This window comes from Caulobacter sp. 10L414, from assembly GCF_056395525.1.
In genome coordinates this window covers 1-53403 of the sequence record NZ_JBFTJR010000037.1, presented here as the reverse complement: position 1 = coordinate 53403, position 53403 = coordinate 1, and the positions used below count along the sequence as shown (strand labels likewise).

Genomic DNA, 53403 nt, shown 5'->3' with positions numbered 1-53403 from the left:
GTCCGCTAAAAGGATGCATCCAGCAAAGTCAAACAAGTCCAGAACCCTACACCACGATACATACCCCTGCCGCGGGGTGGAGCAGCCCGGTAGCTCGTCAGGCTCATAACCTGAAGGTCACAGGTTCAAATCCTGTCCCCGCACCCAAATCTTCTACGTAAAGCCCCCAGGCCAAAGCTGGGGGCTTTCGTCGTTTTCGGCCCTTCGCACGGATCCGCCGGCTTTCGTCATCGCCAGGGCGCACGCATCAATTTTCATATTTGACGTAATGGTTCATATATGATGCCTTGTCGGCAGGCGCTCCGTCAGAGGGCGCGACCGGGAGGAAACGCCTGATGACCCAAGATCCCAGAGCCCGTGAGCAGGGCGCGCGCGCGGGCCTTGCGCCCCTGGTTCTGATCGTCGCGCTGTTCTTCCTGTGGGGCGTGGCCAACAACCTCAATGACGTGCTGATCCCGCACCTGAAGAAGGCTTTCTTCCTCACCGACCTGCAGTCGGGCCTGGTGCAGTCGGCCTTCTATCTCGGCTACTTCTTCCTGGCCCTGCCGGCCGGCCTGCTGATGCGCCGCTTCGGCTACAAGGCCGCCGTGATCGTGGGGCTGCTGCTGTTCGGGGCGGGGGCGCTGCTGTTCTGGCCGGCGGCCGAGCTGCGCCGCTACGAGCTGTTCCTGGGCGCGCTGTTCGTGATCGCCTCGGGCCTGGCGTTCCTGGAGACCTCGGCCAATCCGCTGATCACCGTGCTGGGCGATCCGGGCAGGGCCGAGCAGCGACTGAACCTGGCCCAGGCCTTCAACCCCCTGGGCGCCATCACCGCCGTGGTGGTCGGCCGCCAGTTCATCCTGTCGGGCGTGGAGCCCACGAAGGCGGAGTTCGCGGCCATGAGCCCGGACCAGCTGTCGGCCTTCCAGGCCGCCGAGGCCCAGTCGACCCAGGTTCCCTACCTGATCATCGCCGCCGTGGTGCTGACCTGGACGCTGCTGGTGGCGCTGACCCGCTTTCCGGCGCAGGCCAGCCGACCCGCCGCCGACGCCGTCGAGGACAAGGTCGACCGGCCGATCCTCGGGCTCTTCTCGCGTCCGCGCTTCCTGTTCGGCGTGGTCGCCCAGTTCTTTTATGTCGGCGCCCAGGTGGGCGTGTGGAGCTACATGATCCGCTACGGCCAGCACCAGGTGGCGGGCATGGGCGAGAAGGCCGCGGCGGCCTATCTGTCATGGTCGCTGGTCGGTTTCATGGTCGGACGCTTCGCCGGCACGGCGCTGATGAGCCGGGTCGATCCCTCGCGCCTGATGGCGCTGTTCGCCGCCGCCAACGTGGCGCTGACCCTGGCGGCCGTGGCCATAGGCGGCCACACGGGCCTGCTGGCCCTGGCGGCGACCAGCTTCTTCATGTCGATCATGTTCCCGACCATCTTCGCCGGCTCGCTGAAGGGCCTGGGCCCGCTGACCAAGACCGGCTCGTCGTTGCAGGTGATGAGCATCATCGGCGGGGCGGTGCTGCCGGCGGTGATGGGCGCGGTGTCGGACGCAAGCTCGATCCGCACGGCGATCCTCGTGCCCTGCGCCTGCTTCGCCGTGGTCGGCCTGTTCGCTGTCACCGCCCGCAAGCGCGAGGTCTCGGCCCACGACGCCGTGCTGGTCGGAGGTCACTGAGCATGACGCCGGAACTGATGGACGTGCTGGTCTGCGCTGCGCCGGGGCGACTGGTTCTCGAACGCCGCTCGACGCCGCAGCCGGGGCCGGGCGAGGTGCTGCTGCGCGTGCGCAGGGTCGGGGTGTGCGGCACCGACATGCACATCTATCGCGGCACCCAGCCCTTCCTGTCCTATCCCCGGGTGATGGGCCACGAGCTGTCGGGCGAGGTGGTCTCGGCGCCGGCCGGAAGCGATCTGGCGCCGGGCGATACGGCCTATGTCATGCCCTACCTGTCGTGCGGAACCTGCCCGGCCTGCGCGAAGGGCAAGACCAACTGCTGCATGAACATCCGCGTGCTGGGCGTGCACATGGACGGGGGGCTGGCCGAGTACCTGGCCGTGCCGGAGGGCTTTGTGCGCAAGGTCGAGGGCGTGGGCCTGGACGAGGCGGCGATGGTGGAGTTCCTGGCCATCGGCGCCCATGCCGTGCGCCGGGCGCGGATCGAGCCGGGGCAGGCGGCCCTGGTCGTCGGGGCCGGGCCGATCGGCATCGCCGTCGCCCTGTTCGCGCGGCTGGCGGGGGCGCGGGTGAGCGTGCTGGACGGCCGCGAGGATCGCCTGGCCTTCTGCGCCGAGCACCTGGGCGTGGAGCGGGTGGTCCCCCTCGGCGAGCATACGGCAGAGACGCTGGCCAGCCTGACCCACGGCGCCTTCTACGACCTGGTGTTCGACGCCACCGGCAATCCGGCGGCGATGCAGCAGGGCTTCGGCTATGTCGGCCATGGCGGGACCTATGTGCTGGTCTCGGTGGTGGCGACCGACATCACCTTCTCGGATCCGGAATTCCACAAGCGCGAGATGTCGCTGCTGGGCAGCCGCAACGCCACCCTGGAGGATTTCGACCACGTGCTGGCGGCGATCCGGGCGGGCCAGGTGCCGACGGCGGCGCTGAACAGCCACAAGGCCTCCCTGCATGACCTGGCGCAGGCGCTGCCGGGGTGGATGGAGCCGGCGGCGGGGGTCATCAAGGCCATCGTCGCGTGCTGATCGACGCCCACTGCCATGTCTGGCGGATCGGCGAGAACGACTGTCGATGGCCGGGGCCGGACCTGGCGGCGATCCACCGCGACTTCGGCCTCGACGACCTGCGGGCGGCGGGCGGCCCCGCCGGCGTGGTGCTGGTGCAGTCGCAGCCCAGCGCGCGCGACACCGCCTGGCTGCTGGAGGTGGCGGAAAGCGACCCGCTGGTCCTGGGCGTGGTGGGCTGGGCCGACCTGGCGGCGCCGGACGCGGTGGAGACGATCCTGGCCTTGGCCGTGAACGCCCGGCTGAAGGGCCTGCGCCCGATGCTGCAGGATCTGGAGGACGACTGGGTCCTGAACCCTGCCCTGGCGCCGGCGATCGCGGCGATGGTCGAGGCGGGGCTGGCCTTCGACGCCCTGGTCAGGCCCAGGCACCTGCCGGCTCTGCTGACCTTGGTCCGTCGCTGGCCGGATCTGCGGGTGGTGATCGACCACGGCGGCAAGCCGGCGATCGGGGAGGGCGTCATGCACCCCTGGCGCGACGACATCGCCGCCCTGGCCGCCGAGCCGGGCGTCTTCTGCAAGCTTTCAGGTCTGTTGACCGAGGCCGGCGGCGCGCCGACGGCGCAGGCCCTGGCGCCCTATGTCGCGCATCTGCTGGAAGCGTTCGGGGCCGAGCGACTGATGTGGGGCGGCGACTGGCCGGTGCTGAACCTGGCCGGCGACTACGCCGGCTGGCGGCGGATGTGCGAGGCCTGGGTCCCGCCGGACCGGCGAGCGGCGCTATTTGGCGAGACGGCGCGACGATTCTATCGCTTATAGAAGGCATGTCCGACGCGCCCGCCAAGAAGCGAGAATATCGCGCTCCCGCCCTGGAGAAGGGCCTCGACGTGCTGGAGCTGCTGGCCGCGCACCGGGGCGGCCTGACGCTGGCGCAGATCTCGGCGGCGCTCGATCGTTCGTCCAGCGAGCTGTTCCGCATGGTCCAGGTGCTGGAGGCGCGGGGCTATGTCGGCCGCGCCGCCGACGAGGACGGCCTCGTCCTGACCAACAAGCTCTTCGCCCTGGGCATGACCCGGGCGCCGGCCAAGGACCTTCTGGAAGCGGCTTTGCCGGAGATGCGGGCCTCGTGCCAGGTCACCGGCCAGTCGTGCCACCTGGCCGTGGCCAGCGGCGACCAGATGGTGGTGGTGGCGCGCATCGAGGCCCCGGGCGACCAGGGCTATTCGGTGCGGGTGGGCTATCGCCGCAAGATCGCCGAGGCGACGTCGGGCCTGGTGCTGTTCGCCTTCCAGCCCGAGCGGGTGCGCGAACGCTGGAGCGGGCAGTTACGCGAGGGCGTCTCGGAGGCGGCGTGGGAAGCCTTCCTCGCCAGCGCCGCCCAGGCCCGCAAGGACGGCCACGTGCAGGCCGCCAGCTACGTGACCTCGGCGGTGATCGACCTGTCGGTGCCGGTGCGGGGCGCCGACGGCGTGGTGGCGGCCCTGACCTGTCCGTATGTCGACACGCCCAGCGCGATCTCGATGCCCGAAACCATCGCCAACCTGCAGCGCCACGCCGCCGCCATCAGCGCAGAGATCGGCCCGACGGCGCGGAACGGGGTCTAGGGAAGGCCGGCCAGGTCCCGGTCCATGGCCGCGCCGTCGAACGGCACGACAATGATCTTGCTGCCGTGGCCGTTGTTTCCGGTCTGGTCGTCTTTCGGCGTGTCGACGACGGCGAAGGTCATGGCCACGACATGGCCGTTCTCCATCACCACGCCGGGACGTTCGAGCTTGTTCCAGTTGTTCTTCGTCCCGTCGGCGTAGCGGATGAAGTCGGCGCCGGGCTCGTAGGCCAGGCCTTGGACGCGCCACCCCGAGATCCCGTCGCGCGAGACCAGATGATAGGCGCGGCGCTCGCGCCACTGGTTGACGACGATGTGGTAGAGGCCGCCGCTGAACCAGACGACGGGGTCTTCGAAGGCGCGCATGTCGCGCTGCGGGATGCCGTCGAGGCCGCGATAGACGCTGTCGCCCATCACGGTGTAGGGGCCGAGGATCCCCGTCCTGCTGATCAGGATCTGGCCCGAGCGCGGGACGATCTGGTAGGCGCCGTCGGGCCGCAGCATGACGCTGAAGTTGGCCGGCTTGGCGGGCGTGGCCGTCGGCGTGTCGCGCAGGGCCGTGTCGCCCGGCGTCTTGACCAGCTGGAAGCGGCTCTGGTCGAGGCTGATGGTTCCCTGCTGCGTCCAGGGGCCGTCCAAGCCGTCCGACACGAAGACGTCGCCGCCGCGCGTCTCGCTGACCACGACGGCGTAGCGGCCGTCGTGCATCTTCAGCGCCGTGACGTTGTGGCCGAGGCCGCCCTGGTTCTCGGGCCAGGTCAGCCCCCGGTCGCGATAGGGGCCAAAGAGGGTGTCGCTGATCGCGCTGACCCCCAGGGACTGGCCCCAGGCCTTGTGGCCCAGCGCCYGGTCCCAGCGGCTGGCGAACATGCGGTACTTGCCGTCGGCGCCCTTCAGGATCTGGCCGTCCCAGTAGTTCCACCGGGTCATCGAGCCGTCTTCGAGGCCGTTGCCCGGATCGCGCGGGCCGACCTCGGCGGCGCCCCAGGCCGTGCGGGACAGCTTGGCGCGCGGCATCGGCTTGAAATAGCCGATGAAGGGCTTGGGGCCGAGCGTGGGCACGGCCTCGACGGCCGTCGAGGCGGCCGGGGGCTGTGTTGCTCCGACGGCTGGCGAGGCCATCGGGGCCAGGAGCAGCGCGGCCGCCGCGGCCAGCTTGCTTGAACGCGAGACCATCAAATCACTCCAACGAACTTTTCGGCGACGAGGCTGGTCATGCCCGCTTCAGCACGCCGTTGCGAGCCACCAGCCGCACGCGCTGGCCCCGCTTGAGGTCGACCTCAAGCGTCGAGCCGGCCAGCACCACGGTGTGCTTGCCGGCCTGGTTGGCCGTCAGAACGGCCTCGGTCAGCTTGCCGCCGCTCCAGCGGACATCTACGCCAAGCGCGCCGCGTGCGCGCAGGCCGGTCATGGCGCCGGTGGGCCAGGCCTTGGGCAGGGCGGGCAGCAGGTAGAGGCGGTCGTTGCGGCTCTGCATGACCAGCTCGGTCATGCCCGAGGTCCCGCCGAAATTGCCGTCGATCTGGAACGGCGGGTGGGCGTCGAACATGTTGGGATAGGTGCGCTCGGGGCCCAGCAGCAGCTTGAGGATGCTGTGGGCGCGGTCGCCGTCGCCCAGGCGGGCCCAGAGGTTCAGGCGCCAGGCGATGGCCCAGCCGGTCGACAGGTCGCCGCGCGTCACCAGCGAGGTCCTGGCCGCCTTGGCCAGGTCCGGCGTGGTGTCGACCGAGATCTGGTCGGACGGGAACAGGCCGTAGAGGTGCGAGACGTGACGGTGATGGATGTCGTTTGCGTCGGCGTCCCAGTCTTCCTGCCACTCCTGCAGCTGGCCGTCCTTGCCGATCTTGTAGGGGGCGAGCTTGTCGCGGGCGGCGCGGACTTCGGCGACGAAGGCGGCGTCAGGGCCCAGGATCGCCTCGGCCTTCAGACAGTTGTCGAACAGGTCGCGGATGATCGCCTGGTCCATGGTGGGCCCCGCGACCAGGGACGAGCCGTGGCCGTGGTTGTTCTCGGGCGAGATCGACGGGTTGGTGACCAGCACGCCGAACTTGGGGTCGACCACCAGGGTGTCGAGGAAGAACCGGGCCGAGCCCTTCATCAGCGGATAGACGCGGGCCAGGTAGGCCTTGTCGCGGCCGTAGTCGTAGCGGTCCCAGACGTGCTTGCACAGCCAGGCGCCGCCGGTGGGCCAGACGCCGAACTTGGCGCCGTCGATCGGGCCCGTCGCGCGCCACAGGTCGGTGTTGTGGTGGGTGACCCAGCCGCGCGCGCCATACATGGCCCGAGCCATGCGCTCGCCGGTCTGGGCGATGTCGGCGACCAGGGCGATCAGCGGCTCGACCAGTTCGGGCAGGTCGGTCGGCTCGGCCGGCCAGTAGTTCATCTCGGTGTTGATGTTGATCGTGTACTTGCTGCCCCAGGGCGCAAAGGTCTTGTCGTTCCAGATTCCCTGCAGGTTGGCCGGCTGGCTGCCGGGGCGCGAGCAGGCGATCAGCAGGTAGCGGCCGTACTGGAAGTACAGCGCCTCCAGCGACGGATCGTCAGTKGTCGGCGATTGTTTGATGCGCTCGTCGGTGGGCAGCAGGTMGGCGCGGGTGCGGCCGAAGTCGACGCTGAAGCGGCGGAAGAGGGCGCGGTGATCGGCCTGGTGCCCGGCCAGGAYCTTCGCCCACGGCTTGCCGGCCAGCCTGGCGAGCGTGGCCTTGTTCAGCGCGGCCGGGTCGCCCGAAACGTCGTCGTAGCGGCGATAGCTGGTGGCCGCCGCGATCAGCAGCAGCACCTCGTCGGCGCCCTTCACCGACAGCTTGCCGTCGGCGCCCGCGACCTGGCCGCCCTTGGCGCGCACCTCGACCCGGGTCTCGAAAGTCAGGCGGGCGTCGATGCCCTGCGAGGCCTCGTTCTTGCCGGCGAGGACCAGATGCGCGCCCTCGACCGTCGAGACGGGCTTGGACTTCAGCGGCGAGCTGAAGGAGAGGTCGACGCTGATCGCACCCTTGCGGCTGGCGGTCAGGCGCACGGCGATGACGCCGTCGGGGTGGCTGGCGATCACCTCGCGCAGATAGCTGACGCCGCCGGCGGTGAAGCGCGTGGTGGTGATCGCGCCGTCGAGATCGAGATCGCGGACATAGCCTTCTACGGCTTGCGTCAGGTCGGGGAAGTCGAGCTTCAGGTCGCCGATGGTCTGGTAGGACATCTGGCGCTTGGGCAGGGCCATGAACTTGGCTTCGGCGAGATCGGTGGCCTTGGCGTACTCGCCGGCGTCGATCAGGCGGCGGATTTCGGGCAGGGCGCCCTTGGCCTCGGGATTGATCGGCTCGTAGGGGCCGCCGGCCCAAAGCGTGTCTTCGTTCAGTTGCAGGCGCTCGGCCGCGACGCCGCCGAACACCATGGCTCCTAGTTTGCCCGAGCCGACGGGCAGGGCCTCGACCCATTCCTTGGCCGGCTGGCGGTACCACAGGCGGGGCGCGGCGGCCTTGGCCGGGGCGGAGCGGGCCGGCGAGGCGGCGACCAGGGAGACGCCGGCGGTGGCGGCCAGGGCGGTTCTGCGGGTCACATTCATCTTGTCGCCGTGCCTCGTTCTGAAAGCGAAAACAATCGTGGTGTCGGGAAGAGCGGCCGGAAGGTCAGGGCTGCTCGGAGAGGGCGAAGATCCGGCGCATGTCGCGCCACTTCTCGCTCGGCGCCGAGCCGGGCAGGGGCTTCTGGAAGGCCGACATCAGCCGTTCCCAGGCCCGCACGTCGCGAGAGGCCATGTCGGCCGCCGCCTTGGCTTCCGGCGAGAAGTCCGGCCCTGCCTCGATGACCATGAACAGCCGGTCCTGGACGCGCCAGATCTCCATCTCGACGACGCCCGCCTCGCGGATCGACCGGATCACGGGCTCGGGGGCCGCGCCGGGGCGATGCCAGGCCTCGTAGCGGGCGATCAGGTCGGCGTCGTCCTTGAGGTCGAGGGCGAGGCAGCGACGCATGGTCAGTTGATCCAGCCGCCGTCGATGATGTGGATCTGGCCCGTGGTGAAGGCAGACTCGTCGCTGGCCAGATACAGCGCCAGCTGGGCCAGCTCTTCCGGCCTGCCCAGACGCCCCATCGGCTGGCGGGCGGTGAAGGCCTTGTGGGCGGCCTCGTAGTCGCCGGTATCGGCCAGGCGCTGGTTCAGCGAAGGCGTGTCGACCGTGCCGGGGCAGATGGCGTTGCAGCGGATCCCCTGGCCCACGAAGTCGGCCGCTACGGCTTTGGTCAGGCCGATGACCGCGGCCTTGGTGGCGCCGTAGGCGAAGCGACCCGGCACGCCTTTGATCGAGCTGGCCACCGAGGCCATGTTGACGATCGAGCCGCCGCCGGCCTTCAGCATGGCCGGCAGGAAGGCGCGGATGGCGCGGTACTGGGCCGTGACGTTCAGGTCGTTGGAGAACGCCCAGGCCTGTTCGTCGCAGTCGAGGATGGTTCCTGAATGGACGTAGCCGGCGCAGTTGAACAGCACGTCGATCGCGCCGAGTTCGGCGGCCAGGGCGTTGATGGCGTCGGGATCGCGAACGTCGAGGCGGCGGCCTTCGCAGCCTTCGACCCCGGCCAGCAGATCCTCGTTGAGGTCGGTGGCGATCACCCGCGCGCCCTCGCGGGCGAAGAGTTCGGCGCTGGCCTTGCCGATGCCCTGGGCGGCCGCCGTCACCAGGGCGGTCTTGCCTGAAAGTCTTCCCATCGGTGTCGCCCCTTAACTCACGCGCCGCAGCGGCAGGCAGGCCGGACCGATCGGGTCGAAGGCCTTGTAGGTGAGGATGAATTCCTGGTGGCCCAGGGCTTCGGACACCGTCCGCTCGCCACCGGCCACGGCCAGCACCAGGTCGAAGATCTCGTCGCCCACCTCGTCGAGCGTGCCGCGGCCTTCCATGATCCGGCCGGCGTCGACGTCCATGTCGCCGGCCAGCTTGCGGTAGGTCTCGGGATTGGCGCAGACCTTGATCACCGGCGAGATCGCCGAGCCCACCACAGAGCCGCGCCCGGTGGTGAAGAGCGTCAGGTGCGCTCCGCAGGCGATCAGTTCGACGATCTCGGCGTTGTCGGAGATGTTGGGAAAGCCGAACCGCACCTCGCCGTCGGGCACCACGTCGAGCAGGTAGAGGCCGCCGCTGACCGGCTGGTCGCCGGGCTTGAGGATGCCCACGATCGGGGCCGAGCCCGACTTGGAATAGGCCCCCATCGACTTTTCTTCCTGGGTCGTCAGCCCGCCTTCGGCGTTGCCCGGCGCGAAGCTGCCGTAGCCCATGACGGTGTAGTAGGCCTCGGCCTTGCGGACGCTGGCCTCCAGCGCGATCCCAAGCTCCGGCGTGATCGCGCGATCGGCCATGATCTTCTCGCAGCCGACCAGCTCGCCCGTCTCCTCGAAGACGCAGGCCGCGCCGGCCGCGCCCAGGCGGTCGAACGCGCGCCCGACCGCGGGGTTGGCGGTGATGCCGCTGGTGCCGTCAGAGCCGCCGCAGATGGTGCCGATCACCAGTTCGGAGACGTCCATGGGCGTGCGCGGGGCCTGGCCTGCGACGGCTTTCAGGCGGGCGACGGCTTCGACGCCCTTGCGGACGGTCTGCGCCGTGCCGCCGCTCTCCTGGATGACCAGCACCTCCACGGGGCGTCCGCTGGCGGCGATCGCGGCGCGCAGGGCCTCGCGGTTGAAGCTCTCGCAGCCCAGCGAGATCAGCAGCACCCCGCCGACATTGGGATGCGTGCCGATGGCCTGCATGACCTTCAGCGCATAGGCGTTGGGATAGCAGCCGGGAAAGCCGATCAGGTGGACGTCGGGATCGTCGCTCTTCGTGACGATGGTGCGGGCCACGTGATGGGCGCATTCGACCAGGTAGGCCACCGCCACGACATTGCGGATCCCCTTGCGACCGTCGGCCCGCAGGAAGCCGGTCAGGGCGCTCATGACGAGGCCTCGCCGGTCGCCTGGCGGGTGTGGCTGGCGATGTAGTCGCTCTTCATGTTGTGCATGTGGACATGGGCGCCGGGCGCGGCGGGCGCGGTCATCGAGCCGATCGGCGCGCCGTACTTCAGCACCTTGTCGCCGACGGAAAGGGCGTGGCGGGCGATTTTGTGGCCGACGGCGACGTCGTGCGGCGCGGCCAGCATCGCGCCGTCGATCTCGATCGCCTGGCCGGCCTGGATGGCGGCGGCCAGCACGAGAACGTTGTCGTCCGGATGCAGCAGGATCGGCTTCACGCGGCGGCTCGCGAGACGGGCGTCGGCGCGTCGGGATGCAGCAGACCCTCGGCGCGCAGGTCRCTCCAGAGGGCGGCGGGCAGCTGCATCTCCATCCAGGCGACGGCGTCGGCGACCTGGGCGGGGCCGGCCATGCCGGGGATGACGCTGGCGACGGCCGGGTGGGCGAGGGGGAACTGCAGGGCCGCCGCGGCCAGAGGAACGCCGTGGGCGGCGCAGACGCGGCGCAGGCTCTCCACCCGTGCGACGATCTCGGCTCCGGCCGGTGCGTAATCGTAATGGATCGGCCCGCCGCCGGGCTTCTCGACCAGAGCGCCCGAGTTGAACGGGCCGCCGACGATGATCTTCACGCCCCGCTGCCGGCAGCGCGGCAGGAAGCCGTCCAGAGCGGTCTGTTCCAGCAGGGTGTAGCGGCCGGCCAGCAGGAAGACGTCTAGGTCGGCGTGATCCAGCGCCTCCTCGCAGACGGCCTGCTCGTTGACGCCCAGGCCGATGGCGTCGGTCGCGCCGGCGTCCTTCAGCTGGCGCATGGCGCGGTAGCCGCCGTCCAGGAAGGCGCGCATGTGGCCGGCGTGGGCCTCGCCGTGGGTCAGGCGGCCCAGGTCGTGGGCCAGCAGGATGTCGACGCGGTCACGTCGCAGGCGGCGCAGGCTGGCCTCGAACGAGCGCATGACGCCGTCGTAGCTGTAGTCGAACACCGGCTCGAACGGGGCGGGGTCGACGAAGCCGTGGCGTTCGCGCCGGTCGGTCTTAATAGGCTCCAGCACGCGGCCGACCTTGGTGGAGACGATGACGTCGCGGCCGGCCAGCGCCTCGCCATGGCGGGTCTCGCTGAGGCCGAAGCCATAGTGCGGGGCGGTGTCGAAATAGCGGATGCCTGCGGCCAGCGCCGCGTCGATCACCGCGCGGGCCTGGGCGTCGGACACGGCGGCGTAGAGGTTGCCCACGGCCGCGCCGCCGAAGCCCAGTCGCGGCAACCGCGCCAGGGCCTGCGATCGCTCTTGGGCGACGTCCATCCGCGCTTCCATCCCGTTTATTTATAAAATCGATGTTGCTGGTAAAATTCCATCGCTCGCGCAACGAGTCAATCCGCCACGCATCAAGCGCAGCCATCAGGGCAAAGAAAAAGGGCCCGCCGTGAAGCGGGCCCAGTCAGGGGAAGGAGAAGAAGAGGTCTAGCGGCGCACGCGCAGCGTCACGCCGAAGGTGCGCGGATCGCCCAGGGTGCCGGTGATGGCGCCGGTGTTCCCCGCGCCCAGCGACAGGTAGTAGAGCTTGTCGAAGACGTTACGGCCCCAGACCTGCAGGTCCCAGCTGCCATCCTCGGCGCCGATGCCGGCCCGCAGGTTCAGCAGGGTGTAGCCCTTGATCTTGGAGTACTCCGAGTTCGAGGCGCTGGTGTAGTAGGACGACTTGTAGCTGGCGTCGTAGCCGGCATAGGCCTGCAGGCCGTCGCCGCGCCAGGTTCCGGCGGCCTTGCGATACTCGCCGCCGGTCGAGGCGGCCCACAGCGACGCGCCGGGCAGGCGGCGGCCGGTGAGGTTGCAGTAGGTCGTCAGGTGGATCTCGATCGGGCAGGCGGCCTGCTCGTAGCTGGTGTAGCTGGCGTCGTTGTAGGTGGTCGAGCCGTAGAGGGTCAGGCCGTCGATCGGAGCGGCCCGCAGGTCCAGTTCGACGCCGCGGCTGCGCACGCTGCCGGCGTTGGTCAGGTAGCTGGCGTTGTTGATCAGGTTGACCGCCGTGGTCTGGTAGCCGTCGTCCTGCGTCCAGAAGAGGGCGAGGTTGGCGGTCAGCCGGCGCTCGAACCAGGTGCTCTTCAGGCCGGCCTCGTAGGCGTCGATGGTCTCCGGCGCGATGACCGGATCGACGGCGTTGGCGCCGGAGGTGTTGATGTTCGACAGGTTCAGGCCGCCGGCCTTGTAGCCCCGGGCATAGGTCGCATAGACCAGCGGGCCGGCGTCGAAGGTGTAGGCCAGGGTGATGTTGCCGGTCAGGCTGTCGCCCGAGGTCTTCGAGGCGAACTTGTTGGCCGCGCCGAAGCGGGCCCGCAGGGCGAGCGCGGTGGCCTGGTCGGCGGCGCTGAGGCCCGACAGGTCCGCGCCCCAGGCGGTCTGGTCGAACCAGCCGGTCATCTTCTCGTAGGTGTAGCGAAGGCCGCCGGTGATGTCGAAGCGGTCGGTGACGTGCCAGGTGCCTTGCGCGAAGGCCGCCGCGCTGGTGGTCTCGGGGCTGGAGTGGCTGACGATCGAGTAGTTGTTCAGCGCCGCCGCCCGCACCGTGGCCGAAGCCGCCGCCGGGGCCAGCAGCCAGTCGGCCGCCGCCGGGCCGTAGTAGTTGACGGCCTCGGCCTCCAGATCCTGCCAGAAGTAGTAGAGGCCGGCGACGTAATCGAGCTTGCGGTCGCCTTCGGAGCGGATGCGCAGTTCCTGGCTGAACTGCTGCTGGTCGTTGTCCTGGTGGGCGTCGATGATCGCCGAGACGGTCGTGCCGTCGGCGTCGTTGTGCGGACGCCAGTGCCAGCCGCGCCAGGCGGTGACCGAGGTGATGGTGGCGTCGGCCAGCTTGTAATCGACGATCGCCGAGACCCCGCCATGGGTCTCGAAATAGCTGTTCTTGGTGTTGGTCGAGACGCGGCGCGCGCCCGGATCGATCGGCGGCGGCGTGAAGCCGACGCGGGCGGCGCGGGCCAGATAGCCGTTGGGATAGGCCGCGCCGTCGTCGGCATAGTTGGTGAACAGGCCGGTCAGGACGCTGGCGCTGGTGTTGGAATACTGCTGGCCGTAGTCGCCGGAGAGCTTGATCGAAAGGCTCTCGTTCGGGGTCAGCAGGAACTGAATCCGGCCGCCGAAGTCGTGATAATCCTGGGTCTTCGACCCGTCATAGACGTTGGTCATGTAGCCGCCGCGCTGGGTGTTGGCCAGCGAGACGCGGTAGGCCAGCTTGTCCTCGACGATGGGTCCTGAGCTGATCAGGTGGGCCTGGAAGTAGTCGTAGTTGCCGCCGGTGACGTCGGCGCTGAACTCCGGGGTGAACTTCGGCTCCTTGGTGGCGATCACCAGGGCGCCGGCCGAGGTGTTCTTGCCGAACAGCGTGCCCTGCGGACCGCGCAGCACCTGCACGGAGTCGAGGTCGGCCAGGTCGAACACCGCCTGGCCCGGACGGCCCAGATAGACCTGGTCGAGATAGACGCCGACCGCCGACTGCAGGCCGTCGTTGTAGACCGAGACGTTGTTGCCCAGGCCCCGGATGTTGATGCTGGTGTTGCGCGGGTTGGTGACGCTGACCGACAGGCTGGGCGACAGGGTCTGCAGGTCGYGGACGTTGAAGGCGCGGGCGGCTTCCAGCTGGGCGCCGCCGAAGGCCGAGACGGCCACCGGCACGGTCTGGGCGTCCTCGTCGCGGCGACGGGCTGTGACGACCACGGCCTCCAGGCCCACGGAGTCGTTCGCCGAGGCGGTGGTCGGCTCGGGAGCGGTCTCGGCGGCGAGGGCGGGCGTGGCGCCGGCCATCAGGGCGACGCACGAGGCGGCCAAGGCCAGGCGACGCAGCGTCACGTTGTGGTTGTGGTCACGGCGAGTATTCGCCTGATGGATAGAAACGAGTACGCCCGACATCGCGAGGAGCCCCCATAAACGGCAAGAACAACCGCAGAAAAACGACGATCAGTGACGCGTCGGCGGGCCCTTCGCCGATGCGTCGTCGTTGCGGTGCGAGGGGAGCTTTAAATCCCAACTACTCCGATCGGCATTACAGAAATTCTCAACAGCGCGTTTCGAAATTGTCGTAAGAGCGCTCGCCGCCGGAGGCCTTAGGGGGAAAGGAGAACACGAGGGAAAGCGTCATGAAGACCCATCACACGACCTTGCGCGCACGGCTGCTGGCCGGCGCCCTGATCGCCGCGACCAGCCTCGCGGGCAGCCTGGCCAGCGCAGCGGAACCTACGGTTCCGGCCGCGACCCGCGCCGTCGAGAAGCGTCCGAACTTCTTGGTCATCGTCGCCGATGACTTGGGCTATTCTGACCTGGGCGCGTTCGGCGGCGAGATCGAGACGCCCAACCTGGACGCCCTGGCCAAGGCCGGCGTACGGCTGTCGGGCTTCCACACTGCGCCGACCTGCTCGCCGACTCGCTCGATGCTGATGACCGGCTCGGACAACCACCAGGTTGGCCTGGGCTCGATGGCCGAGGTTCTGACCCCGGGCCAGAAGGGCAAGCCGGGCTACGAGGGTTATCTCAACGACCGCTCGGTGACCGTGGCCGAACTGCTGCGCGACAGCGGCTATCGCACCCTGATGGCCGGCAAGTGGCACCTGGGCCTGGCCGACGACCAGTCGCCGGCCGCACGTGGCTTCGAGCGCTCCTACGCCCTGCTGCAGGGCTTGCAGAACCACTTCGGCGAGGACCAGACCGAGGCCTACAAGGCCGCCGGCGCGGCCTCGACTTTCCGCGAGGACGGCAAGGTGGTGACCTATCCCAAGGGCGTCTACTCGGCCGATTTCTACGGCGACAAGATGGCCCAGTTCATCCGCGATGGGGCGGGCGATAGCCGGCCGTTCTTCGCCTACCTGACCTTCACCGAGCCGCACTGGCCGCTGCAGGCTCCGCCCGAGACCATCGCCAAGTACAAGGGCCGCTACGACGCCGGCTACGAGGCGCTGCGCGAGCAGCGGCTGGCCAGGCTCAAGGCGCTGGGCCTGGTTCCCAAGGACGTCAAGCCGCATCCGTTCATCGACACGCCGGCCTGGAAGTCGCTGACCGCCGAGCAGAAGAAGGACCAGTCGCGTCGCATGGAGATCTATGCGGCGATGGTCGACCGGATGGACCAGAACATCGGCAAGGTGGTCGCCGCCCTCAAGGCGAGCGGCCAGTACGACAACACCGTCATCGTCTTCCTGTCGGACAACGGCGCGGAAGGCAGCCGCATCGACACCGTGCGCGGCGTCACCGATCCGGCCAAGCTGGCGACCCTGCCGGTCGACAACAGCTTCGACAATCTGGGCGCAGGCTCCTCGCACGTGGGCTACGGCCCCGGCTGGGCGCAGGCGGCCACGGCTCCGACCCGCCAGGTCAAGGGCTACACCACCGAAGGCGGCATCCACACGCCGGCCATCGTCGAAGGGCCGGGCGTCAAGGGCGATGGCCGCATCGTCGACTCTCTGGCCCACGTGGCCGACGTCGAGGCCACGGTGCTGGAGCTGGCCGGGGTGAAGCGCCCCGAGACCTATCGCGGCCGCGCGGTCGCTCCGTCGATCGGTCGCTCGTGGGTTCCGGCCCTGGCCAGCGCCGACGCCGGAGTGCGCGGTCCGCAGGACCTGGTGGCCTGGGAGCTGTTCTTCCGCCGCGCGGTGCGCCTGGGCGAGTGGAAGGCGGTCTATCTGCCCAGCGCGCCGGGCGGGGCGGCCTATTCGCGCGAGGCGGTGCTGCCGGCCAACTGGCAGCTCTTCAACCTCAAGAGCGACCCGGCCGAGGCCGTCGACCTGGCCGCCAGCCAGCCCGACAAGCTGAAGGAGCTGGTCGAAGCCTGGAACCGCTACGCCGCCCAGAACGGCGTGGTCCTGCCGCCGCCGCCCGCGCCCGCCAAGGCCGGCGCGCGCTGATGCGGCGCGGCCTTCCTGGAGCGGCGGCGGTGGTGGCGATGCTGGCGGGCCTTTCGGCCGGCGGCTTCACGACCGCCGATCCGGCGGGCGTGGAGGTTGCGGCGATCCGCGCCGCGCCTGCGGGCGCCTGCAAGACCCGGGAAGGCCGCGCCTTCATTCCGGCCGGCGAGGTGTCGCTGGGCGAGGACGGTCCGGGGCGGCCGGGCAGGGCGGTGACGGTGGCGGGCTTCTGGCTTGATCGCCACGAGGTGACCAACCGCCAGTTCGCCGCCTTCGTCGACGCCACGGGCTACGTCACGCAAGGCGAGCGCTACGGGGCCTCGGCGGTGTTCGTCCAGCCCGAGCACCTGTCGGGCATGGACGACGCTGGCCAGTGGTGGAAGCTGGTGCGCAAGGCCAACTGGCGTCGGCCGCATGGCGGCGGCGCTGACGACCTGGCCCATGCCGACGAGCCGGTGGTGCACGTGGCCTATGCCGATGCGGCGGCCTATGCCCGCTGGGCCGGCGGGCGCCTGCCGACCGAAGCCGAATGGGAGCGCGCGGCGCGCGGCGACCAGTCGGGCCCGCGCGCGCCGCAGGCCTGGGCCTATGACGACGACGGCAAGCCGACCGCCAACACCTGGCAGGGCGATTTCCCGCTGGCGCAAAGCAACGAGGATCACTTCACGGGCCTTGCGCCGGTCGGTTGCTTTTCGTCCAACGCCTTCGGCCTCGTCGACATGATCGGCAACGTCTGGGAGTGGACGGCCAGCGCCGCCGGAACCTCGGGCGTCGAGCGCCTGATCAAGGGCGGCTCGTTCCTCTGCGCCTTCAACTACTGCGCCAATTTCCGCCCGGCCGCCTGGCAGGCGCAGGAAGAGGGGATCGGAACCTCGCACGTGGGGTTCCGGGTGGCGTATGAAAAGGCGGCGTGAGCCGATCACCAAGGCCCGTCATTCTCGCCCATGTGGCGAGAATCCCTCTGTCGGCTGCAAGGGCGGATGGGGCGGCGTGCTCAGCACGCCGCTTGCGTCTCGCGAGCCAGCGGAACCAGGGTTTCCCGCCACAAGGGCGGGAATGACGGGAGAATGGTGAAGCGCGTTAGCCCACGATCTCGTTCGCATCTCCATCCAGGTCCACCCGCTGCCGCACGATCTTCAGCCGATCCCCCGCGTCGCGCATCTCGTAGAGCTTGCCGCGGGCGTTCTTGAAGGGGCGGTGGACCACCATCATCAGCTGGCCGTCGAAGCGGTTGAACAGCATGCCGTGGCCGCTGTCGTGGCGGACCAGCGGCGGCAGCTGCTCCCACGGCCCCTCGATCGTTCCGCGGGGCGAGCGCGCCTGCGACTGGACGTAGCCGTCCTTGTCGTAGCTGGACCACAGCATCAGCAGCTGGCCGGTGTTGCTGGTGAAGAGCTGCGGGCCGTCGGTGACGTAGGCCAGATCGCCCTCGGGCTGCTTCTTGCCGTCGGCCCAGGGCGCCTGGCTGGCGGTGAACAGCGTGCGCGGCGGCCCGGCGGCGGCCAGGTCGTCGGTGAGGGGCAAGGCTTCGATGGCGCCGTCGCCCACCTGCAGCCACTCGCGTGAATAGACGTACCAGGGCCGCCCGTCCGGCGCGACGTAGAGCGTGCCGTCTAGGGTCATCCGTTCTTTCGGCGCGATCGGCTCGCCGCCACGGACCACGGTGAATGGTCCCTCGGGACTGTCGGAGACCGCCAGGATCGTGCCCCGCCGATAGGGGCTGCGCTTGCCGACCGGCGGCAGAAGCGCGGCCTCGTCATGGAAGGTGGCGAACAGAAACCAGCGGCCGCGCCACGGATGAACCTCCGGCGCCCAGGCCCCGCCCTTGAACCAGGCGTCGGTGGGAGCCTGGAATACGCAGCGCGGCTTTTCCCAGTTCGCCAGATCGCGGCTGACATACATCATCACGCCCAGGCCGGGCGCTCCGCTGAGGCGGGAGATGTTGGAGGTGTAGAGCCGGTAGAGCCCCGCCTGCGTGTCGGCGACCATGAACGGGTCGTGCAGCGGCATGTTGGGCAGGCGCAGCATCGGTTCGGCGCGAGCGGCGGCGGGCGCCAGCGCCAGGGCGGGGGCCCCGAGGGCGACGGCCCGTCGCGAGGTGTCGATGGGCATGCTTCCTCCGGGCGACGCGATACGAAGCGCGATCTAGGAAGACATGGCGGCGCTTTGCAACGGCGAGGGCAGGGGGCAAGCTGGCGGCGTTGTCGCGGTGTGCGGCAAAGGTCGTGCTGGCCTATCGGTGTTTTAGGGCATAAACCTCGGCCGATAACGAAGCATGCGACAGAGGCTGGCCCAAAACAGCCTCGCCCCTAGGAGGAACGCGTTGATCGAGTCGGTTCTGATCGCCAATCGCGGCGAGATCGCGCGCCGGATCATCCGCACCGCGCGCGAGATGGGCGTGCGCACGATCGCCGTCCACTCGGAGGCCGACACCCACGCGCCGTTCGTGATGGAGGCCGACATGGCCATCCTGATCGGCGGCTCGCCGGCACGTGAAAGCTATCTCGATCCGGCCAAGATCCTGGCCGCCGCGCGCCAGACCGGCGCCGAGGCGATCCACCCCGGCTACGGCTTCCTGTCGGAGAACGCCGACTTCGCCCAGGCCGTGATCGACGCAGGGCTCGTCTGGATCGGCCCGCCGCCGTCGGCGATCCGCGCCATGGGCCTGAAGGACGCCGCCAAGAAGGTCATGATCGAGGCTGGCGTGCCGACCACGCCGGGCTATCTGGGCGACGACCAGTCGGTGGAACGCCTGACGACCGAGGCCGGAAAGATCGGCTTCCCGGTGCTGATCAAGGCCGTGGCCGGCGGCGGCGGCAAGGGCATGCGCAAGGTCGATCGGGCGGAAGACTTCGTCGAAGCCCTGGGCTCGTGCCGCCGCGAGGCCGCCGCCAGCTTCGGCGACGACCGCGTGCTGCTGGAAAAGTGGGTCACCCGTCCGCGCCACATCGAGGTGCAGGTGTTCGGCGACCAGTTCGGGGACGTCGTCCACCTGTTCGAGCGTGACTGCTCGCTGCAGCGCCGCCACCAGAAGGTCATCGAGGAAGCGCCGGCCCCCGGCATGGACGAGGAGACGCGCGAGGCCGTCTGCGGCGCGGCCGTGCGCGCCGCTCAGGCCGTCGGCTATGTCGGCGCGGGCACCGTGGAGTTCATCGCCGACGCCAGCGAGGGCCTGCGCGCCGACCGCATCTGGTTCATGGAGATGAACACCCGGCTGCAGGTCGAGCATCCGGTCACCGAGATGGTCACCGGCCAGGACCTGGTCGAGTGGCAGCTGCGCGTCGCCTCGGGCGAGCCGCTGCCGCTGGCCCAGGACGAGATCGAGCTGCAGGGCTGGGCCATGGAGGCGCGCCTCTATGCCGAGAACCCGGCCACCGGCTTTTTGCCCTCGACCGGGCCTCTGAAGCACTTCCGCCTGCCGGAGGGCGACGTACGCGTCGACAGCGCGGTGGAGGAGGGCGGCGAGGTCACGCCGTTCTATGATCCGATGATCGCCAAGCTGATCGCCCACGGCGTCGACCGCGAGGACGCCGCCCATCGCCTGGCCGAGGCCTGCAAGCTGGTCGAGGTCTATCCGGTCAAGACCAACGCCGCCTTCCTGGCCGCCTGCGCGAGCCATCCCGACTTTGTCGAGGGCGCGATCGACACCGGCTTCATCGCCGCGCGGCTGGACGAACTGGTCGAGCGCCAGTTCTCGGACGCTCCGACCCTGGCCGCCATCGGCCAGCGGCTGGAGACCTTCATGGCCGCCGATCAGCCCAAGGCCGACCCGTGGGCCAGCGCGCCCTCGCGCCTGCTGGGCTTCCGCATGGGCGCGCCGCGCGCGGCCATGGCGCTGCCGCTGACCGTGGACGGCGCCAGGGTTCCGCTGCGGGTGGGGCTGGTGACCGGCGCCGGCGACGACTGGTCGTGGGACATCACCGTCGAGGACGGCCGGCCGCTGGACGACGTCGACGTGCTGCCCGGCGTCTATGGCCGCGATCCGCTCTATGTGTTCGAGGGCGGCGACGTGCGCGAGTTCGACTTCGCGCCCCAGGTCGGCGGCGGCGCCCATGGCGCGGCCTCGGACGGGGCGATCCTGTCGCCGATGCCGGGCAAGGTGGTGTCGGTGGCGGTTTCGGCCGGCCAGTCCGTGACCAAGGGCCAGACCCTCCTGGTGCTGGAAGCCATGAAGATGGAGCACGCCCTGGCCGCGCCGTTCGACGGCATGGTGGGCGAGCTCACGGCCGTAGCCGGCGGCCAGGTGGCCGAGGGCGTGGTGCTGGCCCGGCTTGAGGCTGTCTAACCTAAACCTCTCCCTATGGGAGAGGTGGGTTTGGAGCGGTGAGGGAGGTTCTAAGCCGGCAGCCTCGCCAGTTCGCTGTCCTCGTCCTCGCTTTCGTCCAGCGCGCCCAGTTCGCCCCGGGCCCGCGCGGCCTTGCCGTAAAGCAGCTCGAACAGCGGGCTGGCCATCAGGGTGGTGATGATCGCCATCAGCACCAGCATCGAGAACAGCGCTGGGCCGATGATGCCCTTCTGCAGGCCGATGTTAATGATGATCAGCTCCATCAGGCCGCGGGCGTTCATCAGGGCGCCGATGCCGCAGGCGGTGGCGTTGTCCTGACCGGTGAGGCGCGCGGCGGCCCAGCAGGCGCCGCCCTTGGCCAGGATCGAGCCGGCCAGGATCACCGCGGTCACGGCGACCAGGCTGATGCTGTTGACCATGGTCAGCTGGGTGTGCAGGCCCGAGAAGGTGAAGAACATCGGCAGCAGCAGGACGACCGCGAACGGCTCCAGCTGCTTCTTGACCTCGCGGCTCAGCACGCCGCGCGGCAGCACCGTGCCCAGGATGAAGCCGCCGAACACCGCGTGGATGCCGACCGCGTCCATGGCCCAGGCGCTGAGCATGAACAGCATGACCACCACGCCTAGGATGTTGGGGGTGACCTTGCCTTCGCGCTCGGCCCAGCGGCCCAGCGGGGCCAGGAGCTTGGGGCCCAGGGTGATCATGAAGACGGCGAACAGGCCGCCGCCGACGATGGCCTTGACGGCAACGGCCGGACCGCCGCCGAAGGTGGCCAGCACGATGGCCAGCACCGTCCAGGCGCCGGCGTCGTCGATGGCGCCGGCCGACAGCGAAAGCGTGCCGAGCGGGGTCTTGGACAGGCCGCGCTCGTGGATGATGCGGGCCAGCATCGGGAAGGCGGTGATCGAGATCGCCGCGCCCATGAACAGCGTGGCCTGGAAGGTGTCGATGCCCTTGCCGAACAGGCCAAGGCTCAGCAGCCACGGCGCGATGCCCACGGCCACCAGGAACGGCGCGGCCATGCCCGACAGCGACACGGCCGCCGCGCTCTTGGCGTTGCTCTTGAAGTGGTCGGCCTGGAAGCCGAGGCCGACCAGGAACATGTAGAGGCCGACGCCCATCTGGGCGCCGACATAGAGCACGCTTTTGGAGTCCTTGGGGAACAGCATGTGCTGGATGTCGGGGGCCAGCAGGCCCAGCAGCGACGGGCCCAGCAGCACGCCGGCGATCATCTCGCCCACCACCTGAGGCTGGCCCAGATACTTCTTCGCGAGCCAGCCGACGAGCCGGCTGACGGCGATGATCACGAACATCTGCAAAAAGAAGACAACGCTGAGCTCAGCCGCCGTCATGGTCCCATTCCCCCGAAATCGCGCCGTCATTCGACGGTCGCCGTCTCTTCCCTTGACGCTCCGATATCATCGGTCGGGAACCGGACCTAGATGTTAAATGATAGCGTTGTCACGTAGTCGCCGGAGGCGAGCGCTTGCGCGGCGACCGCAGCGCGCTAAATCCGCGTACATGGCTCTGCACATGATCAAGCTGGTCGTAGGCTGCGACACGATCGACGACCTCGTCGCCTGGCACAAGGAAGGTCATCCCTGGGTGATGCACACCCGCATGACCCCCAAGCGGATCGACGAGATCCTCGACGGCGGCTCTCTGTATCGGGTGTTCAAGGGCCAGGTGCTGTGCCGCCAGACGATCCTGGCCATCGACACGGTGGGCGAGGGGCAGAACGCGCGCTGCGAGGTCACGGTCGACCCGACCATCGTGCGCGTCGCGCCCCAGCCGCGCCGGGCCTTCCAGGGCTGGCGCTATCTCAAGCCCGAGGACGCGCCGCCCGACCTGAGCGAAGGCGAGGCCGCCGACATGCCGCCGGAGCTGGCTCGCCAACTCCGGGAGCTCGGGGCCTGGTGATCGCTTAGCGGATCATCAACCCAGGCGTGCGAAGCTGGCCGCTCGACCTTTTCGGGGAGAGCGAAGATGCGACTGGCCTATATGGCGCTCGGCATGGGTTTGCTGTTCCTGGCGATGGTGATCGCCGTCGGCATCGCCCTGGTGGCTAAGGGGTAGGGCGCTTAAGCGCCCATGTTGTCGATCAGGCGGGTCTTGCCCAGCCAGGCGGCCGCCAGCAGGCGAGCCTTCGCGCCGTGCAGCGCATCGGGACCCAGGCGTGACAGGTCGTCGGCGTCGCGGAAATCGAAGTAGTCCACCTGACGGAAGCCGGCGGCCTCGAGCGCGGCCTTGCCGGCGGCTTCGGCCGTCTCGACGCGTTCGCCCGCCTGCACGGCGGCGATGGCGGCCTTCATGGCGTTGGGCAGGGCCACGGCGGCGGCGCGTTCCTCGCTCGTGAGGTAGGCGTTGCGCGAGGACAGGGCCAGGCCGTCCTCGGCGCGGGCGGTCGGCGCGCCGACGATCTCGACGGGCAGATCAAGGTCGCGGGTCACGCGCCGGATGACCTGCAGCTGCTGGTAGTCCTTCTCGCCGAAGACGGCGATGTCGGGCTCGGCCTGGATCAGCAGCTTGGTGACCACGGTGGCCACGCCGCCGAAGAACTGCGGGCGGGCCGCGCCCTCCAGCGGCTCGGAGACGCCCGTCAGGTTGATCGTGGTCGAGAAGCCCTGCGGGTACATCTGCGCCGCGTTCGGGGCGAACAGCAGGTCGCAGCCGGCGCTTTCCAGCAGTTGGGCGTCGCGGGCCTCGCCGCGCGGATAGGCGTCGAAGTCCTCGTGCGGGGCGAACTGCTTGGGATTGACGAAGACGCTGGCCACGGTGCGCTTGACGCGGGTCTGGGCCAGGCGGACGAGCGACAGGTGGCCGTCGTGCAGCGCGCCCATGGTCGGGATCAGGCCCACCTGTTCGCCCGCGGCCTTCCAGGCGCGGACCTGCTCACGCAATTCGGCGACGGTGCGGACGATACGGGTCATGTCGGGGGAACTCTGCTGCGACGCAAAAACGAGCGTTCGGACGCGCGGCTTATGGCCGATATGGGACAGCGGGTCCACCTGCGACACCGAGTCTGTGGACGCAGGGCGCCATAAGATTGACGCTAGGAGCGCGCAGGGCGTTTCATGCGCGTTAAGATTTTGGTTAGATTCGCCCGAGTCGGCGGAACGAAGGATGAAGCCTATGGCCGAAACGCGCGTGATCGTCGTCGGCAACGAAAAGGGCGGGGCCGGCAAGTCCACCATCGCGATGCACCTGATGACGTCGCTGCTGTACGGCGGCGCCCGGGTCGCGATCATGGACCTGGACCTGCGCCAGTGCACCAGCATGCGGTTCTGCGAGAATCGCGCGGCCTGGCTGGCCGGCAACGACGTCAAGTTGCCGATGCCGCAGACCTTCCGCCTCAGCGACGACGACATCGCCCTGGCGGCGGCGTCGGAAGCCGAGCAGGTGGCCGCGTTCGAGAAGGCCTTCCTGGCCGCGCGCGAGGTCGCCGACTTCGTGCTGATCGACACCCCCGGCGGCGACACCCAGATCACGCGCATGGCCCACGGCCTGGCCGACCTGATCGTCACCCCGATGAACGACAGCTTCGTCGACTTCGACATGCTGGGCCACGTCGACCCGGTGACCATGGAGCTGCAGAAGCCCAGCCTCTATTCCCAGACGGTGTGGGAGGCCCGCAAGGCCCGCGCCATGGCCGGCCAGCGCCAGCCGCTGGACTGGGTGGTGCTGCGCAACCGCCTGGCCACCACCGAGGCCCGGAACCGCAAGCGCCTGGAAGACCGCCTGACGGCCCTGGCCAAGCGCGTGGGCTTCCGCATGGGCCCCGGCCTGCGCGACCGCGTGATCTATCGCGAGCTGTTCCCGTTCGGCCTGACCATCGCCGACCTGTCGACCCAGGTCCGTCCGGTGCCGGTGTCGCTGCAGCATCTGGCCGCGCGCCAGGAACTGCGGGCGCTGATGCACTCGCTTGGCCTGGCCGCCTTCTCGGGCGAAACTCTGCTCGCCGCCCAGTAATCGGCTGGGGCGGCGCCGGGTCCGCGCATGCTCTTCTATCTGATCCTCGGCGCGGTGGTCGTCGCCTGGTTGCTGTGGGGAAAGCGCAAGCCGCTTTTCGCCGGCGAGGGCTGGCGGATCGGCGCGGGCGTCATGTCGGCCGCCGCCTTCGCGGGCGCGGCCTATACCGGCGTCCGCAGCCAGTGGCCGGTGGCCATCGCCCTGGGCGTGATCGGCCTGTGGTGCGCCACCTCGGCCCGCCAGCGGCCGGTGGTTCGCAAGGTCGCCGAGCCGACCAAGGCCCAGCTTTCCGCCAGCGAAGCCCGCTCGATCCTCGGGGTCGACGCCAAGGCCGGCCCCGACGAGATCCAGGCCGCCTACGCCCGCCTGATCCGCCTGGCCCACCCCGACAAGGGCGGTACGGCGGGACTGGCGGCGCAGCTGAACGCCGCGCGAGACCGGCTGCTCAAGGGGCGGTGAGGGAGCTCTCCTCATTGTCATCCCGGCCGTAGCGAAGCGGAGCGCCGGGATCTCCAGTCCGGCGTGGGAGATCCCGGCTCTACGGCTGCGCGCCTTCGGCCGGGATGACAGGGATGTTGGGGCAAAGAAAAAGCCGGCGACCGCGAGGTCGCCGGCTTTCCTGTTTCTGGCTCGGCGCCTGCGATCAGCGCGGAGCGATGACCATGCAGGGCTGGCGCTTGGCGGTGATCGCCGAGCAGGCCGCGCGGGCGGCGTCGGCGGTCATGCCCTGGAACTGGGCGCGGAAGGCGCCGCCGGCGGCGCTGACCACGGCGCCCTCGGCGTCGGAGACGGCCTTGGCGAAGCGGCCGCGGACGATGGAGAGCTGCTTGTTGGCCAGGCTCTTGGACTGGAAGGCGCCGACCTGGACGCTCCACTCGCCCTTGGTCTTCTTCGGCGCCGGCTTGGCGGCGTCCTTGGCGGCCTTGAGGGTGGGGGAGACCTTCACCGGGGCGGGCTTGGGGTTGTCGGTCAGCACGATCTTCAGGCCGGCCTGGTCGCCGTCGCCCTCTTCCGAGGAGGGGCGCATGATCGGGCCGGTCGGATCTTCTTCGTAGAGGTTGGCGGCGATGCTGGTGCGCTCGCCGTGCGAGCGGCGCTTCATCACGTCGAAGCCGGTGGTCAGCAGGTCTTCCATGTTGTTGTCGCGCCAGGCGGTGGACGAGCCGCCCAGGACCACGGCGATCAGGCGGCGGCCGTCACGCACGGCCGAGCCGGCGAGATTGTAGCCCGAAGCATTGGTGTAGCCGGTCTTCAGGCCGTCGAAGCCTTCCATGCTGGTGAGCAGGCGGTTGTGACCGCGCACGTAGTTGCCGCGGAACTCGAAGCCCTTGAGGCTGAAGTAGGAATAGTACTGCGGGAAGTCGCGCATGGTGGCGCGCGACAGGATGGCCAGGTCGCGGGCGGTGCTGATCTGGCGGCTGTCGGGCAGGCCCGAGGCGTTCACGAAGCGGGTGTTGCGCATGCCCAGCTCCTGGCCCCGCAGGGTCATCAGGGCGGCGAAGCGGCTTTCGCTACCGCCCAGCTTTTCGGCCATGGCGGTGGCGATGTCGTTGGCCGACTTAACGGCCATGGCGCGAATCGCCTCGTCGACGCTGAGGCTGTCGCCCGGACGCAGGCCCATCTTGGTCGGGGCCTGGGCGGCGGCGCGCGGCGAGATCGGCACGCGGTCGGTCAGCTTCAGGCGGCCTTCGCTCAGCGCCTCGAAGGTGAGGTACAGCGTCATCACCTTGGTGACCGAAGCCGGGTAGCGCGGGCTGTCGGCCCGTTTGTCGTAAAGGACTTCGCCCGAGTTGGCGTCGATCACGATGGCCGCGTACTTGGGTTCGGCGGCGTTCAGCTGCAGGTACGGGATCTGAGCCGAAGCGACGGTGGGAGCAGCGACGCCAACCAGCGAAGCCGCGGCGAGGCCGGCGGCGACGAGGAGGCGACGGGCGGATTTAAGCTTGGCGAACATGCGACAAACGTCCGTCATTTGAACTGAGCGGTTCCGCACCGCCACACGCGTGAGAGCTAGCATGCGCGTTGTCGCCTTACGCCAAAGTAAACAACTGGTGAGCGATTTCGCCGCACATTAAGATAAAACTTAGGCGTTGCGGCAACGCTTCGCTGCCTGGGCGTTCAGACCACGGAGCAGCTTCACCCTAGGTTATGGTGCGCTGCACAAAAACGTTTGACTGCTGCACTGCAACATGAGAAAACCATGTCGTCCCAACGCATGGCGCGGGATCGCGGCTGGAAAACTCCAAAAACGCCGCGTCGTCCCACCATGACCCGCCCAGGAGCCCTCCCCATGGCCGTCACCGAGACCCTGAAGAGCACCGTCGAGCAGTACACCTCCGCCAGCAACCAGGCGTTCAAGGATGGTGTCGACAAGTCCCTCGCCGCCCTGGCCGAAGCCAACACCCATTCCAAGAAGAACCTCGAAGCCGTGGTCGCCTCGGTGACCGCCGCGACCAAGGGCGCCGAAGCCCTGGGCGCCGAAGCCTTCGCCTACTCGAAGAAGGCCGCCGAGGACCAAGTGGCCGCCGCCAAGGCGCTGGCCGCCGCCAAGAGCGTGCAGGAAGCCGTCGAGCTGCAGACCGCCTGGGCCAAGTCGGCCCTGGAAGCCTACATCGCCCAGCTGAGCAAGGCCTCGGAGATCGTCTCGGCCTCGATCAAGGACTCGGTGAAGCCGCTGAACGAGCGCGTCACCGCCACGGTCGAGAAGTTCCAGGCCGCGCGTTAATTCGAAATTCGGAACGGCCCCGCTTGCGGGCCGTTCCGCAAGTCTACCCAGCCTTCAGGCTCGGACCTTTCGGTCCGGGCCTTTTTTCTTGCCCTTGGCCCAGACCCCGCGTCCGGGCCTTTATCCTTGCCCCTGGCCCGGCGGCGGCCGGGCCTTTTTCCTTGTACGAAGGCCCGCCCTTGCTAAGCATGCGCTCTCGGTAAGGGAGCGTTTGAATGTCGAAGGTGGAAGAGCGTCTGGCGGGTCTGGGGATCACGCTGCCGCAGCCGGCGGCCCCGGTGGCCAATTACGTGCCGTTCGTGCGGTCCGGAAACCTCGTCCACATCTCCGGCCAGATCTCCATCGATCCGGCGGGCGGCATCAAGGGCACGGTCGGCGTCGACGTCGACCTGGAGACCGCCCAGAAGGCCGCGCGCCTGTGCGGCGTGAACCTGCTGGCCCAGATCAAGGCCGCGGTCGGCGACCTCGACAAGGTGGCGCGGGTGGTCAAGCTGGGCGGCTTCGTGCAGGCCGGCCCCGACTTCATCGACATTCCCAAGGTCATCAACGGCTGCTCGGACCTGATGGTCGAGGTGTTCGGCGACGCCGGTCGCCACGCCCGTTCGGCCGTCGGCGTCTACAAGCTGCCGCTGGGCTTCGCCGTCGAGGTCGACGCGGTGGTGGAGGTCTTCTGATGCGCGCGCGTCCGCGGCCCGGGACCGAGGTGTTCGGCGAGGCGTGGGAGCGCCTCTTCGATCCGCCGATCGCGCACCGGGGCCTGTGGACGCCCGATGGCGCGCCCGAGAACTCGCTGGCCGCCTTCCAGGCCGCTTGCGCCAAGGGCTACTCCATCGAACTGGACGTGCAGCTGACGGCGGACGGCCAGGCGGTGGTCTTCCACGACGATCGCCTGGAACGCCTGACGGGCGTCGAGGGGCGCCTGCGCGACCACACCGCCGCCGAACTGGCCGCGATGAAGCTGTCGGGCACTGACGAGACCATCCCGACCCTGGCCGACGCGCTGGCCGTGATCGGCCACCGGGCCATGGTCCAGATCGAGCTCAAGACCCCGTTCGGCGAGGTCGGCGAGCTGGAGAAGAAGGTCTCTGAGATCCTGATCGACCATGCCGGTCCGATCGCCGTGATCGGCTTCAATCCTTACTCCCACGCCTGGTTCGCCGATCACAATCCGCAGGTCCTGCGGGGCCTGGATTCCTACAGCTGGAACGACGAGAACGCCCGCAAGCTGGCGCCGGAACTGCGCCGGTCGCTGGCGGCGCTGGAGCAGGTCGAGATCGCCAGGCCCGACTTCCTGGCCCTGGGTCTGGACATGCTGCCCAGCCCCCGCGCCGACGTCTTCCGCGCCAAGGGCATGCCGATCGTCGCCTGGACGGTGCGCTCGCCCGAGCAATGGGACGCCGTTTCCGACCATTGCGACAACCTGATCTTCGAGGGCTTCGCTGCGTGAGTTCGCTTAAGGCGGAGGTGCGCGTCCACCGCCGCATCGCCGATATCGGCCGCGAGGCCTGGGACGCCTGCGCCGGGCCCTCGGGTGATCCCTTCGTCAGCTTCGACTTCCTCGACATTCTCGAAGAGAGCGGCTGCGCGTCCGATCGCACCGGCTGGGCCCCGCATCACGTCAGCGTCGCCGACACCGACGGCGCCATCGCCGGGGTGATGCCGCTCTATCTGAAGAACCACAGCCAGGGCGAATACGTCTTCGACCACGCCTGGGCCGACGCCTATGAGCGGGCGGGGGGCGCCTACTATCCCAAGCTTCAATGCTCGGCGCCGTTCTCGCCGGTGACCGGACCGCGCCTGATCGCCCGGCCGGACGTGGATCCCGACGAGGCGAGGGCGGCCCTGCTGGGCGGCGCCTTGACCCTGTGCGAGCGCATCGGCGCCTCGTCGCTGCACGTGACCTTCCCGACGGAAGATGAGTGGGACTGGATGGGCGACCGGGGCCTGCTGCGCCGGCAGGACCAGCAGTATCACTGGGAGAACGCCGGCTACGCGACGTTCGACGACTTCCTGGCGGCCCTGTCGTCCAACCGCCGCAAGACCATCCGCCGCGAGCGTCGCGACGCCCAGGACGGACTGGAGATCGTCGCCCTGAGCGGCGACGAGTTGAGCGACGAGCACTGGGACGCCTTCTTCGGCTTCTACATGGACACAGGCGCGCGCAAGTGGGGGCGGCCATACCTGAACCGCCGCTTCTTCTCGCTGCTGCACGAGCGGATGGCCGACAAGGTGCTGCTGATCCTGGCCCGGCGGCCGGGCGGGCCATGGATCGCCGGCGCGCTGAACCTGATCGGCCGCGACTGCCTGTACGGTCGCCACTGGGGCTGCACCGAGGACGTGCCGTTCCTGCATTTCGAGCTCTGCTACTATCAGGCCATCGAGCACGCGATCAGGCTGGGCCTGCCGCGTGTCGAGGCGGGCGCGCAGGGCCAGCACAAGATCGCCCGCGGCTATCTGCCCAGCGCCGTCTACTCGGCCCACTGGATCGCCGACCCGGCCCTGCGCGAGCCGGTGGCCCGCTATCTGGAGCGCGAGCGCGAGGCGGTGACCGAGGACATGGTGATGCTCACTGAGGAGTACTCGCCGTTCCGGCACCAGGGCTAAAGCGCCAATCCCGGTTAGTGCAGAACAACCTCGGCGACCTTGTCGCGGTAGCTCTTCTTCGGATCCTCGCCGAGCATCAGCTTCACGCCGGCGAACAGGCTGTTCTCGTTGCGCCAGATCCGGGCGTGCTCGGGCTCGAAGCGCAGCAGGCGAAGCGTCGGGTCGGTCTTGCCGGTGAACCAGGCGGCCACGTACGGGCTCCAGAGTGCGTCGATGGCCTGCCGGTCGTTGTCTATGCGCAGACGGCCGTCGATCTCGGCGAACAGGTCGTGGCCCTTCGAGGCGAAGTGCATCACCGCGTCGCGCTCACGGTCGAGGGCGGCGACCATGTCGCAGTCGGCCGAGGTGAAGATCCATAGCGGGCCGCCTTGCTCGCTTTCCATCAGGGCGGTCATCGGCTGGCTGTGGCCGCCCTGGACGTCGGGCAGGCCCAGCATGACGGTGCGGTCGGCCCTCATGGCCTTCCAGAACCGGGCGGTGAGATCGGCTTCCTTGGACATGGTCTTGTCCTCCCGCCGTAGAAACGTGGCCGCGCCCGGCGCCGTTCCCGTCAGGAGCGGTCCCAGGCCGCCTTCAGCAGCGCCTTGACCTCGTCGTCGACCTCGGCCGGGGAGGCGAGGGGCAGCTTGGCCTTGAGCCGCTCCGACCAGCTTTCGTTCCTGGGCTCGGAAAGGCGAGGGGAGGCGTCGGGCGTCAGGGCAAGGCCCAGCGACACCGTTCCGCCCTTCAGCGGCCGGGCGGCGGCGAACTGCACCTTGCCCGACCAGGCCGTGAAGGCCTTGCGCTGGCCGGTGACGATGCCGGGGAAGTCCGCGACGGCCGCCTCGATCGCTTCCAGGATCGCGGTCGAGGCCGGGTCGGTCCACAGCGCCGCGCGCAGGCCGGCCGCGTCGTCCCAGCCGAGTTCCGAGGGGAAGGCCACGCCCAGGATGTGGGCGGCGCGGTTGACGCCCAGGCCGTGATTGGCCTTCAGCCAGTCGACGCGGGCCTTGGGCTTGGTCTCCTTGCAGTCGCGGCGGACGATCTCGACCCATTGCTCCAGGGTCTTGCCGGTGTTGCGCTCCAGGCTGGCCTGCACCGAGGCGAACCACTTCTTCTGGCGTTCGGTCAGGCCCTGGCCCGTCTCGTCGGTCTTGCCCACGCTTGCGCCCCCTCCCTGGTTTGCTAGGACCGTCCTCTACGCAAGGGAGCGGTCCATGAGCCTGACGGGAAGCTACGACGACGCCAACATCTTCGCCAAGATCGTGCGGGGCGAGATTCCCAGCGTGAAGATCTTCGAGGACGACGCGGTCCTGGCCTTCATGGACGCCTTCCCGCAGTCGCGCGGCCACGCCCTGGTGATCTCCAAGACCTCCAAGGCCCGCAACATCCTCGAGGTCGAGCCGCAGGTGCTGGCCGAGCTGGCCGCCGCGACCCAGAAGCTGGCGCGCGCGGTCACGGCGGCCCTGAAGCCCGACGGCGTGGTGGTCACGCAGTTCAACGGCGCTCCGGCCGGCCAGACCGTGTTCCACCTGCACTTCCACGTCATCCCCCGCTACGAGGGCGAGGCGCTCGGCCGTCACGGCGGCGGCATGGCCGACATCGACCAGCTGAAGGCCCTGGCGGCGAAGATCAGCGCGGCGCTTTAGGCGCACGGCTGGCGCGGCCCCCGCCGTCCGCTTCGCGGCCACCTCCCCCAGAGGGGGAGGGTCTTGGTCGGCGCCCAGATGCTCCCCCTGAAGGGGGAGGGTCTCTGGATGCGGCTTTTCGGCCGCGCGCCTTCGCTGCGATGGAGAAGGCGCGGGGCGTCCGGTCCGCAAACCCGACTGGACGTGCGATCAAAGAAAAAGGCCCGGATCGCTCCGGGCCTTTTCCATTCCTATGCGGCTCTGGGCCTTAGTCGGCCAGGGCCGGCTCCTCGGCGTCGTCCGACTTGCCGGACTTGCCTTCCGAGGCGCTTTCGATGTCGAAGCCGATCTTGCCGTTCTCGAGCACCACCTTGACGTGGCCCCCGCGGGTGAGGCGGCCGAACAGGATGTCGTCGGCCAGCGGCTTCTTGATGTGCTCCTGGATGACCCGGGCCAGCGGACGGGCGCCGTAGAGCTCGTCGAAGCCGTTCTTGGCCAGCCAGTCGGCCGCGTCGTCGGCCAGTTCGATCGTGATGTTGCGGTCGGCGAGTTGCGCCTCCAGCTGCATGACGAACTTCTGGACGACCTGGCGGATGATCTCCGGCGTCAGCGGCTTGAAGGCCACGACGGCGTCCAGGCGGTTGCGGAACTCCGGCGTGAACAGGCGCTTGAGCGCGGCGTCTTCCTCGCCCTCGACCTTCGAACGGCCGAAGCCGATCGAGTTGCGCTGGGCGTCCGAGGCCCCCGCGTTGGTGGTCATGATCAGGACCACGTTGCGGAAGTCGACCTTCTTGCCGTTGCTGTCGGTGAGCGTACCGTTGTCCATCACCTGCAGCAGGATGTTGTAGACATCCCCGTGCGCCTTCTCGATCTCGTCGAGCAGGACGACGGCGTGCGGGTGCTGGTCGACCGCGTCGGTCAGCTGGCCGCCCTGGTCGAAGCCGACATAGCCGGGAGGGGCGCCGATCAGGCGGCTCACGGTATGGCGCTCCATGTACTCCGACATGTCGAAGCGAAGCATCTCGATGCCCAGGGTCTGGGCCAGTTGCTTGGCCGCTTCGGTCTTGCCCACGCCCGTCGGGCCGCTGAACAGGTAGCTGCCGATCGGCTTGTTGGGTTCACGCAGACCGGCGCGCGCCAGCTTCATGGCGGCCGACAGCTGGGTGAGGGCTTCTTCCTGGCCGAACACCGCGCGCTTCAGGTCGTTCTCGAGCTCCTTGAGGGCCTCGGTGTCCGACTTGCTGACCGACTTGGGCGGGATGCGGGCGATCTTGGCCACGACGGCCTCGATTTCCTTGACCCCGATGGTCTTCTTGCGGCGGCTTTCGGGCAGCAGCATCTGGCCCGCACCCGCCTCGTCGATCACGTCGATCGCCTTGTCGGGCAGCTTGCGGTCGGTGATGTACTTGGCCGACAGCTCAACGGCGACCTTGAGGGCCTCGTTGGTGTACTTCAGCTTGTGGAAGTCCTCGTAGTAGGTCTTCAAGCCCTTGAGGATCTTGATGGTGTCTTCCACCGTCGGCTCGTTCACGTCGATCTTCTGGAAGCGACGGACGAGGGCCCGGTCCTTCTCGAAGTGCTGGCGGAACTCCTTGTAGGTGGTCGAGCCCATGCAGCGCAGGGTGCCCGAGGCCAGGGCGGGCTTGAGCAGGTTGGAGGCGTCCATCGCCCCGCCGCTGGTCGCGCCGGCGCCGATGACGGTGTGGATCTCGTCGATGAACAGCACCGCGTTCGGGTGGTTCTCGAGTTCCTTGACCACCTGCTTGACGCGTTCCTCGAAGTCGCCGCGATAGCGGGTGCCGGCCAGCAGCGCGCCCATGTCGAGCGAGTAGATGGTGGCTTCCGCCAGGACTTCAGGGACCTGGTGGGTGATGATCTTGCGGGCCAGGCCTTCGGCGATCGCGGTCTTGCCGACGCCGGGGTCGCCCACGAGCAGCGGGTTGTTCTTGGTGCGGCGGCACAGGATCTGGATCGCGCGTTCCACTTCGTTCGCGCGGCCGATCAGCGGGTCGACCTTGCCCTGGCGGGCCTTTTCGTTGAGGTCGACGCAGTAGGCCTCGAGGGCCTCGCCGCCGGTCTTGGTGTTGGGCTTTTCCTGGTCTTCCTCGACCGCGGTCGCGCCCTTGGCGGCCTTGGGCTCCGAAGCGCCGGCCTTCTTGGCGATGCCGTGGGCGATGAAGTTCACCGCATCGTACCGCGTCATGTCCTGCTCCTGCAGGAAGTAGGCGGCGTGGCTCTCGCGTTCGGAGAAGATGGCGACCAGGACGTTGGCGCCGGTCACTTCCTCGCGGCCGGACGACTGGACGTGGATCACCGCGCGTTGGATCACGCGCTGGAAGCCCGCCGTGGGCTTGGCGTCCTCCTCGTCGTCGACCACCAGGGACGAGAGTTCGACGTCGAGATAATTGACCAGGCTCTTCTTCAGAGCCGCCAGGTCAACGTCGCAGGCGCGCATGACGCCGGCGGCGTCGTCATCGTCGGTAAGCGACAACAGGAGGTGTTCGAGGGTCGCGTACTCATGCTTTCGCTGATTGGCGTACGCGACGGCGCGATGCAGGGATTCTTCGAGAGGACGCGAAAAAGAGGGCAAGGGGAGGCTCCTCAATCCTTTTCCATGGTGCACTGCAGCGGGTGCTGATGTCTGCGGGCTGAGTCGATCACTTGAGCGACCTTGGTCTCGGCGACTTCGTAAGTGAAGACACCGCAGACCCCGACGCCGTTCTGGTGAACGTGCAACATGATCCGTGTCGCGTCTTCGCGCGACTTGTTGAAGAACCGTTCGAGCACGTAAACGACGAACTCCATGGGGGTGTAGTCGTCGTTCAGGATCAGTACGCGATACAACGAGGGCTTCTGCGTCTTCGGCTTCACTTCCGTGACGACCGAAGAGCCCGCGCCGTTATTCTGTCCGCCTTGCTTTCGCTCGGCCATCGACCGCTTTCTCCCGGCGGGAACCAAATCACCCGCCTTCATGAATTAGATATGGAAAAGCGGCGGCTTTGGAAGAGGCCGCCGCCCGACTGCGCCGCTTTAGCACAGGGGCGCCGTCGAAATCGGCTTCACGTTTGGGAGAGCGGCGATAGGGGCCTGTGCGTTCCCGCGGCGAGGCTGCGAAATGGTGTGCGGCGCGTTGTCGCGCAAGGGGGAGAAGACCCTCTCCCCGAAGGGAGAGGTGTCGGCGAAGCCGACGGAGAGGGATGTGGCTCATGAGCCAGCGGCCGTCTCGACGTCAGAATGGACTTCCCCCTCCGGCCCTCCGGGCCACCTCCCCCTTCAGGGGGAGGGTCTCTGAAATCAGCCCGTCACCGTGTAGATCATGATCCCCGTGGCCACCGACAGGTTCAGGCTGTCGGCGCGGCCGCGCATCGGGATCTTGACGTTGACGTCGCAGGCGGCGGCCAGTTCGGGCGGCAGGCCCTGCTGTTCGTTGCCCATCAGGATCAGCGACGGCTTCACGTAGTCGGCGCTCTTGTGGTCGACGGTGGCGGTCAGCAGGGTGCCGACCACGCTGCCGGGCCATTCCTCGCGCCAGGCCAGGAACTCCTGCACGCTGGCCTTGGCGATCTTCACGGCGAAGACCGAGCCCATGGTCGCGCGCACGCCTTCGACCGAGTAGGGGTCGACGCAGTCGCCGACCAGGATCACCCCGCCGGCGCCGGCCGCGTCGGCGGTGCGGATGATGGTGCCGAGATTGCCCGGATCACGCACGGCCTGCAGGGCCACCCAGCAGTCGGCGCTCTGCGGCACGATGGCCGACAGCGGCGTGTAGACCTGCTTGAAGACGCCGACCACGGCCTGGGGGTTGTCGCGGCGCGAGACCTTCTCGAGGATCTCGCGGTTGACCTCGATGACCTCGCCGCCGGCGGCGGCGCAGGCCTTGGCGGCCTTCTGCAGCATCGGGTGGTCGGCCGCGTCGGGGCCGTACATCAGGATCTTGGGCGCGTGGCCGCAGTCGATCGCCTCGATGACGATCTTCAGGCCTTCGGCCAGGAACAGGCCGCTTTCCTCGCGCTCCTTGCGCATGTGCAGGGCGCGGACGGCCTTGACCGTGGCGTTGGTCAGGGAGGTGACGGTCTTGACGCTCATAGGTCTCAGGCCTCCGACGACCAGCGGGCGAAGAACGACAGGCCGATCTGGCGGTCGCCCTTGTCTTCCACGAGGGACAGCTCGCCCCAGTCGATGACGCCGGCGCGGCCGTCCAGAGCCTGGGCCAGCAGGCCCGACATGGCGGCCCCCGAGACACGGGCGGCATAGGCGTTCATCAGCAGGAAGTCGGCGTCCTCGGCCAGCAGCGCCGCGCAGTCGGCGGCCAGCGCCGGCAGGTCCTCGAACAAGCGCCAGACTTCGCCGTCGGGGCCGCGGCCGAACTTCGGCGGGTCGAGAATGATCCCGTCATAGACGTTGCCGCGACGCACCTCGCGGGCGACGAAGCGGCGGGCGTCCTCGACGATCCAGCGGATCGGCTTTTCGGCGAGGCCGGCGAAGGCGGCGTTCTCGCGCGCGAAGCCGACCGACTTCTTGGAGGCGTCGACGTGGGTGACGTGGGCCCCGGCGGCGGCGCAGACCAGGCTGGCGACGCCCGTGTAGCCGAACAGGTTCAGGATCTTGGGCTGACGGCCGCGGGCCTTGATGAAGGCGCGCACGCGTTCGTCCTGCCAGGCCCAGTTGGCGGCCTGCTCAGGAAAGAAGGCCAGGTGGCGGAACGGCGTGAACTGGCCGTGGAACTTCGCCTCGCCCCAGGCCAGGTCGAACTTCTCGATCGGCTTGCCGCGGAAGCGCCAGCGGCCGGCCTCGTCCTCGTCGGACGGGTCGAACACGGCGTCGGCTTCGTCCCAGGCGCTGGCCGGCAGGCGCGGCTCCCAGAAGCACTGCGGCTCGGGACGGACGACGGTGTAGCGGCCGTAGCGCTCCAGCTTCTTGCCGCGCCCGCTGTCGAGCAGGGCGTAGTCGGCCCAGCCGGTGGTGCGCATGACGAGGGGAGAGGCGGCGATGGTCGGGTGCATGGCCACGCCATACGCGCTCAGCCCAAGCGTCGTCCAGCCCGAGGCGCATGCGGGGTCTTGTCCCAGTGGTGCGGACGCAGGACGAACTGCACCAGCGCATGGCAGCCGGCCCAGCCCTGCAGGAGCCAGATCAGCGGCAGGCCGAGCAGGTCCAGCCACCTGGCCTTGCCGCCGGCGCGCCGCCGGCCGACCACGGCGGCGATGGCCGATCCGCTCCAGGCGTAGGTGAACAGCGCCAGGCCGGGGCCGTCGATCACGGCATGGCCGTCCGGCGCCAGGTCCAGCAGGATCATCAGCATGGCGCCGGCCAGGATCGGCGCGTGCAGGTGCGTGGAGACCAGCGACAGGAAGAGGGTCAGGAACAGCGCCAGGGCCACGCGGGGCCTGCGGGCGGCGGGACCGCGCAGGTGCACCAGCAGGGTGGCCAGGTGACCCTTGATCCACCGCGCCCGCTGCGGACGCCAGGCCTTCCAGGTGGTCGGCGCGGTTTCCAGCGTCGGCCGGTCGATGACGCCGAGCGCAAGGCCGACGGCGGCCAGCCGGAAGCCGACATCGGCGTCCTCGGTCACGTTGAAGGCGTCCCACCCGCCGATGGCCCGCAGGGGCGCGACGGCGAAGTGGTTGCTGGTGCCGCCCAGGGGGAAGGCCAGCCGCCAGCGCGCCAGGGCCGGCAGCAGCACTTCGAAGTGGGCGGCGTATTCCTGCTGGAACTGCCTGGGCAGCATGCCCGAGATGGCCGGGATCTCGATGCGCAGCGGGGCCTGCAGGCAGGCCAGGCTGGCCGGCCCCGCCGCGAAGCGGGCGGCGGCCTCGCGCAGTTGGCCCGGGTCGGGCGCGTCCTCGGCGTCATAGATGACCAGCAGCTCGCCGCGCGCCCGCTCCAGGGCGTGATTGCAGGCCCTGGGCTTGGTCTTCGGACCGCCCGGCGGCGTGATCAGCACTTGGACGAAGGCGGGCAGGTCGAGGGCGTGGAAGGCCGCGATGGTCTCGGTGTCGTCGGCCTCCAGCACGATCAGGGCCTGCAGGCGATCGCGCGGATAGTCCAGGCGATCGAGATTGGCGACCAGCTCGGCCGCCACCGAGGCTTCCTTGTAGAGCGGCGCCAGCACCGTGTAGGCGGGCAGGGCGTGGTCGGGCAGGGGCGGCGCGGCGCTCGCGCGGCGGGGCGTGCAGGCGGCGACCAGCCGCAGCGTGGCCAGCAGGGCGAAGAGAGCCAGGCCCGTCCATTTCAGGACTTCGAGCGTCCGGCCGGGGGCGAGCGCCAGGGCGGCGGCTAGGCCGAGCACGATCGCCGCTCCCGCGATGCTCTGCGCCGGGCTCAGCCGTCGATGCGCGCCGTCCGCGACGGGAAGCGGCGAGACCTGGGGCGGATCGGGCAGGATGGCGTGATCCAGCCCATCGACGTGCAGCCGTCGTTCCTCACGCGCCATGTCGTCCCCCAGCCCCTCTGGCCTGAACCTAGGCCTTTCGGCGGGAACGACTCGATTAACTCAACCATAAAGTGTCAAATGGAAAAATGCGCGTTCTACGCAAAACCGGCGTTACGCTTGTCGGCCCTGGGTGATTCCCGTTTAGTGTCAGGTCGGGGAAGAGGGAGGAAGTACCGTATCGTGACCGTCGCGTTGAAGAAGCCGCCCAGGTCCGCCCGCAAGCCCAAGGGCGACGGGCACATGCGCCGGGGCGAGATCCTGGCCGCCGCCGAGAAGATCTTCATCGCCGAGGGCTATGCCGGGGCGACGATCCGTAAGATCGCCGACGCCGTGGGCGTGTCCTCGACCGCGCTGTACATGCACTTCCGCGACAAGGACCAGATTCTGCTCGAGATCGGCAAGGAAGCCATCGAGAAGCTGCTGTCGATCAACGTCGCCCTGTCGCAGGAGCCGATCGACGCGGTCGAGAAGGTGCGGCGGATGCTCGACGCCTACATGCGCTTCGCCTTCGAGAACCCCAACACCTACCAGCTGGTGTTCTGCGGCTCGAACGAGGCGATCTCGGTCGAGAAGCAGCAGGCGGTGTCCGATCTCGGCGACCGCTGCTTCGACGAGTTCAGCGGTCCGATCCGCGAGATCGCCGCCGCCGGCCGCCTGAAGACCGGCACGGCCGAGAGCGCCGCCCAGGTGCTGTGGGCCGCCTGCCACGGCATCGTCTCGCTGGTCATCACCAAGCCCAGCCGCAGCTGGGCGCCGGCCGAGGAACTGATGCAGGTCACGCTGGACGGGGTGATGCACGGCCTGATCGCCGACAGGTAGCAGCCGGGCGCGGCGGGCGACAAACGGTCGCACCTGCGAAATTTCCCCGCAGCGCCAGAGGCTTAGCCGGCTTGCGAAAATACAACGTCGTTCGATGGAGCGGTGGTGGTAGCGGGTTAACTCTTGGGCACTAGAGCCCCGCCGCATGAGCAGACTTCATGTTGTGTGTGCGGGCCTTGCGGCTCTGGCCTGGGCGAGCGGCGCGAACGCGCAGGAGGCGTCGCTGCTCGACGCCGTGAAGGCCGGCAAGCCGCTGCTGGAGATCCGCGCCCGCTACGAGCGCTACGACCAGACCAAGACCGCCACGCTGCGCAACAACGCCGAGGGCACGACGGTGCGCACGCGCTTCGGCTGGGAGACCGGCGCCTGGCATGACGTGAAGGCCCTGATCGAGTTCGACGACGTCCGTCGCGTGGGTCCCGAGCACTTCGCCATCACCACGCCAGGCGTCTCCACGCCACTGAACGGCGCCGACAAGGCGCGCTTTCCGGCGATCAACGATCCCAACGTCACCGAGGTGAACCGCGCCCAGCTGCAATGGACGCCCAGCAAGGCGCTGCAGCTGACCGCCGGCCGCCAGAAGATCCAGTTCGACGACCAGCGCTTCGTCGCCGCGGCCGCCTGGCGCCAGGACGAGCAGACCTATGACGGCCTGCGCGCCGACCTGTCGCTGAGCCGCTTCAAGGGAACCTATGTCTACGTCACCCGCGTGAACCGGGCCCTGGGCGAGCGGCGCGACTGGGACAGCGACAGCCATTTCGTCAACGCCAGCTGGACCTTCTCCGAGGCCCTGAAGGCCACGGGCTTCGTCTACGCGCTCGATTTCTCGGACTCGCCGCTCAACACCTCGATCACCAAGGGCGTGCGGGCCGTCGGCAAGGCAAAGGCGGGCGCTTACACCCTGAACTATTCGGGCGGTTTCGCGCGACAGAGCGACTATCACCGCGCCACCGCCGACTACGAGCTCGACTATCTGGGCGGCGAGATCGCCGCCACGCGCGGGATCTATACGGCCCAGCTCGGCTACCACACGCTGGAAGGTGACGGCACGCGAGGCTTCGGCGCGCCGCTGGGCGCGGCCCACGGCTTCTACGGCTGGGCCGACGCCTGGTCGTCGCTGGGCGGCAACAAGAGCTTCGCCGACGGCCTGGACGACCTGAATTTCACCGTCACCCTCAAGCCGAAGATCAAGGTCCGCAACTTCTCGAGCCCCGAGCTGCTGGTCCGCTATCACGACTTCGACGACGACCGCACGGGTGTCGACCTTGGTCACGAGTGGAACGCCCAGCTGACGGCGACCATCGCCCCGAAGCTGTCGGCCCAGCTGAAGTATGCCGGCTTCGACCGGGTGGCGAGCGTGCCGACCGGTACCCCGGCGCCGCCCGCGTCGCGCAAGAAGGTGTGGTTCACCCTCGAGTACAAGCTCTGAGATCGTCCGTAGCGAGAGGAGGGCGCCCGGTTTGCGGGCGCCGCTCAAGTCTTGGGCGCCGTGCCGCTGCGCAAAAACGGCGCCGCACCTGCGAAACGACCGATAACGACGGTTTGCCGATTGCCGATCCCCGGTGGTCGGTGCGTCCCTGATCACCGACATGCGGGGCAACGACGTTCCGCGAGGGGCCGCAAGGCCCTGACGCCGACGACGGGGTCGGCGACTGTTTTGGACAACGACGTCCGGAGGGGGCTCACGCCCTCGCCGGGCGTTTTTTTTTGGCCTTAAGGGGAAGAGGCATGAGGACGAAGAGGGCCGGGCTGACGCTCGGCGCTGGGCTCGCGGCGCTGCTGTGGGCATCGGGAACACACGCCCAGACGACAACGCAAGGCACGCCGCCGGCCGCCGAGCCGGAAGCCGTGGCCGAGGCGGCCGAGCCGCCGCCGCCCGCGCCGCCGCCGACGTTCAGTGAACAGGTGCTGGCCGGCAAGCCGATCCTGGAGGTGCGCTTCCGCTACGAGGGTGTCGACCAGGCCAACCTGCGCGACAGGGCCTCGGCCTATACGGTGCGCACACGCCTTGGCTGGGAGACCGGCGATTTCCACGGCCTCAAGGGCCTGATCGAGTTCGAGGATGTCCGCCAGGTCGGCCCCGAGCACTATGCGGTCAACGTGCCAGGGGCGACCACGCCGCCGCTGAACGGCGCCGACAAGGCCCGCTATCCGATCGTCAACGACCCGGACGTCACCGAGGTCAACCGCGCCCAGGTGACCTGGACGCCGGGCGCGGCGCTGCAGGTCACGGCGGGGCGCCAGCGCATCGTGCTCGACGACCAGCGCTTCGTCGGCGGCGTCGCCTGGCGCCAGGACGAGCAGACCTTCGACGGCGTCCGCGCCGACTTCGCCCTTGGCCGGGTGAAGGGGACCTACGCCTATCTCACCCACGTCAACCGCATCCTGGGCGAACTGCGCGACTGGGACAGCGACAGCCATCTCTTGAACGTCACCTGGTCGCCGGCCGAGGCGCTGCGGCTGCAGGGGTTCGTCTACGCGCTGGATTTCGGCAATTCGCCGATCAACTCGTCGATCACCAAGGGCGCCAAGGCCTCGGGCAAGACCTGGCTTGGGCTCTACCAGGTGGCCTATGGCGCGACCTTCGCCCGCCAGAGCGACTATCACGGCAACACGCCCAGCTATGATCTCGACTACTGGGCGGGCGAGGTGGCGGGGACCTTCGACATCTACACCGCCCGCCTGGCCTACGAGCAGCTGGAAGGCGACGGCACGCGGGGCTTCACCACGCCGCTGGGCACGGTTCACGCCTTCAACGGCTGGTCGGACTCGTGGGTCTCGCCGGGCGGCAACAAGAGCTTCGCCGACGGCCTGCAGGACCTGAACGTCGGCCTCAACGTCAAGCCGCGCTTCAAGAAGACCTACTTCTTCAACAGCGATCTGCTGGTTCGCTACCACGACTTCGACGACCAGCGGACCGGCGCCGACCTCGGCCACGAGTGGGAGGTCCAGCTGACCGCGGCGATCACGCCCAAGCTGACCCTGCTGCTGAAGTACGCCGACTTCCAGCGCGAGACGACCGTGCCGGCCGGGACCCTGGCCCCGCCGGCTTCGCGGACCAAGGCCTGGTTCTCCCTCGAATACAAGCTGTGAGCCCGATCATGACCAAGACCGACAAGACCGCCCAATCGGGCGTCTCCATGGGCGTTTCTCGGCGCACGGCCCTGATCGGGGCCGCCGCCACCATGGCCGCCGTCAAGGCCGCGTTCCCGGCGGGAGCCCACGCCGCCGGCGCAGGGCCGGAAACCGCCAAGGCGCGCCTGGGCTTCATCGCCCTGACCGACAGCTCGCCGTTGATCATCGCCAAGGAGCGGGGCTTCTTCGCCAAGCACGGCCTGCCCGACGTGGAGGTGGTCAAGCAGGCCTCATGGGCGGCCACGCGCGACAACTTGGTGCTGGGCTCGGGCGGCGGCGGCATCGACGGGGCGCACATCCTCTCGCCCATGCCGCTGCAGTTCACCCTGGGCGTCCAGACCGGCGGCAAGCCGCTGCCGATGTACGTGCTGGCCAGGCTCAACACCAACGGCCAGGCGATCTCGGTCGGCAACGACCTGAAGGCCGTGAAGGTGGGCCTGAGCGCCGCCGGAGCCAAGGCCAAGTTCGCCCAGCTGAAGGCCTCGGGAAACATCGCCAAGGTGGCCATGACCTTCCGGGGCGGCACCCACGACCTATGGGTCCGCTACTGGCTGGCCGCGGCCGGCATCAATCCCGACCTCGACGTCTCGACCATCGTCATCCCGCCGCCGCAGATGGTGGCCAACCTCAAGGCCGGCACCCAGGACGCCTTCTGCGTGGGCGAGCCGTGGAACGGCCAGACGGTCAACCAGCGCATCGGCTACACCGCCACCGCCACCAGCGAGCTCTGGATGAACCATCCGGAGAAGGCGCTGGGCATGCGGGCCGACTGGGTCGACCGCTATCCGCGCGCCGCCCAGGCCCTGACCGCCGCCGTGCTGGAGGCCCAGATGTGGTGCGACAAGCCGGCCAACAAGGCGGCCATGTGCTCGATCGTCTCGGGGCGGCAGTACATCAACGTGCCGATGGGCGACATCCTGCCTCGCCAGCAGGGAACCATCGACTACGGCGACGGCCGCAAGGTCACAGGCTCGCCCCACGTCATGAAGTTCTGGGCCGACAACGCCAGCTTCCCCTTCAAGTCGCACGACCTGTGGTTCGTCACCGAGAACATCCGCTGGGGCGTGATCGGGCAGGGGGTCAACAAGCAGGCCCTCGTCAACAAGGTCAACCGCGCCGACATCTGGCGCGCGGCCGCCAAGTCGATCGGCCAGTCGGGTCCCGCCGGCGACAGCCGCGGCCCCGAGCGGTTCTTCGACGGCAAGGTGTTCGATCCGGCCAATCCGGGCGCGTACCTCGCCAGCCAGCCCATCAAGAAGCTCGCCTGAGGAGGGGATCCCCCATGACCTATCCCAAGCCCGACTTCGCCGAGGCCGCGCCCGTCGCGGCCCCCGTGAAGGCCTCGGTTGCGGTCCCGCCGCCGGCGGCTGCGAAGAACCCTGGAGGGAGCGGCCTTGGTCGCAGGGCGGGGGCGGTGGCCGCCGTCGTCCTGCCGCCGGCGCTGACCGTGCTGGTGATCATGGCGCTGTGGCAGGGGCTGTCGGGCGACTCCTACGAGGGCCTGCCGTCGCCCTCGCGCATCTGGCTGGAGTCCAAGGAGCTGATCGTCGATCCGTTCTACGACCGGGGCGGGGTCGACAGGGGCCTGTTCTGGCATGTGCTGACCAGCCTGAAGCGCGTGGCCTTCGGTTTCTCGATCTCGGCGGTGGTCGGCATCGGTCTGGGCGTGCTGGTCGGCGCCAACCGCTGGGCCCACCGGGGGCTGGATCCGATCTTCCAGGTGCTGCGCACCGTGCCGCCGCTGGCCTGGCTGCCGATCTCRCTGGCGGCCTTCCACGAGGCCAATCCGTCGGCCCTGTTCGTGATCTTCGTCACCTCGATCTGGCCGATCGTCATCAACACCGCCGTCGGCGTGCGCAACATCCCCGAGGACTATCGCAACGTCGCCCGCGTGCTGCGGCTGTCGCCGATCGAGTACTTCTTCAAGATCCTGCTGCCCGCGACCACGCCCTACATCTTCACGGGCCTGCGCATCGGGGTGGGCATGAGCTGGCTGGCCATCGTCGCCTCCGAGATGCTGCTGGGCGGCGTCGGCGTCGGCTTCTTCATCTGGGACCAGTACAACGCCTCGCGCATCTCCGACATCGTCGTGGCCCTGGCGTGGGTGGGCCTGACGGGCTTCGCCCTGGACCGCATCGTGGCCCTCCTGGGCCGCATCGTCTCCCGCGGCGACGCGGCGAGCTGAAAAGGGAAAGATCATGGGCAAGGCCTATCTCTCCATCGAGAACCTGGGCGTCACCTTCGGGCACGGCGCGGGGGCTTCCGAAGTGCTGCGCGGCGTCGAGCTGCAGGTGGCCAAGGGCGAGTTCGTCTCGATCATCGGCCATTCGGGCTGCGGCAAGTCCACGCTGCTGAACGTGGTGGCGGGCCTGGTTCCGGCCTCCACCGGGGCGGTGATCCTCGACCGCGAGGCCGTCAGCGCGCCGGGGCCGGAGCGGGCGGTGGTGTTCCAGAACCACTCGCTGCTGCCGTGGCTGTCGGTGCGCGAGAACGTGCAGCTGGCGGTCGACAAGGTGTTCGCCGGCAAGAAATCCGCCGCCGAGCGCCGCGACTGGACGCTGCACAATCTCGACCTCGTCAAGATGACCCACGCCAGGGACAAGCGGCCGTCCGAGATCTCCGGCGGCATGAAGCAGCGCGTCGGCATCGCCCGGGCGCTGGCCATGCAGCCCAAGGTGCTGCTGCTGGACGAGCCGTTCGGGGCGCTGGACGCCCTGACCCGCGCGCACCTGCAGGACAGCGTCATGGAGATCCAGGCCAGCCTCAACAACACCGTGCTGATGGTCACCCACGACGTCGACGAGGCGGTTCTGCTGTCGGATCGCATCGTGATGATGACCAACGGCCCGCGCGCCACGATCGGCGAGGTGCGCCCGGTGGAGCTCGTTCGGCCGCGCGATCGCCTGGCCGTGGCGGAGGACGCGTCCTACGTCCATGCCCGGGCGGCGGTGATCGAGTTCCTCTACGCGCGGAGAGCGGCTTAGGCCGCCAGCTGCTGGCGCAGGTCGGCCAGCGTGCCTTCGATGTGCTCGGCGAGCAGCGCTTCCACCCGCGCCGCGTCGCCGGCCTTCCAGGCGTCGAGGATGGCCCGGTGCTCGCGGCTGGCGCGCTCGTCGCGGCCCAGCGGCTCCAGATGCAGGCGCACATAGCGCTCCGACAGGATCTGCAGGCGCTCGACCAGCTGGCTGGTGACATGTCCGCCGGGGCGGACCAGGGCCATGTGGAAGGCGCGGTTGCAGGTCACGTGGTCGCCCTGCGGCTTGCCCAGCTCGGCTTCCAGCGTCGCCAGCGCGCTTTCGGCGTGGGCGTGGTCGTCGGGGCCGGCCTTCAGGGCCGCCTCGGCCGCCGCGCCAGGCTCCAGCCGCAGGCGCAGGGCGAAGACCTCGCTGGCCTCCTCGGTCGACGCCGGCCGGACGACATAGCCCTTGTTGGGGTACGAGCTCAGCAGCCCGTCCTGCTCCAGGCGGCTCAAGGCCTCGCGCAGCGGGATCTTGGAGACCCCCAGTTCGGCGGCGATGGTGTCCTGCCGCACCGCCGCGCCCGGCGGCATGTCGCCCGTGAGGATCCTCCGTCGCACGATCTCGTAGGTCTGATCGGACAGGGTGCGGACGACGATACTCATGCGTTGCGAACTGGCCCCAGTCGGCGCCCCCGCGCCGAAACAAGCCCCGTATACCAGATTGGGCCGGGACCCGGATTAAACCTCGGTCATTTCAGACCACTTGGAAACCCGCCCAGAACGGATCCTCGCGGTCGATCCAGAGGGTGTTGAATCCCGTGGCGATCGCCGAGCCCTGAACCGAGGGAATGATCGCCTGGTGATCGCCCAGCACCGTCTTGGCCTCCACCCGCCCGACGAAGCGGCTCTTGATGTAGCTTTCGTGGACGAAGGCCTCGCCGACCTCGAGGCGGCCGGTGGCGAAAAGGTGCGCCAGACGCGCCGAGGTGCCGGTGCCGCAGGGACTACGGTCGATGGCCCGATCGCCGTAGAACACCGCGTTGCGCCCGTCCGCGCCGTCGCCGGCGGGGGCGTCGGCCCACAGCACGTGGCTGACCCCGCGGATCGTCGGGTCCAGCGGATGCACGGGCTCGACCTGCTCGCGCACCAGGGCGCGCACGATCGGGCTCAGCCGCAGGATCTCGGCCGCGCCCAGGGCGTCGACCCCGGCATAGGCCCCCTGCGGCTCGACGATGGCGTAGTAGTTGCCGCCGTAGGCGACGTCGACGCTGAGCGGGCCAAGGCCCGGAACCTCGATCCGGATCCCGGTCGCGGCCAGATAGCTGGCGACGTTGCGGATCGTCACCGAGGTCACCTTCGCGCCTTGGGTCTCGTAGGCGATGTCGATGACCCCGGCCGGAACCTCCAGCCGCAGACGGCCGGGTTCGCGCGGGGTGATCAGGCCGTTCTCGAGGGCGAAGGTGACGATGCCGATCGTGCCGTGGCCGCACATCGGCAGGCAGCCGCTGGTCTCGACGAACAGGATGCCCGCGTCGCAGTCGGGCAGGGTGGGCGGGTAGAGGAAGCCGCCCGACATCATGTCGTGGCCGCGCGGCTCGAACATCAGGCCGGTGCGGATCCAGTCGAAGCGGGCCAGGAAGTCCTGCCGCCGCTCGCTCATGCTCGCCCCGCGCAGCAGCGGCGCGCCGCCGGCGACCAGCCGCACGGGGTTTCCGGCGGTGTGGCCGTCGATGCAGAAAAAGGTGTGGCGCATGGCGTCTCCGGGAACCGGCGGGGCTGTCGGGGTCAGGTGTGTCAGGCCGCCTGGGGCTTGGCCAGGGCCGGCCGGCTGGCGGCGGCCTCCTCGACCATGGCGACCACCTGGGCCCGGCGGGCGCCGGCCAGAGGCAGGCGCGGCATGCGCACGCGTTCGGAGCCGCGGCCCATCATCTCCTCGGCCAGCTTGATCGACTGGACGAGGTCGTGCTCGGCGTCGAGGTGCAGCAGCGGCATGAACCAGCGGTAGATGCGCCGCGCGGTTTCCAGGTCGCCGGCCTCGACCGCCTCCACCAGGGCCACCGACTCCTGCGGGAAGGCGCTGGTCAGCCCCGAGACCCAGCCCTTGGCGCCCAGCAGAAGGCCCTCCAGCGCCACGTCGTCCAGCCCTGCCATCAGCACGAAGCGCTCGCCGAAGGCGCGGGAAAGGTCGGTGAAGCGGCGGGTGTCGGGCGCGCTTTCCTTGACCGCCACGATGGTCGGCTCGTCGGCCAGGCGCGACAGCACCTCCAGGCCGATCGAGACGCGGTAGGCCGGCGGGTTGTTGTAGAGCATGATCGGTAGGCCGGAAGCGCGGGCCACGGTGCGGAAGTGGGCCTCCAGTTCGGCCTCGGTGGGCACATAGACCATGGCCGGCAGGGCCATCAGCGCGGTCGCGCCGATCGCCTCGGCGTCGCGGGCGAAGGCGGCGGCGCGCGGCGTGGTCAGCTCCGAGCAGCCGACGATGATCGGTACGCGCCCGGCCACCACCTCGACGGCGGCCTTCAGCAGGCCGCGCTTCTCGTCGGGCTCCAGCGAATTGTTCTCGCCGCAGGTGCCCAGCACGACCAGGCCATGCACCCCGTCGCGCACAAGATTGTCGAGCACTCGCTGGCTGGCGTCATGGTCCACCGACAGGTCGGGCTTGAACTGGGTGGTGGCGGCGGGGAATACCCCGGTCCAGCGCATGGGGCTCATTGCTTTGCGGCTCCTGTTTCGTCATATCGTATACGATATTAAGCTGAGGGACGTGGCAAGGTATGAAGGCGGCTGGAACGGCGGTGATCGGCGGCGGGATCGTCGGGACGGCCTGCGCGCTCGCCCTGCGCCGCGCCGGCGAGGACGTGCTGTTGATCGACCCGCGCCGGGACCCGCCGCCGGCCTCGTTCGGCAACGCCGGCCACATCGCCGTCGAACAGGTCGAGCCGCTGGCGTCGCCGGCGGCCCTGGCCTCGGCCCCGCGCCGGCTGTTCGGCCTGGGCGGGGCGCTGGATTTCCGCCTCGCCGACGCCGGGACCTGGGCGCCGTGGGTCGCCCGCTATGTCGCCGCCAGCACCGTCGAACGCGCGGGCAGGGGCAGGGCGGCKCTGAGAGGCCTGCTGGCGGACGCCTTGCCGGCCTGGCGGCGGCTGGCCGCTTCGCTGGGACGCCCCGATCTCGTCATCGAGCAGGGCCACGTGGTGGTCTGGGAGACCAGCGACGCGGCCCGCAAGGGCCTGGCCGCCTGGCGCGCGGCCGACATCGGGACGGCGAGCCTGTCCACCCTCGACGATGCGGGCCTGCGCCGCGTCGCCCGCCAGGTGAAGCCCCCGCTGGTCGGCGGCGTGCGCTTCGACGGCACGGCCCAGGTCAGCGATCCGGGCGAGGCGCTGCGTCTGATGGGCGAGGCGTTCGAGGCCGAGGGCGGCCGCCGGCTGGTCGCGAGCGTGGCCCGCCTGGCGCCTGCCGGACGCGGCGTGCAGGCCGTGCTGGACAGCGGCGAGCGCGTGGCCGCCGGCCGCATCCTGGTCGCCGGCGGGGTCGGCTCGGGACCCCTGATGCGAAGCCTTGGCCATGTCGCGCCGGTCATCGCCGAGCGCGGCTATCACCTGGAAGGCGGGGCCGGCGGCTGGGCCGACCTGCCGCCGGTGGTGTTCGAGGACCGCTCGCTGATCCTCACCCGCTTCGGCGACCGGCTGCGGGCGGCCAGCTTCGTCGAGTTCTGCCGCGACGGCGCGCCGCCCGACCCGGCCAAGTGGGCGCGCCTGCACCATCACCTGGCGGCGCTGGGCATCTCGCTGCAAGGCGAGGTACGGCAATGGTCCGGCGCGCGGCCCACCTTGCCCGACTACCTGCCGGCCATCGGCGCCAGCCGGCGGGCCGATAACCTCTACTACGCCTTCGGCCACCAGCACCTGGGGCTGACCCTGGCAGCGACCACCGGCGAGATCACGGCCCGGCTGATGGCCGGCGAGCCCGTCGACCTGGCTCCCTTCGACCTGGACCGGTTCGCAACCGGTCGCGACAAGACCATGAGGAAAGACGCATGACCCTGGGCGTGGGCGGATCGACCATGGCCGCCGAACTGGCCGACCTGTCGCCGCGCGCCGGCCGGCCGCCGGCCATCGCCGCCGCCGAGTACGAGGCGCGGCTGGAGAAGGCGAGGGGGCTGACCCGCGCGCTGGGCGCTGACGCCCTGCTGATCGGGGCCGGCGCCTCGCTGCGCTATTTCACCGGCGTGCCGTGGGGCGCGACCGAGCGGCTGGTCGCCCTGCTGCTGCCGGTGACCGGCGCGCCGGTGATGATCTGCCCCGGCTTCGAGCTGGGCTCGCTGCAGGCCGACCTGAAGATCGAGGTCGAGATCCGCCTGTGGCAGGAGCACGAGAGCCCCGCCGCCCTTGTCGGCCGGGCGCTGGCGCAGCTGGGCGCCGACGTGCTGGCGCTGGATCCGGCCGCGCCGTTCTCGCTGTTCGCGGCCCTGCGGCAGGCCGCGCCGTCGCTGTCGGTCAAGGACGCCGGCCCGGTGGTCGACGGCTGCCGGGGCGTGAAGTCGCCGGCCGAACTGGCGCTGATGCGCTACGCCAAGGCCATCACCCTGGACGTCCATCGCCGCGCCGGCGCGGTGCTGGCGCCGGGCGTGCGGGCCAGCGAGGTGAAACGCTTCATCGACGAGGCCCATCGCGCGGCCGGCGGCGGCGGCTCGACCTTCTGCGCCGTGCAGTTCGGCGAGGCCACGGCCTATCCGCACGGTCTGCCCGGCGACCAGGAACTGGCCGAGGGCGACCTCGTGCTGATCGACACCGGCTGCCAGGTCGAGGGCTACCAGGCCGACATCACCCGCACCTACGTCTTCGGAACGCCCGGCGACGAGCACCGCCGCATCTGGGAGATCGAACACGAGGCGCAGGCCGCCGCCTTCGCCGCCGTCCGTCCCGGCCTGCCGTGCGAGGCTGTCGACGCGGTCGCCCGGCGGGTGCTCGAACGCCATGGCCTGGGCCCCGACTACGCCCTGCCGGGCCTGCCGCACCGCACCGGCCACGGCATCGGCCTGTCGATCCACGAAGGACCCTACCTGGTGCGCGGCGACGCGACGCCCCTTGCGCCGGGCATGTGCTTTTCCAACGAGCCGATGATCGTCATCCCCGGCCGCTTCGGCGTGCGCCTGGAAGACCATTTCCACGTCACCGAAGACGGGGCGGCCTGGTTCACCCCGCCGTCTCCGTCGATCGACGATCCGTTCGGCCTGCGGGCTCGGTAGTCCTTCCCCTCTGGGAGCGGCGGCCCGGAGGGCTGGAAGGGGAGGTCCAGCCTATTTCAGCCCGAGGGTGACCGGGTTGGTCGTGCGCACCAGGGCCCGGGGCGGGGCGTCCTGGGAGGCCACGGTCTGTTCGGCGGCCTTCTCGGCGGTCACCGCCTGGCCCTGGGAGTCGACGAAGGCCGCGGTGATGCCGCGGGCCGACATCGCGGCGACGGCCTGCGCGCCGGTCAGGCCGCGCACCTCGGGCATGGGGGCCGCATCGTCGAGGGCGGTGGGCGGCGGCACGGGCACGATCTTGAAGGTCAGCTTGGCCGCGCCGCTGGCCTGGAAGGCGTAGCGCTGCTGGAAGGCCGCATCGACGGGGGTGACATAGGTCCGCGCCTTGCCGATCGCGGCGACCTGGCCCGACGTGCCGGCGCTGCCGTCGGCGCCGCCGGTGCCGCCGATATGCATCGAGACCTGCACTTCGCAGGTGGTCTCGGGCAGCACGTAGAAGGTCGGCTGGTAGCCGATGGCGCGCAGGGCCTCGACGCCCTCGTCGCCGTCGCTCTCGTACATGGCCAGGGTGGCGGCCAGCGAGGCGTGGTCGAGCGCCGCCTGGGCCTCGGCCACCCCGCGGCCGACGGCGGCGATCACCTCGCCCAGCGGCGTGGCCAGGCTTTCGCTGAGCAGGTCGGAGGCGTCCTGGGCCATGGGTCAGGCTCCCTGTTCGTCGGCGAAGATGACCATCACCCGCGCGCCGCGGGCGATGATGGATCCGGCCCCGGGCGACTGGACCATGGCCTGGCCGGGGGCGACGGCCGGGTTGAGGCCGCGCGGGCCGGTGCTGGCCTCCAGCACCAGGCCCACCGAGGTCAGCACGCGGCGCACCGCGCTTTCGGTCAGCTGCAGCACGTCGGGCACGCGGGGGCCGTCGTCCTCGCTGGCGACCTTCTCGGGAATGAACTGGAACTTCAGGTCGCTCAGCGAGTCCTGCGGCAGGGTCTTGAGGGTGTCGGCGTCGAGGAATTCCATGCTGCCGCTGTCGCGCAGTATGCCCTTGGCGCTGACCTGGATCGCGCCCAGCGAAAAACCCGTCGGCTTCAGGGTCTTCTGGGCGCTGTCCAGCTGGGTGGCCATGGTGGTGGCCAGATCGGTGACCGCCACGGTTCGCAGCGTCGACGCGACGGCGGGGTTGATCACGCCGGCCGTGGTCCCGGCCGTCGTCCCGCCGGTGGTTCCCGTCGTCGGATCCGGCGTGCGCGTGGCCTTGATGTCCTCGATCTCGAGGTCCTTGGCGACCAGGGTGGCGCGCAGGCCGGAGATCTCCTTCTCCTGCTCGGCGACCACCCGGCTCCGCTCGACCAGCTGGGCGTCGCGGCCGGCCAGTTCCTGGTCGCGTTGCGCCAGGCGGGCGTTGCTCTTGGCGGCGTCGTCGGCGGCCTGGGCCCTGACGGCGGCGATCTGGGCGTCACGCTCGCCCAGGGCCTTGGACTGGCTCGCGATCTGCACGTCGCGGGCGGCCAGGTCCTGGTCGCTCTTGGCGCGGGCGGCGGTGATGTCGGCCTTTTCGGCGCGCAGGGTGGTGATCTGGGCGTCGCGCTCGGTGATCTGTTTCGACTGGGTCGAGATCTGGGCGTCCCGCGCGGCCAGATCCTGGTCGTTCTTGGCCAGCCGCGCGGTGAAGGTCTTGGTCGTGTCGTCGACCGCCTGGGCGCGGATCGCGGCGGCGTCGACCGTCGGCGTCGCGGCGATGGCCGCGTCGGTGGCCACCACCCCGCCGATCGGCGCGGCCGTCCGCAGGGTGCGGGCCGACAGGGTGCGGGCGATCACCGTCTCCTGCACGGCCAGGCGGCGCACCTGCCCGAAATCGATAGCCAGGGCGCCGGTGCGCGCGTTGCGGGTGAATTCGGGGCTGGCCGAGATCACGCCGGCGCCCTCGACCAGCCGGAAGGCCGGGGCGAAGGGCAGGGTGTCGTCGGCGATGGCTCCCGCGCCCTTGGCCGTGCCGGCCGCGTCGGTCTTGGCGTTGGAGGCGCTGGCCCAGGCGCCGGTCTTCAGGTCGAACAGCTGGACGTCCAGCGACGCGCCGGCCGCGACGGCGCCGTCGGCGTCGGTCAGCCGGGCGGTCCAGGAGAAGGCGGTGCTCATCCGACTTCCTCCATGCCGACCACGCCCCGGCCGCTATAGGCGCCGATGGAGGCGACCACCACCACGACCGCGCGGGCGGGCTCCTTGGCGATCGACAGGGCGGCTACCGCGCGCCCCTCGGCGTCGGTGCACAGCAGGGCCTGCTGCAGCCGTGTTCCAGGCTGGCGCACGAAATTGGCCACGCCCCGCGCCGCCGACAGGGTGGCGCTGGCGGCGTCGTCGATGTTCAGCTCGACCGGCTGGCCGGCCAGCACCTCGCCGGCGCTGTTGGTGACCACGACCGACAGGTTGGCAAGCCCGCCGATGTTGCCGCCGCCCGAGACGGCGATGCGCGGGGTGGGCAGGCCCTCGCCCGGCGGGGTGGCCACGAGGCGGCCGCTGATCGTGCTGCTGACCTGCTGGTTGGTGCTGTTCTGGTCCTTGGCGGTGAACAGCAGGGCGATGGGCCGCCCGCCGCTGTCGGCCTTGGTCTGCATGTCGACCTTGATCGAGAAGTCGAGGAACGGCAGCTGGTAGCCGCCGATGGGCGCGCCGCTGGCGTCGACCTTCGGGCCGCTGTTGAGGGCCAGCTGCGCCTCGCGCACACCTTCAGCGAGGGCCACGAGCAGTTCCTCGATCGAATTGCCGACGAAGCGGCTTTCGGCCGGCATCAGGCGTCTCCCTCGGAACTGTCGCGGGACTCTTCGGAGCGCTTGGCCTTCAGGCGCTCCAGGGCGCGGTCGCGGCGGGCGTCGTCGCGGGCCTCGTCGGCCTCCTTCAGCTCGCGCACATCGCTGGCCATCTCGCGCAGGCGGTCGGCCTTCTCGGCGTAGTCGGCCAGTTCGCCGACCGCGACGCTGAGCTTGCGGGCCGTCTCGCGCACATAGGGATCGGCGCGGCCCAGGCCCGGGATGCGCTCGCGGGCCCGTTCCACCCAGTCGCTGGGAATGGCGTCGCGGGCGCTGTCCAGCGCGCGTTCGGCGGCGGCATAGGCCTTGCGGCCGCGGCTGACCATGTCGCGGGCCTTGGCCAGGCGCCGGTCGAGGGGATCGCTGGCCGACGCCGCGCGCGGCCGCTGGTCGACGCCCTGCAGGGCGCGGCCGGCGTCGCGCAGGCCCCGACCGGCCTCGGCCAGAGAAGCCAGCCGCCGCGACGGCTCGGTGGAGGAGGCGGGTTCCCGGCGGGCGGCGATCCGTTCCCACGGCGCCTCGCGCGGCGTGGCCGCCGGGCGTTCCCAGGCGGCCTCACGGGCGGGCGCGGGCGGGCGCTCGAAGATCTCGGGCGTGGTGAAGCGGCGCAGGTCCGGCGTCAGCTCGCCGGGGGTCGGTCGCGCCTGCTCGCCCGGCGTGGCGCGCAGGCCCTCGCCAGGCGTGGTCCGCAGGGCGTCGGCGGCCGTGCCGCGCAGGGCGGGCGGCAGGGCCGGCGGATGCGGGTCGGGTC

The 53403-nt window shown here is 69.6% G+C and carries 49 protein-coding genes, 1 tRNA gene and 2 pseudogenes; 24 read left to right on the top strand and 28 right to left on the bottom strand.

Annotation, left to right across the window (positions count from 1 at the left end):
- Window positions 1–70 precede the first annotated feature (70 nt).
- The 5 genes from AC1DCG_RS15640 to AC1DCG_RS15620 all read left to right on the top strand — a co-directional run bounded on the left by AC1DCG_RS15640 (window position 71) and on the right by AC1DCG_RS15620 (window position 4259).
- Window positions 71–147, top strand: a tRNA-Met gene (locus AC1DCG_RS15640).
- Between the two features lie 188 nt (window positions 148–335).
- Window positions 336–1649, top strand: coding sequence for an L-fucose:H+ symporter permease (gene fucP, locus AC1DCG_RS15635; protein WP_476869930.1), 1314 nt, complete (start codon window positions 336–338; stop codon window positions 1647–1649).
- Between the two features lie 2 nt (window positions 1650–1651).
- Window positions 1652–2677, top strand: coding sequence for a zinc-binding alcohol dehydrogenase family protein (locus tag AC1DCG_RS15630; protein WP_477036726.1), 1026 nt, complete (start codon window positions 1652–1654; stop codon window positions 2675–2677).
- Window positions 2671–3474, top strand: a complete 804-nt coding sequence (locus tag AC1DCG_RS15625; protein WP_477036725.1) for an amidohydrolase family protein — start codon at window positions 2671–2673, stop codon at window positions 3472–3474. Before AC1DCG_RS15630 ends, AC1DCG_RS15625 begins: the two co-directional genes overlap by 7 nt.
- A 5-nt stretch (window positions 3475–3479) precedes the next feature.
- Window positions 3480–4259: an IclR family transcriptional regulator gene (locus AC1DCG_RS15620; protein WP_165259917.1), complete on the top strand. Its 780-nt coding sequence runs from the start codon at window positions 3480–3482 to the stop codon at window positions 4257–4259.
- Here AC1DCG_RS15620 and AC1DCG_RS15615 read toward each other — a convergent pair.
- The 10 genes and pseudogenes from AC1DCG_RS15615 to AC1DCG_RS15570 all read right to left on the bottom strand — a co-directional run.
- Window positions 4256–5434 carry a glycoside hydrolase family protein gene (locus tag AC1DCG_RS15615; protein WP_477041541.1) on the bottom strand — a complete coding sequence of 393 codons (1179 nt, stop codon included), beginning with the start codon at window positions 5432–5434 and terminating at the stop codon, window positions 4256–4258. The genes AC1DCG_RS15620 and AC1DCG_RS15615 overlap by 4 nt on opposite strands.
- Window positions 5435–5471: 37 nt before the next feature.
- Window positions 5472–7817 carry a glycoside hydrolase family 95 protein gene (locus AC1DCG_RS15610; protein WP_477041540.1) on the bottom strand — a complete coding sequence of 782 codons (2346 nt, stop codon included), beginning with the start codon at window positions 7815–7817 and terminating at the stop codon, window positions 5472–5474.
- A gap of 64 nt (window positions 7818–7881) precedes the next feature.
- Window positions 7882–8226: an L-rhamnose mutarotase gene (locus tag AC1DCG_RS15605; RefSeq protein WP_165259923.1), complete on the bottom strand. Its 345-nt coding sequence runs from the start codon at window positions 8224–8226 to the stop codon at window positions 7882–7884.
- 2 nt (window positions 8227–8228) lie between these two features.
- On the bottom strand, window positions 8229–8957 hold the full coding sequence (locus tag AC1DCG_RS15600; protein ID WP_477030775.1) for an SDR family oxidoreductase: 729 nt from the start codon (window positions 8955–8957) through the stop codon (window positions 8229–8231).
- A gap of 12 nt (window positions 8958–8969) precedes the next feature.
- A complete protein-coding gene (locus AC1DCG_RS15595; protein WP_477041539.1) occupies window positions 8970–10178 on the bottom strand; it encodes a UxaA family hydrolase in 1209 nt (402 codons plus the stop codon).
- Window positions 10175–10471, bottom strand: a complete 297-nt coding sequence (locus AC1DCG_RS15590; protein ID WP_477030773.1) for a UxaA family hydrolase — start codon at window positions 10469–10471, stop codon at window positions 10175–10177. Before AC1DCG_RS15590 ends, AC1DCG_RS15595 begins: the two co-directional genes overlap by 4 nt.
- On the bottom strand, window positions 10468–11487 hold the full coding sequence (locus AC1DCG_RS15585) for an aldo/keto reductase (protein WP_477030772.1): 1020 nt from the start codon (window positions 11485–11487) through the stop codon (window positions 10468–10470). Before AC1DCG_RS15585 ends, AC1DCG_RS15590 begins: the two co-directional genes overlap by 4 nt.
- Window positions 11488–11646: 159 nt before the next feature.
- Window positions 11647–13365 (bottom strand): TonB-dependent receptor, encoded by a 1719-nt coding sequence (locus tag AC1DCG_RS15580; RefSeq protein WP_477030780.1) that lies wholly within the window; start codon window positions 13363–13365, stop codon window positions 11647–11649.
- A 167-nt stretch (window positions 13366–13532) separates the two neighbouring features.
- Window positions 13533–13608: pseudogene (locus AC1DCG_RS15575) on the bottom strand (hypothetical protein); the annotation flags it as partial.
- Window positions 13591–13980, bottom strand: a pseudogene (locus AC1DCG_RS15570) (TonB-dependent receptor plug domain-containing protein); the annotation flags it as partial. The pseudogenes AC1DCG_RS15570 and AC1DCG_RS15575, both read right to left, overlap by 18 nt.
- Window positions 13981–14312: 332 nt before the next feature.
- On the opposite strand from AC1DCG_RS15570, the gene AC1DCG_RS15565 reads away from it, so the two are divergent.
- Window positions 14313–16067: an arylsulfatase gene (locus AC1DCG_RS15565; RefSeq protein WP_477036721.1), complete on the top strand. Its 1755-nt coding sequence runs from the start codon at window positions 14313–14315 to the stop codon at window positions 16065–16067.
- Window positions 16067–16981, top strand: a complete 915-nt coding sequence (locus AC1DCG_RS15560; RefSeq protein ID WP_477030770.1) for an SUMF1/EgtB/PvdO family nonheme iron enzyme — start codon at window positions 16067–16069, stop codon at window positions 16979–16981. The genes AC1DCG_RS15565 and AC1DCG_RS15560 overlap by 1 nt, the downstream gene beginning before the upstream one ends.
- A gap of 166 nt (window positions 16982–17147) precedes the next feature.
- Here AC1DCG_RS15560 and AC1DCG_RS15555 read toward each other — a convergent pair whose 3' ends face one another.
- Window positions 17148–18179 carry a glycoside hydrolase family 43 protein gene (locus AC1DCG_RS15555; RefSeq protein WP_477030769.1) on the bottom strand — a complete coding sequence of 344 codons (1032 nt, stop codon included), beginning with the start codon at window positions 18177–18179 and terminating at the stop codon, window positions 17148–17150.
- Between the two features lie 211 nt (window positions 18180–18390).
- On the opposite strand from AC1DCG_RS15555, the gene AC1DCG_RS15550 reads away from it, so the two are divergent.
- Window positions 18391–20352 (top strand): acetyl/propionyl/methylcrotonyl-CoA carboxylase subunit alpha, encoded by a 1962-nt coding sequence (locus tag AC1DCG_RS15550; RefSeq protein ID WP_477030768.1) that lies wholly within the window; start codon window positions 18391–18393, stop codon window positions 20350–20352.
- Window positions 20353–20402: 50 nt separating this feature from the next.
- On the opposite strand, the gene AC1DCG_RS15545 is transcribed toward AC1DCG_RS15550, so the two are convergent.
- Window positions 20403–21704, bottom strand: coding sequence for a cation:proton antiporter (locus AC1DCG_RS15545; RefSeq protein ID WP_477036720.1), 1302 nt, complete (start codon window positions 21702–21704; stop codon window positions 20403–20405).
- A gap of 169 nt (window positions 21705–21873) precedes the next feature.
- Between AC1DCG_RS15545 and AC1DCG_RS15540 the strand changes: the two genes are divergently transcribed.
- Window positions 21874–22272, top strand: a complete 399-nt coding sequence (locus tag AC1DCG_RS15540; RefSeq protein ID WP_165259941.1) for a DUF1489 family protein — start codon at window positions 21874–21876, stop codon at window positions 22270–22272.
- 161 nt (window positions 22273–22433) lie between these two features.
- Here AC1DCG_RS15540 and panC read toward each other — a convergent pair whose 3' ends face one another.
- Complete coding sequence (panC, locus tag AC1DCG_RS15535; protein ID WP_477036719.1) at window positions 22434–23282, bottom strand: pantoate--beta-alanine ligase; 849 nt, start codon at window positions 23280–23282, stop codon at window positions 22434–22436.
- 202 nt (window positions 23283–23484) lie between these two features.
- Here panC and mipZ point away from each other — a divergent pair, with 202 nt between their 5' ends.
- Both mipZ and AC1DCG_RS15525 read left to right on the top strand, forming a co-directional pair.
- The gene (gene mipZ, locus AC1DCG_RS15530; protein ID WP_101719620.1) at window positions 23485–24321 is read left to right on the top strand and encodes a division plane-positioning ATPase MipZ; all 837 of its coding nucleotides are present in this window, start codon (window positions 23485–23487) and stop codon (window positions 24319–24321) included.
- A 27-nt stretch (window positions 24322–24348) separates the two neighbouring features.
- Complete coding sequence (locus AC1DCG_RS15525) at window positions 24349–24780, top strand: J domain-containing protein (RefSeq protein WP_477030765.1); 432 nt, start codon at window positions 24349–24351, stop codon at window positions 24778–24780.
- Window positions 24781–24964: 184 nt separating this feature from the next.
- On the opposite strand, the gene AC1DCG_RS15520 is transcribed toward AC1DCG_RS15525, so the two are convergent.
- Window positions 24965–26275, bottom strand: coding sequence for a D-alanyl-D-alanine carboxypeptidase family protein (locus AC1DCG_RS15520; RefSeq protein WP_477030764.1), 1311 nt, complete (start codon window positions 26273–26275; stop codon window positions 24965–24967).
- A 336-nt stretch (window positions 26276–26611) separates the two neighbouring features.
- Between AC1DCG_RS15520 and AC1DCG_RS15515 the strand changes: the two genes are divergently transcribed.
- From AC1DCG_RS15515 to AC1DCG_RS15500, 4 genes are all read left to right on the top strand, one after another.
- Window positions 26612–27046 (top strand): phasin family protein, encoded by a 435-nt coding sequence (locus AC1DCG_RS15515; protein ID WP_165259949.1) that lies wholly within the window; start codon window positions 26612–26614, stop codon window positions 27044–27046.
- A 215-nt stretch (window positions 27047–27261) separates the two neighbouring features.
- Entirely contained in the window at window positions 27262–27720 is a 459-nt protein-coding gene (locus AC1DCG_RS15510) for a RidA family protein (RefSeq protein ID WP_477036718.1), read from the top strand.
- A complete protein-coding gene (locus tag AC1DCG_RS15505) occupies window positions 27720–28493 on the top strand; it encodes a glycerophosphodiester phosphodiesterase (protein WP_477030762.1) in 774 nt (257 codons plus the stop codon). Before AC1DCG_RS15510 ends, AC1DCG_RS15505 begins: the two co-directional genes overlap by 1 nt.
- Window positions 28490–29650 (top strand): GNAT family N-acetyltransferase, encoded by a 1161-nt coding sequence (locus tag AC1DCG_RS15500; RefSeq protein ID WP_477030761.1) that lies wholly within the window; start codon window positions 28490–28492, stop codon window positions 29648–29650. The genes AC1DCG_RS15505 and AC1DCG_RS15500 overlap by 4 nt, the downstream gene beginning before the upstream one ends.
- A 14-nt stretch (window positions 29651–29664) precedes the next feature.
- Here AC1DCG_RS15500 and AC1DCG_RS15495 read toward each other — a convergent pair whose 3' ends face one another.
- Both AC1DCG_RS15495 and AC1DCG_RS15490 read right to left on the bottom strand, forming a co-directional pair.
- Window positions 29665–30150: a pyridoxamine 5'-phosphate oxidase family protein gene (locus tag AC1DCG_RS15495; protein ID WP_477036717.1), complete on the bottom strand. Its 486-nt coding sequence runs from the start codon at window positions 30148–30150 to the stop codon at window positions 29665–29667.
- Between the two features lie 50 nt (window positions 30151–30200).
- On the bottom strand, window positions 30201–30791 hold the full coding sequence (locus AC1DCG_RS15490) for a DUF4287 domain-containing protein (protein ID WP_477030759.1): 591 nt from the start codon (window positions 30789–30791) through the stop codon (window positions 30201–30203).
- Window positions 30792–30846: 55 nt separating this feature from the next.
- Here AC1DCG_RS15490 and AC1DCG_RS15485 point away from each other — a divergent pair, with 55 nt between their 5' ends.
- Entirely contained in the window at window positions 30847–31278 is a 432-nt protein-coding gene (locus AC1DCG_RS15485) for an HIT family protein (protein WP_477030758.1), read from the top strand.
- 247 nt (window positions 31279–31525) lie between these two features.
- Here AC1DCG_RS15485 and clpA read toward each other — a convergent pair whose 3' ends face one another.
- The 5 genes from clpA to AC1DCG_RS15460 all read right to left on the bottom strand — a co-directional run bounded on the left by clpA (window position 31526) and on the right by AC1DCG_RS15460 (window position 37690).
- Window positions 31526–33847, bottom strand: a complete 2322-nt coding sequence (clpA, locus tag AC1DCG_RS15480) for an ATP-dependent Clp protease ATP-binding subunit ClpA (RefSeq protein ID WP_477030757.1) — start codon at window positions 33845–33847, stop codon at window positions 31526–31528.
- A gap of 11 nt (window positions 33848–33858) precedes the next feature.
- Window positions 33859–34188 carry an ATP-dependent Clp protease adapter ClpS gene (gene clpS / locus AC1DCG_RS15475; RefSeq protein WP_101715544.1) on the bottom strand — a complete coding sequence of 110 codons (330 nt, stop codon included), beginning with the start codon at window positions 34186–34188 and terminating at the stop codon, window positions 33859–33861.
- 363 nt (window positions 34189–34551) lie between these two features.
- On the bottom strand, window positions 34552–35343 hold the full coding sequence (locus AC1DCG_RS15470) for a TrmH family RNA methyltransferase (RefSeq protein WP_477030756.1): 792 nt from the start codon (window positions 35341–35343) through the stop codon (window positions 34552–34554).
- Window positions 35344–35348: 5 nt separating this feature from the next.
- Window positions 35349–36260, bottom strand: coding sequence for an RsmD family RNA methyltransferase (locus tag AC1DCG_RS15465; RefSeq protein ID WP_165259967.1), 912 nt, complete (start codon window positions 36258–36260; stop codon window positions 35349–35351).
- A gap of 17 nt (window positions 36261–36277) precedes the next feature.
- Window positions 36278–37690, bottom strand: a complete 1413-nt coding sequence (locus tag AC1DCG_RS15460) for a glycosyltransferase (protein WP_477030755.1) — start codon at window positions 37688–37690, stop codon at window positions 36278–36280.
- 180 nt (window positions 37691–37870) lie between these two features.
- On the opposite strand from AC1DCG_RS15460, the gene AC1DCG_RS15455 reads away from it, so the two are divergent.
- From AC1DCG_RS15455 to AC1DCG_RS15430, 6 genes are all read left to right on the top strand, one after another.
- A complete protein-coding gene (locus AC1DCG_RS15455; RefSeq protein WP_165259971.1) occupies window positions 37871–38509 on the top strand; it encodes a TetR family transcriptional regulator in 639 nt (212 codons plus the stop codon).
- Between the two features lie 145 nt (window positions 38510–38654).
- The gene (locus tag AC1DCG_RS15450; protein WP_477036716.1) at window positions 38655–39938 is read left to right on the top strand and encodes an alginate export family protein; all 1284 of its coding nucleotides are present in this window, start codon (window positions 38655–38657) and stop codon (window positions 39936–39938) included.
- Between the two features lie 299 nt (window positions 39939–40237).
- Entirely contained in the window at window positions 40238–41602 is a 1365-nt protein-coding gene (locus AC1DCG_RS15445) for an alginate export family protein (RefSeq protein WP_477036715.1), read from the top strand.
- A gap of 8 nt (window positions 41603–41610) precedes the next feature.
- On the top strand, window positions 41611–42912 hold the full coding sequence (locus tag AC1DCG_RS15440) for a CmpA/NrtA family ABC transporter substrate-binding protein (protein ID WP_477030751.1): 1302 nt from the start codon (window positions 41611–41613) through the stop codon (window positions 42910–42912).
- A gap of 14 nt (window positions 42913–42926) precedes the next feature.
- Entirely contained in the window at window positions 42927–43829 is a 903-nt protein-coding gene (gene ntrB / locus AC1DCG_RS15435; RefSeq protein ID WP_477030750.1) for a nitrate ABC transporter permease, read from the top strand.
- Between the two features lie 13 nt (window positions 43830–43842).
- The gene (locus AC1DCG_RS15430; protein ID WP_477030749.1) at window positions 43843–44628 is read left to right on the top strand and encodes an ABC transporter ATP-binding protein; all 786 of its coding nucleotides are present in this window, start codon (window positions 43843–43845) and stop codon (window positions 44626–44628) included.
- On the opposite strand, the gene AC1DCG_RS15425 is transcribed toward AC1DCG_RS15430, so the two are convergent.
- The 3 genes from AC1DCG_RS15425 to AC1DCG_RS15415 form a co-directional block, all read right to left on the bottom strand.
- The gene (locus AC1DCG_RS15425; protein ID WP_165259979.1) at window positions 44625–45266 is read right to left on the bottom strand and encodes a GntR family transcriptional regulator; all 642 of its coding nucleotides are present in this window, start codon (window positions 45264–45266) and stop codon (window positions 44625–44627) included. The genes AC1DCG_RS15430 and AC1DCG_RS15425 overlap by 4 nt on opposite strands.
- A gap of 91 nt (window positions 45267–45357) precedes the next feature.
- A complete protein-coding gene (locus tag AC1DCG_RS15420; RefSeq protein ID WP_477036714.1) occupies window positions 45358–46356 on the bottom strand; it encodes a 4-hydroxyproline epimerase in 999 nt (332 codons plus the stop codon).
- Between the two features lie 41 nt (window positions 46357–46397).
- Window positions 46398–47315 carry a dihydrodipicolinate synthase family protein gene (locus tag AC1DCG_RS15415; protein WP_477030747.1) on the bottom strand — a complete coding sequence of 306 codons (918 nt, stop codon included), beginning with the start codon at window positions 47313–47315 and terminating at the stop codon, window positions 46398–46400.
- 62 nt (window positions 47316–47377) lie between these two features.
- On the opposite strand from AC1DCG_RS15415, the gene AC1DCG_RS15410 reads away from it, so the two are divergent.
- Both AC1DCG_RS15410 and AC1DCG_RS15405 read left to right on the top strand, forming a co-directional pair.
- Window positions 47378–48646: an NAD(P)/FAD-dependent oxidoreductase gene (locus tag AC1DCG_RS15410; protein ID WP_477030746.1), complete on the top strand. Its 1269-nt coding sequence runs from the start codon at window positions 47378–47380 to the stop codon at window positions 48644–48646.
- Entirely contained in the window at window positions 48643–49854 is a 1212-nt protein-coding gene (locus AC1DCG_RS15405; protein ID WP_477030745.1) for a M24 family metallopeptidase, read from the top strand. The genes AC1DCG_RS15410 and AC1DCG_RS15405 overlap by 4 nt, the downstream gene beginning before the upstream one ends.
- A 51-nt stretch (window positions 49855–49905) precedes the next feature.
- Here AC1DCG_RS15405 and AC1DCG_RS15400 read toward each other — a convergent pair whose 3' ends face one another.
- The 4 genes from AC1DCG_RS15400 to AC1DCG_RS15385 all read right to left on the bottom strand — a co-directional run.
- Window positions 49906–50547 carry a hypothetical protein gene (locus AC1DCG_RS15400; RefSeq protein ID WP_165259988.1) on the bottom strand — a complete coding sequence of 214 codons (642 nt, stop codon included), beginning with the start codon at window positions 50545–50547 and terminating at the stop codon, window positions 49906–49908.
- Between the two features lie 3 nt (window positions 50548–50550).
- The gene (locus tag AC1DCG_RS15395; protein WP_477030744.1) at window positions 50551–51984 is read right to left on the bottom strand and encodes a PASTA domain-containing protein; all 1434 of its coding nucleotides are present in this window, start codon (window positions 51982–51984) and stop codon (window positions 50551–50553) included.
- Window positions 51981–52634, bottom strand: coding sequence for a hypothetical protein (locus tag AC1DCG_RS15390; RefSeq protein ID WP_477030743.1), 654 nt, complete (start codon window positions 52632–52634; stop codon window positions 51981–51983). Before AC1DCG_RS15390 ends, AC1DCG_RS15395 begins: the two co-directional genes overlap by 4 nt.
- Window positions 52634–53403, bottom strand: a 770-nt coding sequence (locus tag AC1DCG_RS15385; RefSeq protein ID WP_477041538.1) for a hypothetical protein, incomplete at its 5' end; no start/stop codon positions are given. The genes AC1DCG_RS15385 and AC1DCG_RS15390, both read right to left, overlap by 1 nt.

Coding starts and splice junctions, on each gene's coding strand:
- AC1DCG_RS15580 (WP_477030780.1), bottom strand. CDS start 13,365: ATGACCAACGTCTATGACGGGTCGAAGACCCAGGATTATCACGACTTC.
- AC1DCG_RS15440 (WP_477030751.1), top strand. CDS start 41,611: ATGACCAAGACCGACAAGACCGCCCAATCGGGCGTCTCCATGGGCGTT.
- AC1DCG_RS15460 (WP_477030755.1), bottom strand. CDS start 37,690: ATGGCGCGTGAGGAACGACGGCTGCACGTCGATGGGCTGGATCACGCC.
- AC1DCG_RS15505 (WP_477030762.1), top strand. CDS start 27,720: ATGCGCGCGCGTCCGCGGCCCGGGACCGAGGTGTTCGGCGAGGCGTGG.
- AC1DCG_RS15425 (WP_165259979.1), bottom strand. CDS start 45,266: ATGAGTATCGTCGTCCGCACCCTGTCCGATCAGACCTACGAGATCGTG.
- AC1DCG_RS15395 (WP_477030744.1), bottom strand. CDS start 51,984: ATGAGCACCGCCTTCTCCTGGACCGCCCGGCTGACCGACGCCGACGGC.
- AC1DCG_RS15470 (WP_477030756.1), bottom strand. CDS start 35,343: ATGAGCGTCAAGACCGTCACCTCCCTGACCAACGCCACGGTCAAGGCC.
- AC1DCG_RS15620 (WP_165259917.1), top strand. CDS start 3,480: ATGTCCGACGCGCCCGCCAAGAAGCGAGAATATCGCGCTCCCGCCCTG.
- AC1DCG_RS15495 (WP_477036717.1), bottom strand. CDS start 30,150: ATGTCCAAGGAAGCCGATCTCACCGCCCGGTTCTGGAAGGCCATGAGG.
- AC1DCG_RS15520 (WP_477030764.1), bottom strand. CDS start 26,275: ATGTTCGCCAAGCTTAAATCCGCCCGTCGCCTCCTCGTCGCCGCCGGC.
- AC1DCG_RS15465 (WP_165259967.1), bottom strand. CDS start 36,260: ATGCACCCGACCATCGCCGCCTCTCCCCTCGTCATGCGCACCACCGGC.
- panC (WP_477036719.1), bottom strand. CDS start 23,282: ATGACCCGTATCGTCCGCACCGTCGCCGAATTGCGTGAGCAGGTCCGC.
- AC1DCG_RS15555 (WP_477030769.1), bottom strand. CDS start 18,179: ATGCCCATCGACACCTCGCGACGGGCCGTCGCCCTCGGGGCCCCCGCC.
- AC1DCG_RS15605 (WP_165259923.1), bottom strand. CDS start 8,226: ATGCGTCGCTGCCTCGCCCTCGACCTCAAGGACGACGCCGACCTGATC.
- AC1DCG_RS15595 (WP_477041539.1), bottom strand. CDS start 10,178: ATGAGCGCCCTGACCGGCTTCCTGCGGGCCGACGGTCGCAAGGGGATC.
- AC1DCG_RS15560 (WP_477030770.1), top strand. CDS start 16,067: ATGCGGCGCGGCCTTCCTGGAGCGGCGGCGGTGGTGGCGATGCTGGCG.
- AC1DCG_RS15540 (WP_165259941.1), top strand. CDS start 21,874: ATGGCTCTGCACATGATCAAGCTGGTCGTAGGCTGCGACACGATCGAC.
- mipZ (WP_101719620.1), top strand. CDS start 23,485: ATGGCCGAAACGCGCGTGATCGTCGTCGGCAACGAAAAGGGCGGGGCC.
- AC1DCG_RS15450 (WP_477036716.1), top strand. CDS start 38,655: ATGAGCAGACTTCATGTTGTGTGTGCGGGCCTTGCGGCTCTGGCCTGG.
- AC1DCG_RS15390 (WP_477030743.1), bottom strand. CDS start 52,634: ATGCCGGCCGAAAGCCGCTTCGTCGGCAATTCGATCGAGGAACTGCTC.
- AC1DCG_RS15525 (WP_477030765.1), top strand. CDS start 24,349: ATGCTCTTCTATCTGATCCTCGGCGCGGTGGTCGTCGCCTGGTTGCTG.
- AC1DCG_RS15485 (WP_477030758.1), top strand. CDS start 30,847: ATGAGCCTGACGGGAAGCTACGACGACGCCAACATCTTCGCCAAGATC.
- AC1DCG_RS15545 (WP_477036720.1), bottom strand. CDS start 21,704: ATGACGGCGGCTGAGCTCAGCGTTGTCTTCTTTTTGCAGATGTTCGTG.
- AC1DCG_RS15415 (WP_477030747.1), bottom strand. CDS start 47,315: ATGAGCCCCATGCGCTGGACCGGGGTATTCCCCGCCGCCACCACCCAG.
- AC1DCG_RS15400 (WP_165259988.1), bottom strand. CDS start 50,547: ATGGCCCAGGACGCCTCCGACCTGCTCAGCGAAAGCCTGGCCACGCCG.
- AC1DCG_RS15515 (WP_165259949.1), top strand. CDS start 26,612: ATGGCCGTCACCGAGACCCTGAAGAGCACCGTCGAGCAGTACACCTCC.
- AC1DCG_RS15600 (WP_477030775.1), bottom strand. CDS start 8,957: ATGGGAAGACTTTCAGGCAAGACCGCCCTGGTGACGGCGGCCGCCCAG.
- AC1DCG_RS15430 (WP_477030749.1), top strand. CDS start 43,843: ATGGGCAAGGCCTATCTCTCCATCGAGAACCTGGGCGTCACCTTCGGG.
- AC1DCG_RS15420 (WP_477036714.1), bottom strand. CDS start 46,356: ATGCGCCACACCTTTTTCTGCATCGACGGCCACACCGCCGGAAACCCC.
- AC1DCG_RS15510 (WP_477036718.1), top strand. CDS start 27,262: ATGTCGAAGGTGGAAGAGCGTCTGGCGGGTCTGGGGATCACGCTGCCG.
- AC1DCG_RS15565 (WP_477036721.1), top strand. CDS start 14,313: ATGAAGACCCATCACACGACCTTGCGCGCACGGCTGCTGGCCGGCGCC.
- AC1DCG_RS15405 (WP_477030745.1), top strand. CDS start 48,643: ATGACCCTGGGCGTGGGCGGATCGACCATGGCCGCCGAACTGGCCGAC.
- clpS (WP_101715544.1), bottom strand. CDS start 34,188: ATGGCCGAGCGAAAGCAAGGCGGACAGAATAACGGCGCGGGCTCTTCG.
- AC1DCG_RS15630 (WP_477036726.1), top strand. CDS start 1,652: ATGACGCCGGAACTGATGGACGTGCTGGTCTGCGCTGCGCCGGGGCGA.
- fucP (WP_476869930.1), top strand. CDS start 336: ATGACCCAAGATCCCAGAGCCCGTGAGCAGGGCGCGCGCGCGGGCCTT.
- AC1DCG_RS15445 (WP_477036715.1), top strand. CDS start 40,238: ATGAGGACGAAGAGGGCCGGGCTGACGCTCGGCGCTGGGCTCGCGGCG.